Source organism: Nocardia sp. NPDC050408 (assembly GCF_044458905.1).
Taxonomy (GTDB): Bacteria; Actinomycetota; Actinomycetes; order Mycobacteriales; family Mycobacteriaceae; genus Nocardia.
In genome coordinates, this window is the sequence record NZ_JBITIL010000034.1 from 1 (window position 1) to 45,916 (window position 45,916).

At 65.3% G+C, this 45,916-nt stretch carries 32 protein-coding genes and 2 tRNA genes; 23 read left to right on the top strand and 11 right to left on the bottom strand.

The window, feature by feature from the left end; genetic code table 11:
• Nucleotides 1–140: 140 nt before the first annotated feature.
• Nucleotides 141–1,493 carry an MFS transporter gene (locus ACIBJI_RS40760; RefSeq protein WP_364350708.1) on the top strand — a complete coding sequence of 451 codons (1,353 nt, stop codon included), beginning with the start codon at nucleotides 141–143 and terminating at the stop codon, nucleotides 1,491–1,493.
• Here the strand turns inward: ACIBJI_RS40760 and ACIBJI_RS40765 are convergent.
• Nucleotides 1,483–1,986 (bottom strand): hypothetical protein, encoded by a 504-nt coding sequence (locus ACIBJI_RS40765; protein WP_364350711.1) that lies wholly within the window; start codon nucleotides 1,984–1,986, stop codon nucleotides 1,483–1,485. The genes ACIBJI_RS40760 and ACIBJI_RS40765 overlap by 11 nt on opposite strands.
• Nucleotides 1,987–2,090: 104 nt before the next feature.
• On the opposite strand from ACIBJI_RS40765, the gene ACIBJI_RS40770 reads away from it, so the two are divergent.
• The 4 genes from ACIBJI_RS40770 to ACIBJI_RS40785 all read left to right on the top strand — a co-directional run bounded on the left by ACIBJI_RS40770 (nucleotide 2,091) and on the right by ACIBJI_RS40785 (nucleotide 9,369).
• Nucleotides 2,091–3,749, top strand: coding sequence for a DUF4185 domain-containing protein (locus ACIBJI_RS40770; RefSeq protein WP_397088472.1), 1,659 nt, complete (start codon nucleotides 2,091–2,093; stop codon nucleotides 3,747–3,749).
• An 85-nt stretch (nucleotides 3,750–3,834) separates the two neighbouring features.
• Nucleotides 3,835–7,419, top strand: coding sequence for a hydantoinase B/oxoprolinase family protein (locus ACIBJI_RS40775; RefSeq protein WP_397088474.1), 3,585 nt, complete (start codon nucleotides 3,835–3,837; stop codon nucleotides 7,417–7,419).
• Nucleotides 7,420–7,508: 89 nt separating this feature from the next.
• Nucleotides 7,509–8,429: an NAD(P)-dependent oxidoreductase gene (locus ACIBJI_RS40780; RefSeq protein WP_364350720.1), complete on the top strand. Its 921-nt coding sequence runs from the start codon at nucleotides 7,509–7,511 to the stop codon at nucleotides 8,427–8,429.
• 124 nt (nucleotides 8,430–8,553) lie between these two features.
• Nucleotides 8,554–9,369 (top strand): hypothetical protein, encoded by an 816-nt coding sequence (locus tag ACIBJI_RS40785; protein WP_364350723.1) that lies wholly within the window; start codon nucleotides 8,554–8,556, stop codon nucleotides 9,367–9,369.
• A gap of 18 nt (nucleotides 9,370–9,387) precedes the next feature.
• Here the strand turns inward: ACIBJI_RS40785 and ACIBJI_RS40790 are convergent, their stop codons facing one another.
• A complete protein-coding gene (locus tag ACIBJI_RS40790; RefSeq protein WP_364350726.1) occupies nucleotides 9,388–10,848 on the bottom strand; it encodes a CCA tRNA nucleotidyltransferase in 1,461 nt (486 codons plus the stop codon).
• A 372-nt stretch (nucleotides 10,849–11,220) separates the two neighbouring features.
• On the opposite strand from ACIBJI_RS40790, the gene ACIBJI_RS40795 reads away from it, so the two are divergent.
• The 8 genes from ACIBJI_RS40795 (at nucleotide 11,221) to ACIBJI_RS40830 (ending at nucleotide 23,860) form a co-directional block, all read left to right on the top strand.
• Nucleotides 11,221–11,757: an NUDIX hydrolase gene (locus ACIBJI_RS40795; protein ID WP_062981726.1), complete on the top strand. Its 537-nt coding sequence runs from the start codon at nucleotides 11,221–11,223 to the stop codon at nucleotides 11,755–11,757.
• Nucleotides 11,754–14,429: a DUF6049 family protein gene (locus tag ACIBJI_RS40800; RefSeq protein ID WP_364350731.1), complete on the top strand. Its 2,676-nt coding sequence runs from the start codon at nucleotides 11,754–11,756 to the stop codon at nucleotides 14,427–14,429. The genes ACIBJI_RS40795 and ACIBJI_RS40800 overlap by 4 nt, the downstream gene beginning before the upstream one ends.
• 781 nt (nucleotides 14,430–15,210) lie before the next feature.
• Nucleotides 15,211–19,062 (top strand): lipid II flippase MurJ, encoded by a 3,852-nt coding sequence (locus tag ACIBJI_RS40805; RefSeq protein ID WP_364350734.1) that lies wholly within the window; start codon nucleotides 15,211–15,213, stop codon nucleotides 19,060–19,062.
• A 452-nt stretch (nucleotides 19,063–19,514) separates the two neighbouring features.
• The gene (sigM, locus tag ACIBJI_RS40810; RefSeq protein WP_397088482.1) at nucleotides 19,515–20,048 is read left to right on the top strand and encodes an RNA polymerase sigma factor SigM; all 534 of its coding nucleotides are present in this window, start codon (nucleotides 19,515–19,517) and stop codon (nucleotides 20,046–20,048) included.
• A 96-nt stretch (nucleotides 20,049–20,144) separates the two neighbouring features.
• Nucleotides 20,145–20,960 carry a hypothetical protein gene (locus tag ACIBJI_RS40815; RefSeq protein ID WP_364350737.1) on the top strand — a complete coding sequence of 272 codons (816 nt, stop codon included), beginning with the start codon at nucleotides 20,145–20,147 and terminating at the stop codon, nucleotides 20,958–20,960.
• Between the two features lie 108 nt (nucleotides 20,961–21,068).
• Nucleotides 21,069–22,055 carry a thioredoxin-disulfide reductase gene (gene trxB / locus ACIBJI_RS40820; RefSeq protein ID WP_364350740.1) on the top strand — a complete coding sequence of 329 codons (987 nt, stop codon included), beginning with the start codon at nucleotides 21,069–21,071 and terminating at the stop codon, nucleotides 22,053–22,055.
• A 108-nt stretch (nucleotides 22,056–22,163) separates the two neighbouring features.
• Entirely contained in the window at nucleotides 22,164–22,490 is a 327-nt protein-coding gene (gene trxA / locus ACIBJI_RS40825; RefSeq protein WP_062981517.1) for a thioredoxin, read from the top strand.
• Nucleotides 22,491–22,663: 173 nt separating this feature from the next.
• On the top strand, nucleotides 22,664–23,860 hold the full coding sequence (locus tag ACIBJI_RS40830) for an N-acetylmuramoyl-L-alanine amidase (protein ID WP_364350744.1): 1,197 nt from the start codon (nucleotides 22,664–22,666) through the stop codon (nucleotides 23,858–23,860).
• A 98-nt stretch (nucleotides 23,861–23,958) separates the two neighbouring features.
• On the opposite strand, the gene ACIBJI_RS40835 is transcribed toward ACIBJI_RS40830, so the two are convergent.
• The 9 genes from ACIBJI_RS40835 to rpmH form a co-directional block, all read right to left on the bottom strand.
• Nucleotides 23,959–24,690, bottom strand: a complete 732-nt coding sequence (locus tag ACIBJI_RS40835) for a GNAT family N-acetyltransferase (protein ID WP_364351112.1) — start codon at nucleotides 24,688–24,690, stop codon at nucleotides 23,959–23,961.
• Between the two features lie 292 nt (nucleotides 24,691–24,982).
• Nucleotides 24,983–26,011: a ParB/RepB/Spo0J family partition protein gene (locus tag ACIBJI_RS40840; protein WP_396958506.1), complete on the bottom strand. Its 1,029-nt coding sequence runs from the start codon at nucleotides 26,009–26,011 to the stop codon at nucleotides 24,983–24,985.
• Between the two features lie 25 nt (nucleotides 26,012–26,036).
• Complete coding sequence (locus ACIBJI_RS40845) at nucleotides 26,037–26,990, bottom strand: ParA family protein (protein ID WP_397088484.1); 954 nt, start codon at nucleotides 26,988–26,990, stop codon at nucleotides 26,037–26,039.
• 1,331 nt (nucleotides 26,991–28,321) lie between these two features.
• The gene (gene rsmG / locus ACIBJI_RS40850) at nucleotides 28,322–29,050 is read right to left on the bottom strand and encodes a 16S rRNA (guanine(527)-N(7))-methyltransferase RsmG (RefSeq protein WP_364350753.1); all 729 of its coding nucleotides are present in this window, start codon (nucleotides 29,048–29,050) and stop codon (nucleotides 28,322–28,324) included.
• Nucleotides 29,051–29,169: 119 nt separating this feature from the next.
• The gene (locus ACIBJI_RS40855) at nucleotides 29,170–29,688 is read right to left on the bottom strand and encodes a protein jag (RefSeq protein WP_364351115.1); all 519 of its coding nucleotides are present in this window, start codon (nucleotides 29,686–29,688) and stop codon (nucleotides 29,170–29,172) included.
• Nucleotides 29,689–29,834: 146 nt separating this feature from the next.
• The gene (gene yidC, locus ACIBJI_RS40860; protein ID WP_364350756.1) at nucleotides 29,835–30,929 is read right to left on the bottom strand and encodes a membrane protein insertase YidC; all 1,095 of its coding nucleotides are present in this window, start codon (nucleotides 30,927–30,929) and stop codon (nucleotides 29,835–29,837) included.
• A gap of 4 nt (nucleotides 30,930–30,933) precedes the next feature.
• Complete coding sequence (gene yidD / locus ACIBJI_RS40865; protein WP_364350759.1) at nucleotides 30,934–31,287, bottom strand: membrane protein insertion efficiency factor YidD; 354 nt, start codon at nucleotides 31,285–31,287, stop codon at nucleotides 30,934–30,936.
• Complete coding sequence (gene rnpA, locus ACIBJI_RS40870) at nucleotides 31,284–31,715, bottom strand: ribonuclease P protein component (RefSeq protein ID WP_364350762.1); 432 nt, start codon at nucleotides 31,713–31,715, stop codon at nucleotides 31,284–31,286. Before rnpA ends, yidD begins: the two co-directional genes overlap by 4 nt.
• A gap of 21 nt (nucleotides 31,716–31,736) precedes the next feature.
• Entirely contained in the window at nucleotides 31,737–31,880 is a 144-nt protein-coding gene (gene rpmH / locus ACIBJI_RS40875) for a 50S ribosomal protein L34 (protein ID WP_083898281.1), read from the bottom strand.
• 619 nt (nucleotides 31,881–32,499) lie between these two features.
• Here rpmH and dnaA point away from each other — a divergent pair.
• The 10 genes from dnaA to ACIBJI_RS40925 all read left to right on the top strand — a co-directional run bounded on the left by dnaA (nucleotide 32,500) and on the right by ACIBJI_RS40925 (nucleotide 45,284).
• Nucleotides 32,500–34,482 (top strand): chromosomal replication initiator protein DnaA, encoded by a 1,983-nt coding sequence (gene dnaA / locus ACIBJI_RS40880; protein WP_364350767.1) that lies wholly within the window; start codon nucleotides 32,500–32,502, stop codon nucleotides 34,480–34,482.
• An 841-nt stretch (nucleotides 34,483–35,323) separates the two neighbouring features.
• Nucleotides 35,324–36,499 carry a DNA polymerase III subunit beta gene (dnaN, locus tag ACIBJI_RS40885; protein ID WP_364350770.1) on the top strand — a complete coding sequence of 392 codons (1,176 nt, stop codon included), beginning with the start codon at nucleotides 35,324–35,326 and terminating at the stop codon, nucleotides 36,497–36,499.
• Between the two features lie 136 nt (nucleotides 36,500–36,635).
• Nucleotides 36,636–37,823 (top strand): DNA replication/repair protein RecF, encoded by a 1,188-nt coding sequence (recF, locus tag ACIBJI_RS40890; RefSeq protein WP_364350773.1) that lies wholly within the window; start codon nucleotides 36,636–36,638, stop codon nucleotides 37,821–37,823.
• A gap of 233 nt (nucleotides 37,824–38,056) precedes the next feature.
• Entirely contained in the window at nucleotides 38,057–38,617 is a 561-nt protein-coding gene (locus tag ACIBJI_RS40895; RefSeq protein WP_364350776.1) for a DUF721 family protein, read from the top strand.
• 430 nt (nucleotides 38,618–39,047) lie between these two features.
• A complete protein-coding gene (gene gyrB / locus ACIBJI_RS40900; protein ID WP_364350779.1) occupies nucleotides 39,048–41,096 on the top strand; it encodes a DNA topoisomerase (ATP-hydrolyzing) subunit B in 2,049 nt (682 codons plus the stop codon).
• Nucleotides 41,097–41,155: 59 nt separating this feature from the next.
• Nucleotides 41,156–43,678, top strand: coding sequence for a DNA gyrase subunit A (gene gyrA / locus ACIBJI_RS40905; protein ID WP_397088478.1), 2,523 nt, complete (start codon nucleotides 41,156–41,158; stop codon nucleotides 43,676–43,678).
• 39 nt (nucleotides 43,679–43,717) lie between these two features.
• Complete coding sequence (locus ACIBJI_RS40910; protein ID WP_397088480.1) at nucleotides 43,718–44,842, top strand: DUF3566 domain-containing protein; 1,125 nt, start codon at nucleotides 43,718–43,720, stop codon at nucleotides 44,840–44,842.
• Nucleotides 44,843–44,976: 134 nt separating this feature from the next.
• A tRNA-Ile gene (locus ACIBJI_RS40915) sits at nucleotides 44,977–45,050 on the top strand.
• 29 nt (nucleotides 45,051–45,079) lie between these two features.
• Entirely contained in the window at nucleotides 45,080–45,187 is a 108-nt protein-coding gene (locus ACIBJI_RS40920) for a DLW-39 family protein (RefSeq protein WP_364350785.1), read from the top strand.
• Between the two features lie 24 nt (nucleotides 45,188–45,211).
• Nucleotides 45,212–45,284, top strand: a tRNA-Ala gene (locus tag ACIBJI_RS40925).
• Nucleotides 45,285–45,916: the final 632 nt, after the last annotated feature.

Here is a 45,916-nt window from a genome sequence, read left to right on the forward strand (position 1 = left end):
GAAGCGCATGCGACGAAGTCGCGAGTCTCGACGGCTCGGACGCGAGACACCAGGGGGCCGCGAACACGCAGCGCCGAAGGCGCTGCCATTAAACAGAGCCGCGCCGGAGGTAGGGCACTCCAACCCAGTAGCCTCTGGGCGTGTCTACTGGTCGCCCCAACGGCTCCACTCCCGCGGATGAGCGGCCGGTTTCGCTGCATACGGCGCTGCGCGAGAGTCCCGGCGTATTGCGGTTGGCGCTGATCCGCTTTACCGGTCAGTTCGGTGATGGCATGTTCCAGGCGGCGCTGTCCGGTGCCATTCTTTTCAACCCGGAGCGGGAGACCGATCCGCTCGCCATCGCGGCCGCGTTCGCGGTGCTGCTGCTGCCGTATTCGCTGATCGGGCCGTATGCCGGTGCGCTGCTGGACCGGTGGGATCGGCGGGCGGTGCTGCTTGTCGCCAATGTGCTGCGGGCGGTGCTGATCGCTGCGGTGAGTGTCGGACTGCTTGCGGGCAGTAGTGCGACGCCGTTGTTGTTGCTCGCGCTCGCCGTGGTGGGAGTCAGTAGGTTCGTGCTCTCGGGCGTGTCCGCGGCGCTGCCGAGGGTGCTCGATCAGCACTGGCTGGTGCCCGCGAATTCGGTGCTGGCCACGGTGGCGTCCGGCTGTGCCGGTGTCGGCGCGGCCGCGGCGGTCGCGATCATCGGGTTGATCGGCGCGGGTGATTTCGCATCGGCGGTCGCGGTGGCGATCAGTGCGGTGTGGTCGGTCTGCGGTGCGGTATTCGCGGCCGGATTCGGGGCCGGGGCGCTGGGGCCGGAGCGTGGGACTGCGGCGCGCGGCAGTGCCGTGCGCGCGATCGCGACCGGTCTGCGCCACGGTGCGGGCGCGGTCTGGGGAGCTGTTCAGGTCACCACCGCGATGCTCGGCATCGGCACGCATCGGATCGTATTCGGCACCAATACGTTGATCATGGTGCTGGTGCTGCGGCAGGCGCCGGTCGACGGCGGCGGCGCGAATACCGGACTGACCCGGTTCGGACTCGCCATCGGCTGCACCGCGGCGGGCATGTTGGTGGCGGCGGTGGTCGCACCGGTATTGATTCCGCGGCTCGGCCGGTCGCGCACGGTGGTGCTCGGGCTGTTGACCGCGACCGTGGTGCAGTTGGCGCTGGTCACCCCGACCGCGATCGCCTCCACCGGAACCGCGGCGCATCGGGCGCATCAATTGCTGTTGGTGGCTGCCTTCCTACTCGGGCTCGCGGGGCAGACCATCAAACTGACCGGCGATGCGACCATGCAGATCGATATCGATGACACCAGGCGCGGTCAGGTTTTCGCCTTGCAGGACACCGTATTCAATATCGCGTTCGTACTGGCGATCGCGCTCACCGCATTGGTGATCCCGGAGGATGGGCGCTCGATCGCAGTTGTGCTTGTCGGCGCCGGTATCTATTGCGCGGGGATCGCGGCCATTGCCTTGAACAATCGGCGCTCGCCGGTCACTGGCTGAATGGCATTGTCGGGTAGCCGGATTCATCGACCGACCAGGGCCGGTGATCCCGCAGCGCTGCGACCTGTTCGATCGAGGCATGCGGATCCGGCCATTGCGAATCCTGCGGCGGCTCATCGTCATTCGCCAAGGCTGCACCGAATTCGTCGGCGGCGAGGTGATCCAGCTCCGGCTCGGTGCGCTCGATCCAGGCCAGATCTTCGCTGCCCGCATCGGTCGGACTCCCGGTGATCTGGTGATTCCAGGTGCCGTTGCCAATGGGGTCGGTGAAGAAATGGTCGGGTACACCGTCGTCGTCCAGATCCAGCCCGGCCACATCGGCGATGCCGGTGCCGTCCGAATCCCACAGCACGTCATCGACCAGGCCGTCGCCGTCGAAGTCGAGTGCCACCGCATCGCCCAGTCCCGACCCGGATAGATCCAGATCCGCCTGACTGGCCCAGACGTGGACCGTGCCGTCACCGGTCCCGAATACGTACTCGATCTCGCTCATATCTGATTGGACGCGACTGCGCCCCATCCGGTTCCCCCCTTCGCGCCATTCGGTCGGGTAAGTTGATCTCCCATCGACCCGAATCGACAGGGAGTCAACAAGGAATGGGATTTCGGCCGAGCGGTACGCGTGCGTCCGCGTCGGCGGCCAAGCATCCCTGTGCGCCCGTAATCCTCGGTGTAATGCTCGCCGGAGCGCTGACCGTACCGGCTCCAGTCGCGCAAGCCGCGCAGCATCCGTGGGCGCCACCGCCGGTGAACAGCTGTGGCGAGATCGGATTCGACCCGTTGAACCGGGCGCCGGACCCCAACGCACCGCCGCCTCCGCCGCTGCCCGAGCTGCCCCCGCAGATCGATATACCGGTGCCGATTCCCGAGATCACGCCGGTACCTGTCCCCGATCCGGCGCCGGACAACACCCGGATCGATCCGGAGCCACTGCCACCGGACCCATGTCGCAACCCGTGCCCGGATATTCGAGACACGCCGAAACCGCCAGATCCCGCCACTGAACCCAAACCGTCGGATCCCGCCACGGAGACAGAACCGGAAATCGCGCCCGACACCGGATCGAGTTCCGGATCCGGCTCGGGCTCGGGCTCCGGATCGAGTTCGGGTTCCGGCGCGCTCCGCCTGCCGCGCATAGCGTTCCGTCCGGAGATCGAACCCGTTCCGATCCCGGTGCCCGGCCCCGACGGAATCGAACCGCAACCCGCGCCGCCGCCGATCGTGCACCCGGCCGAACCCGGACCACTGACCGCCGCCATCGGCCCGCCGCTGCTGGAGTCGGTGGAGCTGGTCGGTCAGGTGACCGGGCACGGTTCGGCGAATCGCACCGATATGCGCTGGCAGGTCGACGGCACCGATCTCGGCATCATGTGGGAGACCAAACCGGGCGAGGTCGCCGTGGCCTTCGGCGATACCTTCGGCGACGGTTGGACCTTCGGTGGCGTCGGCGGGCCCGATTGGCGCAGCAATGTGCTCGGCTACAGCACCGACCACGACCTCGCCGACGGCCTCAGCATCGACACCATGGTGCAGGACAGCCGTTGTCACGCCACCGAACTGCTGTCCAGCCGCAAGATCAAGAACTGGGAGACGACCACCATCCCGACCTCCGGGTTCGCGATCGGACAGCGCCAGTTCATGAGCTACATGTCGGTGAACCACTGGAGCCGCATCCCCGGCCTGTGGTCGACCAACTACGGCGGGCTGGCGTACTCCGACGACAACGGCCGCACCTGGGTCAAGGATCAGCACGCCAGGTGGGACAACTTCTTCGGGCTCGGCCGGTTCCAGGTGACGGCCATGGTGCCGCAGGGCGACTACGTCTACATGTTCGGCACGCCCAACGGCCGCGTCGGGGTCATCGGCCTGGCCAGGGTGCGCAAGACCGAGGTGCTGAACAAATCGGCCTACCAGTACTGGGTGGGTGGGACCTGGGCGCCGGCGGTCGAAAACCAGGCCACGCCTCTGGTTGTCGGTATGGCAAGCGAGCTGTCGGTGCGCTTCGACAAGGGCAGCCGGCAGTGGCAGATGGTCTATCTGGATTCGGCGCGCGGTGCGATCGTGATGCGCACCGCGGCCAGCCCACAGGGCGCCTGGACCGATGGTGTCCAGCTGGTCTCTACCGACGACTATCCGAAGGCCTACGGCGGCTTCATCCATCCGTGGTCGACGAGCGAGGATCTGTACTTCACCATCTCGGCATGGGATAGCTACAACGTGTACCTCATGCACGCGAAACTCGATCCGCCGCACTGATCGCGCTCGGATCGACTCCGACGATGATTGGGTATGGTGCGGATGTGATCGACCAGCGCATACCCATTTCGCACGGGCGGCTCCGGTGACGAGCGAGACACCGGGCTGGCAGTTCTGGATCGATCGGGGCGGCACCTTCACCGATGTGGTGGCTCGCCGTCCCGACGGCAAGCTCGTTACACACAAGCTGCTCTCGGAGAATCCGGCGCGCTATGCCGATTCCGCGGTGGCGGGCATTCGCGAAATCCTCGCCGACGCGGGGGGCTCCGCCGAGATCGATGCCGTCCGGATGGGCACAACGGTCGCGACCAACGCGCTGCTCGAGCGCAAGGGTGAACGGACTGTGCTGGTCATCACGCGTGGCTTCCGCGATGCACTGCGCATCGCCTATCAGAATCGTCCGCAGATTTTCGCGCGCGAGATCGTGCTGCCGGAGTTGTTGCACGAGCGCGTGATCGAGGTGGACGAGCGCGTAACGGCGGACGGCACCGTGCTGAAACCACCGAACCTGGAGGCCCTCGCCGCCGAGCTGAAGCCGTTGTACGACAGTGGTATTCGTGCCGTCGCCGTCGTCTGCATGCATTCACATCTGTATCCCGAGCACGAACAGGCGATCGGCCGGCTGGCCCGGGATATCGGATTTCCGCAGGTCTCGCTGTCCAGCGAGGTGAGCGCGCTGATGAAGCTGGTGCCGCGCGGGGACACCACGGTGGTGGACGCCTATCTCTCACCGGTGCTGCGTCGCTATGTCCAGCAGGTCGCCGACCAGCTCACCGGTGTGCGGCTGATGTTCATGCAGTCCAACGGCGGACTCACCGAGGCCGGACAGTTCCGCGGTAAGGATGCGATCCTGTCCGGCCCGGCGGGCGGCATCGTCGGCATGGTTCGGATGTCCGAACTCGCCGGATTCGATCGGGTCATCGGTTTCGATATGGGTGGAACCTCCACGGACGTATCGCATTTCGCGGGTGAGTACGAGCGGGTGTTCATCACGCAGATCGCCGGTGTCCGGTTACGCGCGCCGATGCTCGATATCCATACCGTCGCGGCCGGTGGCGGTTCGATCCTGCACTTCGACGGCAGCCGCTACCGCGTGGGACCAGATTCCGCGGGCGCGGCACCCGGACCGGCCTGCTATCGCGGTGGCGGACCGCTCACCGTCACGGATGCCAATGTGATGCTCGGTCGAATCCAATCCGCGCATTTTCCACGGGTTTTCGGGCCGGAGGGCAACGAACCGCTCGATGATGCGCTGGTGCGCAACCGATTCGCGGAACTGGCCGCCGAAATCGCGGAGAGCACCGGTGACGATCGCACACCGGAGCAGGTCGCCGAGGGCTATCTCGAAATCGCGGTCGCGAATATCGCGGCCGCCATCAAGCGGATCTCGGTGCAGAAGGGCCACGATGTGACCCGGTACGCGCTGACCACCTTCGGCGGTGCGGGTGGCCAACTCGCCTGTAAAGTGGCCGATTCCCTCGGCATTCGCACGGTTGTGGTGCCGCCGATGGCCGGTGTGCTCTCGGCTCTCGGCATCGGTCTCGCCGATACCACCGCCATGCGCGAGCGTTCGGTGGAGTTGCCGCTGCGCGACGAGTCGATGGAGCGTGTCGTCGAGATCGCCGATGATCTGGAGGCCATCACGCGCGCCGAACTACTCGGTGAGGACGTACCCGCGCACCGGGTGCGCATCGTGCGGCGCGCCCAGCTGCGCTACGACGGCACCGACACCACGCTCACCGTCGAACTCACCGAACCGACGCAGATGGCAACGGATTTCGTCGAACGCCATCGGAGCACCTATTCCTTCGTGCTGGACCGCCCGATCGTGATCGAGGCGCTTTCGGTCGAGGCGACCGGACTCACCGAACCACCCGATCTCGCCGACCTCGCCGGACCGCGCTCGGCCACCGGCGAGTCGGAGTCGGTGTGGCTGCATACCGGAGGCGCTCGACGCGAAGTATTCCTTTATCGGCGTGCCGAATTGATGCCGGGGCGGGCGGTGCGCGGACCCGCGATCATCACCGAGGCCAACTCCACCACGGTCGTCGACGACGGTTGGCAGGCCGTGGTGAACGACCTCGGCCATCTGATCATGGAACGGGTCGCCGCGGTGGCCGGACCGGAGGCGGACACCGAAGCGGATCCGGTGCTGCTGGAGGTCTTCAACAATCTGTTCATGTCCATCGCCGAGCAGATGGGCGCGCGGCTGGAGTCGACCGCGCAGTCGGTCAATATCAAAGAGCGCCTGGACTTCTCGTGCGCGCTCTTCGATCCTGACGGCAATCTCGTCGCCAATGCGCCGCATATCCCGGTGCATCTCGGATCGATGGGGACCAGTGTCAAGGAGGTTATCCGGCGCAGGCAGGCCGGGGGCATGCGTCCCGGCGACACCTATGCGGTCAACGATCCCTACCACGGCGGCACCCATCTGCCCGATGTCACGGTGATCACGCCGGTATTCGATACCGCAGGCACCGAGATCCTCTTCTATGTCGCATCACGCGGTCATCACGCCGAGATCGGCGGTATCGCGCCCGGTTCGATGCCGGCCAACAGTCGTCGCATCGAGGAGGAGGGCGTTATCTTCGACAACTGGCTGCTCGTCGAGGACGGCCGGTTCCGGGAGGATGAGACGCTGCGGTTGCTGACCGAAGCGCCGTATCCCTCCCGCAATCCGGCCACCAATATCGCCGATCTGCGGGCCCAGATCGCCGCCAATGCCAAGGGTGTCGAAGAAGTCCGGAAGATGATCGAGCACTTCGGACTCGATGTCGTCGAGGCGTATATGCGGCATGTGCAGGACAATGCGGAGGAATCGGTGCGGCGCGTCATCGATGCGCTCGACGACGGCGAATACGCCTATGCGACCGACCTGGGTGCGACCATTCGCGTTCGGATCACCGTGGATCGGGAAAACCGCAGCGCCACTATCGATTTCAGTGGTACCTCCGGGCAGCTCGACGGTAACTTCAACGCCCCCTATGCCGTTGTGAACGCGGCGGTCCTGTATGTCTTCCGCACGCTGGTCGCCGACGATATTCCGCTCAACGACGGCTGCCTGCGACCACTGCGGATCATCGTGCCGCCCGGTTCGATGCTCGCGCCCGAACCGGGCGCCGCGGTCGTCGCGGGCAATGTCGAGACCTCCCAGGCGATTACCGGCGCGCTGTACGCGGCGCTCGGGGTGCAGGCCGAGGGGTCGGGCACGATGAACAACATCACCTTCGGCAATGATCGCAGCCAGTACTACGAGACGATCGGATCCGGATCCGGTGCGGGCGACGGCTTCGACGGCGCGCCGGTGGTCCAGACCCATATGACCAACTCGCGGCTCACCGATCCGGAAGTGCTGGAGTGGCGGCTGCCGGTGCTGCTCGAGGAGTTCTCGGTACGGGCGGGTAGCGGGGGCTCCGGGCGATGGCGTGGCGGTGACGGAGCGGTGCGTCGACTGCGGTTCACCGAAGCGGTGACGGTCTCGACGCTGTCGAGTCACCGTCGGGTGCCGCCGTACGGCATGGCGGGCGGCGCGCCCGGCGCACTCGGCCGAAACCGGATCGAGCGTGCCGATGGCACGGTGCAGGACCTGAGCGGGGCGGATTCGGCGCACCTCGACCCCGGGGATGTGCTGGTCATCGAGACGCCCGGCGGCGGCGGGTACGGGAACTGATCACGGTCGGCGCGCCGCCCTGGCATGCTTTTCGAGAGTGAGGTAGCTCACATTCGACAGTGTCACGTCGGAAGGAGGTCAGCTGTCTGATGACCATGAACGACAACAAGAACGTATTGCTGGCCGGGGCGAGCGGAGTGCTGGGCGCCCACATCACCACCGCTCTCCGGCAGTCCGGCTACACGGTGATTTCGCTGTCCCGCGGCGCCGGGGCCGATGTCCAGGCCGATCTGATGAATCGCGACCAACTGCTGCGCGCGGTCGAGGGCCGCACCGTCGACACCGTGGTGCACGCGGCGACGGCACTGCGCAAGGCGCCCATGCGGCACAAGGATATGTACGCGACCAATGAGCTGCGGATCACCGGCACCGCCAACCTGCTGGAGGCCGCGCGCGCCGTCGGTGCCCGGCGGGTCATCGCCGAATCCGTGGTCCTCGGTTACGGCTACGGCGATTTCGGCGATCACGTGCTCACCGAGGACGACCCCTTCGCATCGACCGGCGACAAAGCAGTGGAACCCCACCTCGAAGGCATGCGGGTCAAGGAAGAGCTGATGCTGAATGCCGATGGGATCGAAGGGATCTCATTGCGCTACGGCATGTTCTACGGCGCGGGCGGCACAGAGGCCATTATCGAGATGCTGCGCAAGCGACAGCTGCCGACGGTGAACGATCACGGACGGGTGCTGCCGTGGGTCGATCTGGCCGATGCGGGTGCGGCGGTGGCGCTGGCCGTCGAAGGCGGAAAGCCCGGTGCCGCATACAACATCGTGGACGACACCCCGCTCGGCTTTGGTGCATACGTCAAGCTGGTGGCCGAAACCTTCGGCACACCAAAGCCATTGACCGTACCGGCCTGGATGATGCGGCCCATGTCGTACGCCTACCGCATGACGCAGGCCAGTATGCGAGTGTCCAACGCCAAGGCGAAGACGGAGCTCGGTTGGACACCGCGCTATCCGTCCTGCGCCGATGGCATGCGCGCTTTGGCCGCCGCGCAGCACGGCTAGCCGATCAGCGCGTAGAGCCGCGAGCCGCCGAGGCGCGTCATTCTGTGGATACGCACAATTGCCCGCATCGTCACAGCCGCGAACGTGGTCGGGTGCGCCGACGCCAAGTACGCTCGGAGCAATCATGGCCACGTACTTCGATCCGACGTCATGGTCACCGATGCGGGCCGTCGACATGGGTAAACGCCTCTTCGATCAATCACTGCTCGAACAATGGCTCGCCTACACCACTGCCTGGGTGGATCCATTGGCCGATTTCGGCGCGGGCACTGTGACCGCACTCATGCCGGACGTACTGATGACGGTGCTCAGCGAGGGCATTCTGAGCCGTTTCGGCGGCCAGGAGGTCAGCGCCACCCTGCTCGGCCACGATCTGCACGCGACCCTGCAGGTGCTCAAGGTGCGCCGACGCGGCGCGCATTTCCAGACCAAGACAGTGCTGTCGCGGCTGCGCTGGGACGATCACCCGATCGAACAGGTCACCGTGATCGCGCACGGCGTTCGGCTGGTGCCCGGCGTGCCGACGAAGGCGCGGGTGCAGCAGCTGGATCTGAACGGGACCGTCACCACCGCGGCGCTGGTGGGCTGGCTCGATACCCAGCAGCTCGATTGGAAACTCGACATCGACGCGAGCGGATTGATCCGGGCGAAGCATCGAAGGCGCCCGATCAGTGCGCTGGTGGAGGCGCAAGTGCGCGACAACTTGCTGACCGTCGATATCCACCGGGCGAACTGGTTGGGCATCCGAGTCCCGCGAAAGCTGGTAACCGCGCCGGCGATCCCGCTGGATCGGCTACCGAATGACGCGCGCATCGTGCACGCCACCCGCGAGGGCGATCTGGTCCGGTTCCGCGTCGAGCTGCCGGGGATCATCGGATCATTCGATCTGGCACAGATCCGCTCGGCCATCGTGGCGGGCACCACGCTGATCATCTTCTGACCGAGGTGGCGATTGCGTTCAGACCTGGGCTTTCCACCATTCCAGCAGCGCGGCCTCGGCCTCATCCCTGGTGAGCGGTCCGCGATCCAGGCGCAATTCCTTCAGGTATCGCCACGCGTTGCCGACCTCGGGACCGGCGGGAATGCCGAGCAGTTCCATGATCGCGTTGCCGTCCAGGTCCGGACGCACCCGATCCAGATCCTCCTGCTCCTGCAGTCTGGCGATCCGCGTCTCCAGCTCGTCATAGGTGGCGCGCAGTGCGGCGGCGCGACGCTTATTGCGGGTGGTGCAGTCGGCGCGGACCAGTTTGTGCAGCCGAGGTAACAGGTCAGCGGCATCGGTGACGTAGCGGCGCACCGCCGAATCGGTCCACTGTCCCTTGCCGTAGCCGTGGAAACGCAAGTGCAGGAAGACCAGTCGCGCCACGTCCTCGGTGAACTGCTTGGAGTACTTGAGCGCGCGCAATCGCTTGCGCACCATTTTCGCGCCGACCACCTCGTGGTGATGGAAGCTGACCCCGCCGCCCGGTTCATTGCGCTTGGTATCGGGCTTGCCGATATCGTGCAGCAGCGCGGCCCAGCGCAGCACCAGATCCGGATCGCCCTCCTCCAAGTCGATGGCCTGCTGCAACACGGTCAGCGAATGCCAGTAGACATCCTTGTGCTGGTGGTGCTCGTCGATCTCCAGCTTCATGGCGGGCACCTCGGGCAGCACCAACTGGGCCAGGCCGGTCTCGCACATGATGTTGATGCCGTCGATCGGATGCGCGGAGGCGATGAGCTTATCCAGTTCGGTGCGCACCCGCTCGGCGGTGATCCGCTCGAGCTCACCCGCCATGGCGGCGATCGCGGCCCGCACCCGCGGCTCTAGTTCGAAACCGAGCTGCGCGACGAACCGCGCGGCCCGCAGCATCCGCAGCGGATCGTCGTGGAACGAATCCTCCGGCGCCGCAGGCGTATCCAGCATTCCGGCGAGCAGCGCGTCCATCCCGCCGAGTGGATCGACGAATTCCAGCGACCCATCGGCGCCGATCTTCACCGCCATCGCATTGACCGTGAAATCGCGCCGCACCAGATCACCCTCGAGCGAATCACCGAAAGTGACCTCGGGATTGCGCGACACCCGGTCATAGGTGTCGCTGCGGAAGGTGGTGATCTCCAACTGCTGATCGGCCTTCGACGCACTCACCGTGCCGAATGCCAACCCGCCGGTATCCCACAGATGATCGGCCCACCCGCGCAACAACTCCTGCACCTGCTCGGGCCTGGCATCGGTGGTGAAATCCAGATCCGTCCCCAAACGCCCGAGCACCGCATCGCGCACACTGCCCCCGACCAGGTACAGCTCATACCCGCGCGCGGCGAACAACTCGCCCAGCGGCGTCAACACCTCGGACAACCGTCCCAGCGTGACCGCGGCCGCGGCCAGCAATCGGGTACGTCGATCCAACGCTGCATCCTCGGACTTGGGCGAAACCACGAAGCAGCAGCTTACCGAGCCCGCACAACCGATATTCCAGCGCAACCCACGCAGCGCGCAGATATATAAGGCCAGACGCATCCGGCGCGGGTGGAGGTACCGAGTCGTCGAACATCCAGCACCTCCTCGGACACGAACACTCAGGTCGCGACCTCGGCACCCACACAACTCCAACGGAGCGAGTCCGACGAGCGAGGAGTTGGCGGCCCGTCTCGCGATCGAGTGGCCGAAGCGCGGGTGCTGCAGGCGCGAGTCTCGGCCGCTGAGGCTGTGTACATCCGGCGCCGAACGATCCGCACTTCGGTGACCACCACGGGACCGAGGAGTTGGCGGCGCCGGAGGCGCGGCAATTCAGCACAGTAGGATTGCGTGGTGTCTCCGGCCGATCGCGCGAACAGTCGACGCCGCCAGCCCCGGCGCCGCGGTTCGGCCGCCAATGCGGCGAAACCTCGCATGCGCACGGTACGGGAAACCTCGGCGGGTGGACTCGTGGTCGACGGGTTGGACGGGCCGAGCGATAAACGCAGTGCGGCGTTGATCGGGCGGACCGATCGGCGTGGCAGACTGCTGTGGTCGCTGCCCAAGGGACATATCGAAGAGGGGGAGACGCCCGAGCAGACCGCGATCCGGGAAGTCGCCGAGGAGACCGGAATAAATGGGATAGTGGTCGCCGAACTCGGCAGCATCGATTACTGGTTCGTTACCGAGGGTCGCCGGGTACACAAGACCGTGCATCATTATCTGCTGCGCTCCATCGGTGGTGAGCTCTCCGATGCTGACGTCGAGGTCACCCAGGTGGCGTGGGTTCCGTTGAGCGAATTGGATTCTCGGCTCGCCTATGCCGATGAGCGGCGCCTCGCCGAAGTGGCGAATCGGATGATCGACCGGATGGAGACCGGCAAGAGATGACCCAGACTTTCCGGCATCGCGCAGCGATTCCGTGGGGGGTGGTGGTCGGGCGACGGGTGGGCCTGTTCCGGATCATCGCTGCGGTCCTGACCATTCTCGGCTCGGCACCGGCGGTTCCGGTATTGCTCGCCCAGCCCGCCGCCGCCCAGCCGACGACGCCGAATAGTTCGTCGTCGCCGAAATTCCTGAAGCTGACCCTGGATTCGGTGAATCCGGCCGCGGTGACCACCACCAGCGATCCGACGTTGACGGTCGCGGGGACCGTCACCAATATCGGTGATCGGGTGGTGCAGGACATCAGCGTCCGCATCCAGCGGGCCGCCGCGGTGTCGACACCCAGTGCGCTGCGCTCGACGCTGCGCCTGGATCAGGTCAACTACGACGTGACCGGTCCGTTCGAAGATATCGCCGATCGCTTGAGTCCCGGCCAGCGCAAACAGTTCACGATCAGCATCGCGTTGCGCTCCAACGGCGGTGCGCCCGCGCTGGATATCAGCAAGCCCGGCGTTTATCCGCTGCTGCTGAATGTCAATGGTGAACCGGCCTACGGCACCCAGGCCCGCCTCGACGACGCGCGTTTCCTGCTGCCGGTGCTCGGCGTGCCGCCCGCGGTCGATATCAACTCGCCGGTGCCCGCCACGCCCGATACCCCGGTGGCGACGACACTGCTGTGGCCGCTGGCCGACCGCCCGCGGCTGGTCGCCGGTGTCACCGGCCCACTCAACGGAAAGGCCGAGCTCACCGATGACGAACTGGCCGCATCGCTGGGCAAGGGCGGACGGCTGGATCAATTGCTCGGTGCCTTGGAATCGGTGCTCGGCACCAATCCGGCCAGTCGCGATCGCACGCTGAACTCGGCGGTCTGCGTCGCGATCGATCCCGATCTGCTGATCACCGCGCAGGTGATGACCAAGGGGTATCGCGTACTGGCCAGCCCGTCCGATCCGGACGGTGCGACCAGGGCGGGCACCGGCGCCGACCAGGCCCAGACCTGGCTGGACCGATTGCGCGCGGTCGCCGCATCGACCTGTACGGTCGCGCTGCCCTTCGCGCAGGTCGATCTCACCGCACTGGCCGCGGTCGACGATCCCGAACTGTCCACCCGGGCGCTGAACGATCCCGCCGATATCGTCGATTCGATCCTGGCCACCAAATCGGTGCGCGGGGTGAGCGTGCCGGATTCCGGCAGTATCGATGAGAGCGCGGGAATGTTGTTGCGCGGCCACGGTTTCGGAACCGCCGTAGTGGCCGATAACGCCGCCGTCCCGCTCGGCACCGCCGGTGCCTCGACGGATTCGGAGCCGATCACCACCGGACGCGGCGGCAACGGTAATCAGAGCACCGCCAACCAGACCACCGCGACTCAGCCGCTGCCGGAGACGAGCACGCCGGATGTGGTCCGGCTCGCCGAGATCGCCCCGGTTTCCGTCACGCCGGAGCCCACGCCGGAACCGCAGACCAGCGCGACACCGACCACATCCGCGCCCACGACCAGCGCCGCCCCTTCCAGCACCCAGACCCCGCCCGCCAATCCACCCGCCGATCCGGCATTGCATGCGGCGAGCTTCGATATCTGGTCCGCGACGGCCCTCGCCGCCGTCGGCTCCAACCCACCGACGCCGTCGTTCACTCCGGCACGCGTCCGCTACGACGTCACCAACGACTCCCGAATGGCCCGCCTGCAGGACGCACTCGGCGCCATCACCTGGTCCGCGCTGAACCCGGAACCGAACCGCCCGCGCTCCTTGCTGCTGGTGCCGCCGCAGCAGTGGAGCGCGAACCGGGAAGAGGCCACCGCGATCCTGAAGCAGGTCGACCTGCTGCTGCGCAATAACCTGGCGACCCCGCGCACGCTCGCCGAGCTGGTCGCCGAATCGCCCGACGCACAGCCGCACGAACCCGACTATCTGCCGCAGGCCGCCCATGACGCAGTACCGGAGCGCTTCGTGTTCCCGGTCCGCGACCAGGGCCGTCGGATCACCGATCTCATGCGCTCGCTCGTCGAGGTGCCCGAGAACGAGCCGACGCCCAACCAATATCTGACCCCGCTGCGCGACGATCTGCTGCGCGTAATGACCCTCTCGGACCGGCGCTCCGGCGATTCCGCACAGCCGGACACCTATGCCCAGCGCCGACTCGACCAGACGACACGCACGCTGGGCCGGCTCTACGGTTCGGTCACTGTGCTGCCGCCCGGCGGGGTGTACACCTTGGCCTCCGAACAGAGCCCATTGCTATTGGTCGCACGCAACGATCTGCCGGTCGCCATTCGGGTCCGGTTCCGGATCGAGGCGCCGACGGAGACGAAAATCACCGATCCGGGTGAGGAGACGCTGCCCCCCACCGGAAGCCGATCGTTCCAGATCCCCACCGAGGTCACCGATAGCCGTAACCTGGTCATTCCGATCTCCCTTACCACGTCCGACGGCGTCGCACTCGGCAATCCCACCTCGGTCTCGGTGCGTTCGAACGCTTACGGTCAGACCTTGGCAATAATTACGGCGTGTGCCGGAATACTGCTGTTCTTGTTGGCCGGGCGCCGGTTGTGGCGTCGGTTCCGCGGACAGCCGGATCCGGCCGACGAGGGTTTCGATCCGGGCACTCGACGCCGGGTGAATAGGTACCGACGGGCGCGCATGCGTGTACAGCGGGAGCAGCAGGAGGCGGGATGAGGACGAGGACACCTCGCTCATGCTCGGCTGTCGTCGCTGTGCTCATTCGACCGACCGGTAGGCAGTCGGTTGCCGCCGATCGGTGCCGACCCCGCACCGCGCATGGCATCGTGGAGGACAATCGCGTAACACCCTGGGCGTCATTCGGCCCGGCGGCGGGGGATGGCATGGCGCAGGAGGCACGATGAGCGACGATGATCTATCCGCTCATCGGCAACCACCTGTTGATCGCCCCGACGGACCCCCGGCCCGCCGGGCGCCCTCGGCACCCTGGGAACGGCCCCTGGCGCAGCCACCGGCGGAACCGGAGGACGCGCAGATGACTCCCGATGAACATTTCGGCGATTCGCCGCGCGTACCCCAGGTGAGTCGTCCCGGTCAGCCGCAGCGACCGGTGCCGCCACCCCGCCCGGCACCGCGCGTCCCGCAGCCACCCACCGGACCGATGGCACCGCCGTCCGGCGCATTGCCCAGGCAACCTCGGCCGCAGCAGCGGCCGGTACCCCGTACACCGCAATATCCGGAACCGCAGCAGTATCCCGAACCCCGCCCGCATCCGAGTCAGCAGCCGCATCCGGGTCAGCGGCAATACCCGGCGCCGCCGCAACAGCCCGGCCCGGCCCGGCCACGTCCGATGCCGCAAGGTCAACCGATGCCGCCCGGACAGCCAGTACCTGGACCACCGGGCGCACCGCGGATGCCGCCTCAGCGTTTCGCGCCGCCGCCGAACTATCAGGCGCCGCGACCGAGCTATCAGACACCGCCGCCACAGCCCCCGGTCATGCGGCAGACCCCGGTCGAACGACAGCCCCTGGTCGAACGACAGCGACCGGTAGAGCATCAGCCGCCGGTCGAACGGCGGCAACCGGTTGAACAACAGCATCGTCCCGCACCTCGGGAAGCTGCGAGGCCGCGCACCCAGGAATGGCCCGCCGCACCCGCATCGGGGCCGGTCGCCACCGAAGCCAAACAGAACGCGAGTTCGCGCCTGCTGCGCGACTCCGGATCCATCGCGCTCGCCACCCTGATCAGTCGCGTCACCGGCTTCGGCAAACAGCTGCTGCTGCTGACCGCGCTCGGGCCGGCCGTCGCGAGTGCCTACACCTCGGCCAATCTCATCCCCAATATGATCACCGAGCTCGTCCTCGGCGCGGTCTTGACCGCGATGGTGGTGCCGACGCTGGTGCGCGCCGAACAAGAGGACGACGACGGCGGCGTCGCGTTCGTCCGCAGGCTGGTGACCGCCGCCTTCGCGGTGCTCGCCGCGGCCACCCTCTTCGCCGCGGCGGCCACGCCGCTGCTTGCGACCAGAGTCTTCGTCTCCTCGGACGGCAAGGTCAACACCGAACTGACCACGGCGCTGACCTATCTGTTGGTGCCCGCCATCCTGTTCTACGGCATGTCGGCGCTGTTCACGGCGATCCTCAATACCCGCCAGAACTTCAAACCCGGGGCCTGGGCGCCGGTGCTGAACAACCTCGTCGTGCTGGTCGTGCTCGGTCTCTATGCCCTCACTCCGGGCGAGATCACGCTGGATCCGGTCCGGATGAGCGATCCGAAACTGCTGGTCCTCGGCGGTGGCATCACCCTCGGTGTGGCCACCCAGGCGCTGAGCCTGCTGCCCGCGATCAAGCGCAATCAGATCGATCTGCGTCCGCTGTGGGGTGTCGACGCGCGGCTCAAGCAGTTCGGCAAGATGGGTTCGGCCATCATCCTGTACGTGGTGATCAGCCAGATCGGTCTGATCGTCTCGAACCACATCGCCTCGGCGGCCGATGAGGCGGGCCCGGCGATCTATACCAATGCTTGGCTGCTGCTCCAACTGCCTTACGGCGTGCTCGGTGTCACGCTGCTCACCGCGATCATGCCGCGGCTGAGCCGCAATGCCGCCGCCGATGACACCCCCGCCGTCGTCGACGATCTGTCCGTCGCGACCCGCTTGACGATGATCGCCCTCGTTCCGGTGGTCACCTTCTTGACGCTGGCCGGACCGCAGGTCGGTGAGGCCCTGTTCGGTTACGCACGGTTCTCCGGCGACGCCGCACGCCTCGGTGAGGCCGTGAGCTGGTCGGCCTTCGCACTGATTCCGTATTCCTTGGTGCTGATCCATCTGCGCGTCTTCTACGCCAGGGAGCAGGCTTGGACGCCGACATGGATCATCCTCGGCATCACCACGATCAAGATCCTGTTCTCGGCGCTGGCACCGGTGTTGGCGAGCAGCAGCGATCAGGTCGTGATCATCCTCGGTGTCGCGACCGGACTCGGCTTCCTGGCCGGTGCCGTGATCGGCGGCTATCTGCTGCACCAGAGCCTCGGCGATCTACGCATGGTCAATGTCGGACGCACGGTGAGCCGCGTCCTGCTGTCCTCGATCGCGGGCGGCGCGGTCATGCTCATCGTGGACAAGGTGCTCGGACTCGACCGCCTCTCCGGCGGACCCGGCTCGCTGATCCGGGTCATCGTCTCGGCCATCGTGATGTTCGCGGTCGCCTTCGGGCTGATGCGCCTGGCCGGTATTCCGGAGATCGTCGCGATCACCGTCGCGATCTCCCGGCGTCTCGGCTTCACCCCGCCCGCCCCGGATCTCGATCTCGAGGGCCCGGTCGAGGACGAGTACGCGACACAGGTATTCCGGCGGCCCGAGCCGTATGTGGCATACCCTGGTTTCGACCCGTACATGGATGCCCAGACCATGGTGCTACCCGTGATCCGAGCTCATACCGTTGACAGCACCGGTATGGGTGAGTTCCCGTACCCTGTTCGGCAGAGAAGCACAAGTGGCGAGTTCGCCGGAACTTCGACATATCAGGGCGAAGGAGGAACGAGGGTGAGCGACGACGCGGCGCTGGGCGGCGTCCCAGCCGCCGAATCTGCTGCGACCAAGGCAGGCGGGCTCTCCACAGATGTTCCGCCCGCCGGGGAGGCCTCCGATCCCGCATACGCGAATCAGAGTGCCGATAACGGTCCGCCGGAGCACGATTCGGCGTCCGGACCCGGCGAGCAACCGCGGGAGGCCCCGCAGCGCGATCCGATGTACGACACCGGGATGATCCCGATCCCGCCGCAACTACCGCCGATGGACGACACCGGCCGAAGAACGCAGCGCGGACCCAAGCTGATTCCGGGCGCTTCCGTAGCGGGCGGCCGCTACCGGCTGCTCGCGAGTCACGGCGGCTCCCGCGGACTCAAGTTCTGGCAGGCGCTCGACATCAAGCTCGACCGCGAGGTCGCGCTCACCTTCGTCGACGCCGATCAAAAGGCCACCGACAACTCCGGTCACGACGGTCCGCAGGCCATACTGTCGCGCACGCTGCGGTTGGGCCGGATCAACTCGCCGGGCCTGGCTCGCGTACTGGACGTGGTGCGTGGCAGTTCCGGCGGCATCGTGGTGGCCGAATGGACGCCGGGCCGATCGCTGCGCGAAATGGCCGAGACGGTGCCGTCTCCCATCGGTGCCGCCCGTGCCATCCGGGCACTGGCCTCGGCCGCCGAGTTGGCGCATCGCGGCGGTGGTTCGCTGTCCATCGACCATCCGGACCGGGTCCGGATCAGCGCCACCGGTGACGCGGTACTCGCTTTCCCCGGCACGTTGTCCGATTCCGACGCGCAATCGGATGTGCGCGGCCTCGGCGCCATGCTCTACGCGCTGATCACCGCGCGATGGCCGATCCGCGCCGGTGGTATGACCGGTACCGCCGCGACGGTCGGCGGGTTGCGGCTGGCCGATTTCGGTTCCGACGGCACCCCCGTCGAGCCACGGCAGATCCGGCCCGAGGTGCCGTTCGAGATTTCGGCGGTCGCGGTCCGTTCGCTGGAATCGAATAAGGGTGTGCGCACCGCGGCGACCGTGCAGCATGTGCTCGAACAGGCCTCGGTGGTCGACCAGAAGACCGATTTCATTCCGGTGCTGCGCCTCGGGCAGCGTCCGCCGAGCGGCGCCGAGGAATCGCTCGCCGATCCGGAATTGCTTGCGGCCGAACGGGAACGCTCGCAGCGGATGATGTGGATCATGGTCGGGCTCGGCATCCTGGCCGCGCTGGTGGTCGGCATCATCATCTGGTGGATGGTCAGTGTCTTCGCACCGACTGCCTCGGACGCGCCGCTCAACGAGCAGCGCAATATCGGCCTCACCACGAACAGTTCACCCGCGCCCGCGCCGACCTCCGGTGGTACGACGGGGACGGCCGCGGGCGGGGTACCGGTTCCGGTGACGAGTGTGTCGGTCTTCTCCCCGGAGGGCACGCCCGACAATGTCGGCGGTACCGGTGCGGTGCTCGATCACGATCCGGGCACCGTCTGGCGCACCGATCAGTACTTTCAGCAGTTCCCGGCGCTCAAGAAGGGCGTCGGGCTGCTGGCCACCCTGCCGAGTCCGGCAAAGCTGACCAGCGTCTCGATCGAGTCGCCCAGTGCGGGCACCTCGGTCGAGATCCGCACCTCGCCGACGGCCTCGCCGACGCTGGACCAGACCCAGCTGATCGGTTCGGCACGACTAGAGAACGGCATCACCGAAATCCCGGTCCGCGGCGATCAGGCCGCCCGCTATGTGCTCGTATGGATCACCGGACTCGGCAACTCCGGTGGCCAGTTCCAGACCTCGATCGCCGATCTCCGCTTCGACGCCGCTGCTTGACCGCCTCCCCGAATACTCAGGCCATACCAGTAAGTTCCGCTAGGGCCGCCTTCAGGTCCTGCGTCGAGTGCCCATCGACTTTTGGGCGTACCCGACGAGTTACCCATGTCTCGCGAAACCAGTTGTCGCGTCTCGCATCCCGCCCGCAGGTGTCGATTTCCCCGGGCATACCGCACAATTCAGCCCGCACTGGTCTGGTTGCTGCCAATTCTTTACTAACGATATGATCTAGCCGCGCTCTCACAGCAGGGGGAGCTCCCCGGGTTCTGGTTGTTCGATCCTGGATGCTGCGAAATTTCGATGGCGGTCGCCCGTGTCCGTCATCGCCGTGAGAGCTGTCCAAGGGGTTGGTTTTGCCGTCCGAACTGAACGAGGATTCCCCCGGAGGGAAGTCGCGGCCTGTTGCGTTCCGCGAGCGTTCGTTCGTTCCCGACGAGCTCACCGACGTCGAATTGCTGCAAGCCCATGTGCGCGGTCAGCGGCATGCCTTCGCCGAACTGCTGCGCCGCCATAACGACCACCTCTGGCAGACCGCCCTGCGCGCCTCCTACACCCGCGAGGACGCCGCCGATTCGCTGCAGGACGCCCTGCTCTCGGCACACCGCACCGCCGCCAAATTCCGCGCGGAGGCCGAGGTGCGCAGCTGGTTGCACGCCATCGTGGTGAATGCCTGCCTGGACCGGATCCGGCGCAATAAGACTCGCCGCGCGGTATCGCTGTCGCCGGAGACCATGCCGGAACCGAAGGACACCCGCGACGATATCGCCGAACTGGAAATGTCACTCGTCGTCGACCGCGCCCTGTTCACGCTGCCGGAGGAGCAGCGGGCGGCGCTTGTCGCGGTGGAACTCGAGGGGCGTAGTGTCGCCGAGACGGCGGCGCTGCTCGGCGTTCCGGAGGGCACCATCAAGAGCCGATGCGCGCGGGGCCGGCAGCGGCTCCAAGAACGTTTGGAATTTCTGCGTGATCCGCGGAACCGGAAGTAGCTGAGATGCGTCATTAATAGTGACGGACTACCAGACGATGTACAGGCAGTGCCCGCGCCGTGCGGGCGGGCATCTATTCGAGAACCCGGAGGTGCGATGGCGAGCCGACCCGTTCCGCAGCCTCCGTTCTCACCCGAACTGCTCGCCGATCTACACGCCGACAATGTGGCGCCGGAGCTCAGTGAGCAACTGTGGCCGGTGGTCCGCAATGATCCGGACGCGCTTCGGTTCCTGAACTCGCTCGACGATGTCAGTGCCGAATTGCGCGCGCTCGGCCGGGACGAGCGCGTCATCCACGCCATGCCCGCCGATATCGCAGCCCGGCTGGAGGATTTCGTCGAAGGCCTCGATGCGGCGCAGGGGCCCATCGAGCAGGTCGCAACCGTCCATCGGCTGCCATCGGCCGCCACACGGCCGGAACCATCAGCTGCGGTGTGGCCCGAATCCGCCGATTACGCAAAGGATTCCGAGTACAAGGCGCCCATCCCGCTGACGCAACGCCGCACCCGCAACCTCCGCTGGCTCGCCGCCGCGGCCGCCGTAATCGCTGTCGTGGCCTGCGTCGCGGTCGTAATGGACGCGCTACGCGGGCACGAGGTGACGCCTAGCGCCCAACCGACCATCAGCAATGTCCAACTCGGTGATGAACTCGACGCCACCGTCGCACTCAGTGTCCTCGGTCGCAATGACGTCACCGGCGCACTCGGCACCCCGGCGGCCCTGAATCGATGCGTCCACGCCAACGGCCTGGATCGCACCGTGCTCGGTTCGACCAACACCACCTTCCAGGACAAGGATGCCGTGCTGATCCTGCTCACCGGCCCCCGTCCACACAAGATCACCGCGTTGGTCGTCGGAATCGGTTGCGGCGCCGACGATCCGCAGCAGTTGGCCCGCACCGATATCGGTTAGCGAGTGGGCGAGGTCACGTCGTGCGGTTGTCCCACATCACGTCGGGAACAACACCGTTTACCCTGTTGTTGACCGACACGTCTAATGAATCTCCCTCGGAAGGGTCACATGAGCAACGCAGTTCGCGACTTGATCATCGTCGGCTCCGGACCCGCCGGCTACACCGCCGCCGTCTACGCAGCCCGCGCCGAACTCCAGCCCCTGCTGTTCGAGGGCACCCAGTTCGGTGGCGCACTGATGACCACCACCGAGGTCGAAAACTTCCCCGGCTTCCGCGCGGGCATCATGGGCCCGGATCTGATGGAGGAGATGCGCGAACAGGCCAAGCGGTTCGGTGCCGATATCCGGACCGAGGATGTGGACGCCATTGACCTGAGCGGTCCGATCAAGACGGTCACCGTCGGCGATGAGACCCACCAGGCCTACGCCGTAATCCTCGCCATGGGCTCGGCCGCGCGCTACCTGAACGTCCCGGGTGAGCAGAAGCTGCTCGGCCGCGGTGTCAGCGCCTGCGCCACCTGCGACGGCTTCTTCTTCAAGGGCCAGGACATCGTCGTGGTCGGCGGGGGCGACTCCGCGATGGAGGAGGCGACCTTCCTCACCAAGTTCGCCAGCAGCGTCACCATCGTGCACCGCCGCGAGGAATTCCGCGCCTCGCGCATCATGCTGGAGCGCGCCAAGGCCAACGAGAAGATCAAGTTCGTACTCAATGCCGAGGTCGCCGCTGTCAACGGCGATACCAGCGTGGCCAGTCTGACCTTGCGCGATACCCGCACCGGCGAGACCTCCGAGCTGGCCGCGACCGGCCTGTTCGTGGCGATCGGCCACGACCCGCGCAGCGAGCTGGTCAAGGATCAGGTGGAGTTGGACGACGAGGGCTACGTGCAGGTGCTGCACCCCTCGACCGCGACCAAGGTGCCCGGTGTCTTCGCCGCGGGCGATCTGGTCGACCACACCTACCGCCAGGCCATCACCGCCGCCGGCACCGGCTGCCGCGCCGCGATCGACGCCGAGCGCTGGCTGGCCGAACAGGGTGACATCACCTCGAACACCCTGGATCACGCAGGCAACTCGGTTGCCGTGCCCGCCAACTGATCTCATCATTTTTGCACTACCCGCGGCGTGAGCGACGGGCCCGGAGGCGGAAGCTTGCGTGACCACGGAGGGCCCCCGGAGCGCCGCAATTCAACAAAGGAGATACCCATGTCCGAAAATACGGTCACCGTGACCGACGCGTCCTTCGCCGACGATGTGCTGCTCAGTGAGAAGCCGGTACTCGTCGACTTCTGGGCCGACTGGTGCGGTCCGTGCAAGATGGTCGCCCCGGTGCTGGAGGAGATCGCGGGCACGCACGCGGATAAGCTGACCGTGGCCAAGGTGGATGTGGATGCCAATCCGGGCGTCGCCCGCGATTATCAGATCCTCTCGCTGCCGACTATGATGCTGTTCTCCGGTGGTAAGCCGGTTAAGCAGATTGTCGGAGCAAAGGGCAAAGCCGCCCTGCTGCGTGAACTCGACGGCATCATCTGACGTATTCGTCAAACAACGCCGTCAATCGACGACGCGCCGTAGGATGCCTGGACGCCGGGAATTGCTGTAATCCGGTCCGGGTCTGAGACAATCGACCGACCTCCGGTCGTGCGAGGGTGTGAGCCATCGCATGAGTGGGTACCCGGGTTGACGGAAGGAAAGGGCTCTCACGCATGCACCGACTTCGTCACGGCGATACCGGTCCAGCCGTCGCCGAGGTTCGGAGCACCCTGGCAAGTCTCGGGTTTCTGCATACGCACTCCGCCGCGACAGATCACACTGATGCGCGAGAGTACTGGATGGACACCGACGCTTCGTTCGATCGCCAGCTCGACTCGGCGGTTCGCGCCTTCCAACAGCACCGCGGCCTGCTGGTAGACGGCGTTGTCGGGCCGGCCACCTACCGCGCGCTGAAGGAAGCCTCATATCGCCTGGGTGCCCGCACGTTGATCTACCAGCTCTCGGCGCCGCTCTACGGCGACGATGTGGCAACCCTGCAGCGTCGGCTACAGGACCTCGGTTTCTATGTGCACCGCGTCGACGGTTACTTCGGCCCGCACACCCATGAGGCGCTCACCGCATTCCAGCGGGAGATCGGCTTGGCGGCGGACGGCATCTGCGGTCCGGATACGCTGCGTTCGCTGGAGTTGCTCGGGGCGCGCGTCACCGGCGGTAATCCGCATCGGATCGCCGAGGAAGAGGTCGTGCACCGGGCTGGGCCGCAGTTGACCGGCAAGCGCATCGTCATCGATCCCGGCCTCGGCGGCCCCGATAAGGGCTTCGCAGTGCCTACGGAATACGGCGATGTCTACGAGTCGGAGATCCTCTGGGATCTGGCCAGCAGGCTGGAGGGCCGGATGGCCGCCACCGGCATGGAAACCTTCCTGTCGCGGCCGTGGGGGGCCAATCCGACCGATGCCGAGCGCGCCGATACCTCCAATGCCTTCGACGCCGATCTGATGATCTCGCTGCGCTGTGCGACGAATCCGAGCCCGTCCGCCAACGGTGTCGCGAGCTTCCACTTCGGCAATTCGCACGGTTCGGTATCGATGATCGGCCAGGTGCTCGCTGGCTTCATCCAGCGGGAGGTGGTCGCGCGAACCTCTTTGCAGGACTGCCGAACTCACGCGCGCACCTGGGATCTATTGCGGCTCACCAAGATGCCGACCGTCCAGGTCGATATCGGTTATCTCACAAATGAATACGACGCGACGATACTCGCCAACCCGCGGGTGCGCGATGTGATCGCCGAGGCCATCCTCATCTCGGTGAAGCGGCTGTATCTGCTCGGCCAGGACGATCAGCCAACAGGCACATACACTTTCGCCGAATTGCTCGCGGAGGAACTGGCCGCCGCCGACCGGATGTAGTGAATTACCCTCTGACTCAATAGATTACAAATACTTCCGATACGAGTGCGCCCCAGCCGAAACCGTCGGCAGGGGCGCACTGTTATTGGTCCGGAGCCTCAGGGTGCTCCAACGCGGAACGGGACCGTCAGGGAGGCGGCGGCGAGCAGCTGATCGAGCGCGCGCTCGACATCTTCCTTCCAGCCATGATCGGAGTCGAGCTCCAAACGCAGCCGGGGGAAACGATGATGCGGCGCCACCACTTCGAAGCCCACGTCCTCCAGGAAGTCGGCCTCGATCATGCAGGTCGCCGGCGAACATTCGGTCGCCTTACCGGCCGAGGCCGCGTCCCGGACCGGTGACCCGATCCGCTCCATCAGCCGCATCGAGCCGAGCGAACGATCCGACATCGCGGTCGCCGGGGGATCGGTGCGAATCCCGAAGGCCTCCAACGCACGTACACCACGACGCACCAGATCGGCCACCACAGCCGTCATGAGGCGTTGGGCTATGTCGGCATCCTGATACGGGAATTCGGCCCGCAGCGTGGTCAGCAGGACCGCATCCGGGCTGACCGGCGATGTGGGGAAGAGGCCGGCACGGGGGACCGCGCTCGGTGGCGAATACAGCGCACACCCCGCGATATTGCCGTCCACGTTCGCGACCTGACCGCACGAACCCCACTCCAGCATGACCGTGGACAGCCAAGCCTCCTTCTCGAAGACCGGATCGCTGAACTCACGGGAGGTCGCGGCCACGGCCGGATCGATCTCCCAGAACACGCAACGCCGCGCATGCGCGGGTAACTTGTCGAGCCCGCCGAGGGTTAGTGCTGTGACGCTGGTCGACACCGCTTTGCTCAGCCTCCAGCTATCCGATTCATCCACACTCACGCTGCATTCACTCGCCAGCAAGAATATGCGATCAAAGCGAACCCGCCTCATTCCACGTCGCAGTGTTTGATTGCGGCGTTTCCGGGGCCCTGCGTGGTTACGCAAGCTACCGCCTCCGGGCCCGTCGTTCACGCCGCTGTGATGTTGGTAAGGAGCCGCTCCGTAGGCCGATTTTCTGCGCCGTCACAGTGACGTTTCGACGCCGAACACCCTGCCTACCGGAAACACGCGGCCATTTTTGCCACTTCTGTCACTTACCGAGCTGCTGCTGCTCCATCATGCCCACGATGCGTTCGAGGTCTTCGACCGAACCGAATTCGACGACGATCTTGCCCTTCCGCTTGCCGAGGCTCACGGTGACGCGAGTGTCGAAGGATTCCGACAGCCGCTCGGCCACATCCTGCAAACCCGGCATATGAATCGGCTTGCGTCGGGATGCAGGGGGAGCGGCCTTATCCGGATCCCGGTTCGCCAGGGTGACGGCTTCCTCGGTGGCCCGGACCGACAATCCCTCGGCAACGATGCGGGCGGCGAGTACCTCTTGGGCATCGGCGCCTGCCTCGAGACCGAGCAGCGCACGAGCGTGTCCGGCGGAAAGTACGCCGGCCGCAACCCGGCGCTGCACCGGGATCGGCAGTTTCAACAGGCGAATCATATTCGTCACTACCGGTCGGGATCGACCGATTCGGGCGGCCAATTCCTCATGGGTGACATCGAACTCCTCGAGCAGCTGCTGATAGGCTGCCGCCTCTTCGAGCGGGTTCAGCTGCACCCGGTGGATGTTCTCCAAGAGGGCGTCCCGCAGCATCGCGTCGTCCGCGGTCTCCCGGACAATAGCCGGAATCGCCGCCAGCCCGGCCTCCTGGCAAGCGCGCCAACGACGCTCGCCCATGACGATCTGATACTTGTCCACCCCCGGCTCGAGCCGACGCACCACGATGGGCTGCATCAGGCCGAATTCCTTGATGGAGTGCACCAGTTCGGCGAGCGCCTCTTCCTCGAAGACGTGGCGCGGCTGCTTGGGATTCGGTTCGATCTGCTCGGGCGGGATTTCGCGGTAGGTCGCACCGCCATCCGACAGCTGCTCATCGCTGGGGTCGGGGACCCGATGCAGGAAGGCGGAGGCCGGTTGCGGTCCGATCGGGTCGACACCGATGACGACATTGGCGGCGGCACTGCCGAGTCCGGGTGTGGCACCGAGTCCCGGTGTGGCCGCCGGCCCCGTCGGAATCAACGCGGCAAGTCCGCGGCCTAGCCCGCCCTTCTTCGCCTGAGTCATCGGCTACCGACCCTTTCCTCGTTCGTCACTGCGCGCGTTCCGCCGCACCCGGCCGAATCGCCGTGCGCGCGGCCATTTCGCGACCGGCGTCCAGATAACTCATCGCACCCCGGGAGCCTGGATCATAATCGAGTACCGTCATGCCATAGCCCGGCGCCTCGGAGACCTTCACACTGCGGGGGATGACCGACTTCAGCACCACATCGCCGAAGTGCCCGCGCACCTCCTCGGCGACCTGATCGGCCAACTTGGTCCGGCCGTCGTACATCGTGAGAATCACCGTCGAGACATGTAGTTCGGGATTCAGATGCGCCTGCACCAGACCGATATTGCGGAGCAGCTGTCCGACACCCTCCAGCGCGTAGTACTCGCACTGGATCGGGATCAGCACCTCCTTGGCGGCGACGAGCGCGTTGACGGTGAGCAGGCCGAGTGACGGCGGGCAGTCGATCATCACGTAATCGATGTCGTAGCCGGCGATATTGGCCTCCTGGATGGCGGCCTTGAGTCGCCCCTCCCTGGCCACCATGGAAACCAATTCGATCTCGGCACCGGCCAGATCAATGGTCGCCGGAATGCACAACAGGCGCTCGCTGTGCGGACTCTGCTGAATCGCCTCCCGCACCGACACCTCGCCGATGAGGAGTTCATAACTCGACGGGACACCCGAGTGATGTTCGATGCCCAGGGCGGTGCTGGCATTGCCCTGGGGATCGAGGTCGATCACGAGAACCGTCATCCCGGTATGCGCCAGGGCGGCCGCAAGATTCACGGCAGTTGTCGTCTTCCCGACGCCACCCTTCTGATTGGCGATGGTGATGATCCGTTGCTCGTGCGGTTTCGGCACTGTCACCTTTCCTGGATGCAATATCTGGCTTGCACGTTGGGCTTCGGCCGCTATCGGGGTCTCACTGGGGGAGATGTGCCCGAACGGTGTGCTTCCGAATGCCTCCGCATCCAAGGTGCTGGAGTCCAGCATCCCCGGCACGCGCGACGTTGTTTCCCGTGAAACATTCGCCGGACCGCTCGACATAGACAGCTCCTAACGCGAGAACCTCAGATCACGTGCGCCCGACCGAATTCGGCGCCGTGTCATCACTAGCTGTGTCGGATCGAACTTGATGCTCAATCGGGACCGCGGCGCCCGATCGACCGAGCGGAGCTCCCGCCGCTGCGACACCCACATCCTCCGTGGCACCAACGCTCACGCCCGACGTTCACTAGCTTGCCAGCAGTCAGCGCGATAAGAAAGCTGAATCGCGGCAATGCGCAAAGGACACGCGAATCTGGACCGAATCATGTCGTTGCGAACAAGATTGACGCACCCGACTCGCTGTTTCACATGAAACACGAAGCTCCGGATCAACCCCGGAGTTCGGTTTCACATGAAACATGAAGCTCCGACACCGCGGCTCGGCTTCATATCAAACACGAAGCACCGGACCGACTGACTCGAACTTCGGCTTCACATGAAACACGAACCTCCAGTCCGACACTGCGGTTCCGCTTCGGATGAAACATGAAGCTCCGGACAGGCCCAGCGGTTTGGCTTCACATGAAACACGAAGCACCGGACCGACTGACTCGAACTTCGACTTCACATGAAACACGAACCTCCAGTCCGACACTGCGGTTCCGCTTCGGATGAAACATGAAGCACGCGACCGACACCGCGGCTTGGTTTCACATGAACACGAACCTCCGGACAGGCCCAGCGGTTTGGCTTCACATGAAACACGAAGCTTCGGATCAACGCCCGAGTTCAGTTTCATGTGAAACACGAAGCACCGGACTGACTGACTCGAACGTCGGTTTCATATGAAACGCGAACCTCCAGTCCGACACTGCGGCTCGGCTTCGGATGAAACACGAAGCTTCGGACCAACGCCCGAGTTCGGTTTCACATGAAACATGAAGCTCCGACACCGCGGCTCGGCTTCACATGAAACACGAAGCACCGGACCGACTCGAACTTCGGTTTCACATGAAACGTTGGGGATCGAGACGCGTCCGGCGCCGCATTACAGAATGATCCGGGCGCGCAATTCCAATGGGTTTCCGGAGATTCCGGCGTTACAGCCGATGCGCCTCAGCGTCGGCAGCGCTATCCGAGGGGAACTCGGGGCGGAAGCAGGTTTGCCATGCCCGTCGCTCTCGTGGCGAATGAGCCTCGCGCAATGGGGATCATCGGTTTCCCCATCCAATGGCACCAGGCTCGAATCGTCACGTGAAGTTTGGTGTCGCGGCTACGACAGCATCGGCGCCCAGGCACGCCGTTTCACATGAAACATTGCCGCGAATCGGATAGTGCTACTTCGACTTCCGCGTCGACCTGCCGCCCCGACGGGAGGGACGCTCGGCGCGCGGCAGCCGCTCGGCACTGATCACCAGAGTGGGGGTGGAGACGAGTCCGGCGCCGCACTCCAGCACGGTCGCATTTCCGGCACCCGCCTTAGCCAATGCCTCACCGTCGCGCTCGAGTTCTTCGGCCGCGCTGACTCCCTTCAGCGCGAGCATCCGTCCATGATCACGCAACAGGGGGAGCGACCACTGCGCTAGCTTCGCCAGCGGAGCGACGGCGCGGGAGGTCACCACATCGGCGCCGCCCGCTTCCTTCGTCACACCCGACTGCTCCGCCCGACCGCGCACCACGGTCACATCGAGTCCGGCCGACTCGATGAATTCGCTCAGAAAGATGGTGCGCCGCAAGAGCGGCTCCACCAAGGTGATCCGGAGATCCGGGCGTGCGATCGCCAAGGGGATTCCGGGTAATCCGGCGCCGCTGCCGATATCGACAACCGTGGCGCCCTCCGCCATCAACTCCCCGACCACCGCACAGTTGAGAATGTGCCGATCCCATAGCCTCGGCACCTCGCGGGGACCGATCAGTCCGCGCTCGACACCGGCGGCGGCGAGGGCGGCACAGTACCGACGCGCGAGATCCAGCCGGTCTCCGAAAACCACCGCGGCCGCCGCCGGGGGCTCCAGCTCATTCGGCAACGCGGTGATGCCACCGAGATCTCGTTCCACGTGAAACATCCTTCCGAACTCGAGTCGATCAGTGCGGCGATGGGGCCGGGGGAGGGGAGAGCATCCGAGACATGAAGAGGGCCTCCGGTCCGAAGACCGGAGGCCCTAATCCAATCACAGAGCGCGATTCAGGCAGGCACCACGACGACGTGCCGATTCGGCTCAACACCCTCGCTCTCGCTGCCGACACCGTCGACGGCGGCGACCGCGTCATGCACGATCTTCCGCTCGAACGGAGTCATCGGCGCCAACGGCTCCGGCTTACCGGATTCCAGCACCCGCTGCGCGGCGGCGGTGCCAAGCGCACTCAACTCCGAGCGACGCTTGGCGCGCCAGCCCGCCACATCGAGCATGAGCCGACTGCGCACCCCGGTCGTCTGCTGCACGGCCAGTCGGGTCAGCTCCTGCAGTGCGTCGAGGACCTCGCCGTTACGGCCGACCAGCTTCGAGAGATCGCGGCCGCCATCGATACTCACCACGGCACGGTCGCCCTCGACATCGAGATCGATATCGCCATCGAAGTCGAGCACATCGAGCAACTGCTCGAGATAGTCGCCCGCGATTTCCCCCTCTTCGATGAGAGCTTCCTCAGCATCGTTCGCGGCCTCGGTGGATTCGGCCCCCGCATCGGCTTCGCCGTTCACCATCGTCGTCGTCGCCACAGTGGCGTCCCCTCCGTCGGTTTCAACAGTCATTTGATTTCCTTCATCTGCTCATCGCGCGCGACCGGCGACCGGCGCCGATCGGAGAACGCGAACAGGGTTGCTCAGAGATCCCACAGGCTCGCGATGTGTCAGCGCCGTCGCTTCTGATTGGGTCGCCCGCGATTGCCCGGTCGCTTCTGTCCGCCCGAGCGCCGCTGTCCCGCCTTGGTCGGGGACTTCGCGGTGCCGTTCGTCGACGGTGCCGCGTCGACCGTATCCACGGCATCGGCATTCGCATCGACGGGTGTCTCATCGGCGGGTGACTGCTTCTTCTTGACATTGACCGGCTTCGCACCGGGCTTCGGCGCGTTCTGCGCGCGCTGCTCCAGCTTCTGCTGCTTCTTGACTTCCTCTTCCTTCGCCATGCGGCCGAAGACGAGGTGCTGCTGTCCGTAGGTCCAGATGTTATTGGAGACCCAGTAGAGCAGGATGGCGATCGGCAGGAAGGGACCACCGACCAGCACGCCGAGCGGGAACACCCACAGCGCGAGCTTGTTCATCATGGCCGACTGCGGATTGGCCGCAGCCTCCGGACTCTGCCGGGCAACCGAGGCGCGCGCGTTGAAGTGCGTCGCCAGGCCGGCGATCACCATCAGCGGGATGGAGACCAGCGCGATGCTCAGCTTGGTCGGCACACCGCCGTAATCGGCGAAGGCCTGCAGCTGGCTCGGTGGGCTGGTGATGTAGGCCGAGATCGGGGCGCCGAAGATACGCGCGCTCAGGAAGGACTGGACATCGGTGGCGCTGAAGACGTAGTTCGGCGTGTGCGCATTGTCGTAGGCCGACATGCTGAGCTGGCCGATGCCGGTGCCGGTGCGGTTGAACGAGCGCAACACATGGAACAGACCGAGGAAGACCGGCACCTGCGCCAGAATCGGCAGGCAGCCCATCAACGGGTTGAAGCCGTGATCCTTCTGCAGCTTCTGCATCTCGGTCGCCATCTTCTGGCGATCGTTCTTGTACTTCTTCTGCAGCTCCTTGATCTGGGGCTGGAGCTCCTGCATCTGCTTGGTGGTGCGCACCTGCTTGACGAACGGCTTGTATAGCACCAGGCGCAGCGTGAACACCAGGAACACCACGGCCAGTGCCCAGGTGAGACCGTTGTCCGCGCCGAACGCGAACCCGAAGACCCGATGCCAGAACCAGAGGATCCAGGACACCGGATAATAAATGAAGTCGAGCACGGCTCTATGCACTCCCGTCGTTCGTATCGCCGATCACCGCGCGCGGTGATCCTTTACAAGCGTGTGGCGCCGAGGCCTGCTGGTCGGCGGCTGACTCGTTCCGTTCGCGTTTTTTTCGCTCCGGAACGGGATCCCACCCACCAGGGTGCCAGGGTGCGCATTTCGCCAATCGCACGACCGTCAATCCGAGGCCGACGAACAGGCCGCGAGTGCGTAACGCGGTCACCGCGTACTCGCTACAGGTCGGGGTGAAACGGCACACCGGCAGGCGCATGGGGGAGACATACGTCCGGTAGAGCTCGATCAGGAAGATCACCGTGTTCGCGGGTAGCCGAGCAACGGTGGAGCGCGCACTCATCCCGCACCGGCCACGGTAGCCGATGGACCGACGATATCGAGCTTGCGCAGCGCGCCGCGCAGCTGACGGAGCAACTCTGTCGAGTCGGTGGTCGCGGCGCCGGGCAATGCGCGGATCACGATATCGGCATCGGCGGGTAGCTCGGCGATCACCTGACCGCACATATGACGCAGGCGGCGGGCGACGCGGTGTCGTATCACCGCGTTGCCCACCGCCTTGCTGACAATCAATCCGAACCGCGGACCGCCCACGCGGACCAACGATCCGGCCCCTGCCGCATCGCTTCGTCGTCCACTCGCGCCCATGCTTCCGTCATACCCGTGCACGAGCACGTGTACGACCAGATCTCGCCTCCCGATTCGCTGGCCGCGGCGCACCGTCCGGGAGAAGTCGGCACGATGATGCAACCGATACGGCTCAGGCAACACCCGAGCGTCCGAGAGCGAGGATCAGGCAGTAAGGGACTTGCGGCCCTTGCCGCGACGCGCGGAAACGATGGCGCGACCAGCGCGGGTGCGCATCCGGAGACGGAAGCCGTGGACCCGCGCCCGACGACGGTTGTTCGGCTGGAACGTCCGCTTGCCCTTGGCCACGGTCAACACTCCTCGAGTAGGTGGGCACCGTTCGGCGCCCAAAGTTTGTCGGTGATACGTCTTTGCGCGATGAATCGCGAGGTGGTCATCATCGATGCGCGTCGGTCCTGGCGCACGAGGTCGATACGACCTGCCACGGTCAGCACAGGACCGCCACCGCACCAAGGGGTGACTGTACGAGGGTACTGATCGGCAAAGTGCGGGTCAAACTCGGCCCACCCGTCGCATGGTCTGCTCGGAACGGCTCCACTGAGTCACGCATCCTGGGTATAACCGTGAGTTCGTCCACACCCCTAGCCGTCGGCCGTCGCACCAGCTAAGGCGCGTAGCCAGAAGATTGCTGCAGAACCGCAGGTCCAGGTCGTATAGCGGCGGAGCGCAACCTCGTTTCACATTTCCCCAGGGTTCTCCACATCTGTGGATAATTGTGTGGAAAGACCCCTGGAGTGGCATATTCGTAGGGCCGACGGTGCCACGCCGCCGCCCGGATGGGGGACCCGGGCAGCGTCCGAACCGGTTACGGACGTACGCGGGATCACAAACATCGGCTCATCCATGGCCGATACTCCGCAGGCTCCGACCGTCTGCTCCTATCGCCTACTTCCGGGGAGGAAACTGCATGGACGACGAGCAGAACGTGTTGGCCACCGTATGGCCGGAGGTGGTCGCCGAGCTCACCACCGGCTCGGCCGATGGTGCCATCCCGCCGGTGTCCCGGGCACAGCAGGCCTGGCTCAAACTGGTCAAGCCGCTGACCGTGGCGCAGGGCTTCGCCTTGCTCTCGGTGCCATCGTCGTTGGCCCAGGAGGCCATCGAACGCGATCTGCGCGAACCCATTCTGCGCTCCCTGGGCCGTCGTCTCGGTCCACAGGTCGAGGGCCTCGGCGTCCGGATCGCGGCACCGGCGACGCAGCCGATCGAACGTCCCGGCAACAATCCCCGCCACGCGCGCATGACGAGTCGGCCCGAACGTGGCCGCGACAGCGGGCGCGGGCCGGCCGGTTTTCCCGCACCCGACTATCCCGGACGCAACGACTACGCCCCGCCGCGTTATGCACAGCCCAACGATTATCCGGCGACTCCCGACTATTCGGGCGGACCGGGCTACTCGGCGGCACCCGACTACGAGACCGCGCCCGATTACCCGGGCGCACCGGACTACTTGCCGGTGCCCGGATATGAAGTGGCTGGGGAGTATCCAACCGACGAATACCCGAGCCGTGGCGACTATCCGAGCCAGACCAACGGCGAACGGCCGGAGCACCCGCCCACGCCCCGGCGCGAATCCGGACTCCCGCCGCGACGCGATTCTGTGCCGCCCGGACAGGAGTCACTGTTCAACCCGGAGCCGACACCGGAACCGGTGCGGGCACAGGGCCGCGCGCCGACGCGGGAGGCTGCGCCCCCACGGGATTCCCGGCCGAGCGCTGATCCGGCCATCGCGGCCGCGCACGAATCGGTCCGCGAGCCGCTCTCGGACAACTCACACGACGACGAACCGATCGTCAATGTGCGCAATTCGTGGCCCACCTACTTCACCAAGTCGCAGGAGAATCCGGCACCGTCGAATTCCTCGGCGAGCCTGAATGCGAAGTACACCTTCGAGACCTTCGTCATCGGCGCGTCCAATCGCTTCGCGCACGCAGCCGCGGTCGCGATCGCGGAGGCGCCCGCACGCGCCTACAACCCGCTGTTCGTCTGGGGCGCCTCGGGTCTGGGCAAGACCCATCTGCTGCACGCGGCTGGACACTATGCCCAGCGGCTGTTCCCCGGCATGCGGGTGAAGTACGTATCAACCGAGGAATTCACCAACGACTTCATCAACAGTCTGCGTGACGACCGGAAGGTGGCGTTCAAGCGCCGCTACCGCGAGACCGACATTCTGCTGGTCGACGACATCCAGTTCATCGAGGGCAAGGAAGGTATCCAGGAGGAGTTCTTCCACACCTTCAACACCCTGCACAACGCCAATAAGCAGATCGTCGTGTCCTCGGATCGGCCACCCAAACAGCTCGCCACGCTGGAAGAGCGGCTGCGGACCCGGTTCGAATGGGGACTGATCACCGATGTGCAGCCGCCGGAGTTGGAGACGCGCATCGCGATTCTGCGCAAGAAGGCGCGGATGGACCGGCTCGACGTACCGCACGACGTGCTGGAGCTGATCGCGAGTCGGGTCGAGCGCAATATCCGTGAGCTCGAGGGTGCGCTGATCCGGGTGACGGCCTTTGCCTCGCTGAACGGCCAGCCACTGGATCTGCCATTGGCCGAGGTCGTACTGCGCGATCTCATGCCGGATACCGCGACGTTGGAGATCAATGCGGCGACGATCATGGCCGTCACCGCCGAATACTTCAACACCACGCTCGAAGAGCTGACCGGGCCCGGTAAGGCCCGGCCGCTGGCCCAAGCCCGACAGATCGCCATGTATCTGTGCCGGGAACTAACCGATCTATCGCTGCCCAAGATCGGCCAGGCCTTCGGTCGCGACCACACCACGGTCATGTACGCAGAGAAGAAAGTGCGCAAGGAGATGACCGAGCGGCGGCGCGTATACGACCAAGTACAAGAACTAACAGCCCGGATTAAACAGCGTTCGCGCTGACCCGGTACTAACACCCCGGCACCGCCCCTGACCTGGGGCGGTGCTTTTTTATGCCCTGTGGAGTCCTCGAGGAATTCTTGTGGAATCCTCGAGGAAACTGCGAGTTGTGCACCGGTTCGTCCACAGGTTGTGCGCCTGATCGAGGATCGGTTGCTAACAGGTGTGGAATCAACAGAGTCCACAGCCAACTCCACACACAGGCCTTGACCAGCGATGTCTCGGTCAGCAGCTTGTGGAATCCTCGAGGATTCCATGTGGAGTCCTCGAGGATTCCACGAGCTATCCACGATTCGGTGCACACGTGTGAACAACCTGGTGAATCAGGTGGAACAACTCGAGGAGCACTCGAGGATGAATGAGGAACAACCTCGCAGCTTCCACAACCCCCATCCGTTCATCCTCGAGTCACCCAGTGGTCATCCCCAGCGCACCACGCCCGCAGACCTGCGGATTCGCCCGCAGTCCACAGATTCCACAGTGCCTACTACTACTTCAGTTCTTCTTCTAGAAGATCTCTCTTCAAAACAGGGTGTGTGGAAAGTCGGTCGGGGAGCATCGGCATCCGAGCCACTCGCTCAGACAAGCAAGGAGAAGACGCGGCGACACATCCGCGCGATTCCCCCGTAGCTGTTCTCCTTGCTCGATATTTCGGAGCGCGGATCGTCTTCGCTACACAGAACAACCGGAGGGTCGGGCTAGGTTCAGCTGCTCCGGACGAGTACGGTTCAATGTCGGTCGCCTATGCCAGACTGCAAGGCGGCAGGTACAGCACCCCTTTTTCGAGAATCAACGCTGACGAAGCCGACAGAGATCACGGAACCGGGAGAGGACAGATCGGGCGATGGAGCTGGCGAGTATGAAATTTCGGGTCGCCCGAGAGGATTTCGCCGAGTCCGTTGCATGGGTGGCGCGCAGCCTCCCGTCACGGCCTCCGGTGCCCGTACTCGGCGGTGTTCTACTCGTGGCAGGTGAGGACGGACTCACCGTCTCCGGATTCGACTACGAGGTCTCCGCGCAGATGCGCGTCGCGGCCGAGGTCGCCGGCCCGGGTGAGGTGCTCGTCTCCGGCCGACTGCTCGCGGATATCACCAAGGCGCTGTCCAATAAGCCCGTCGATGTCGCCGTCGAGGGCACCCGCGTGCTGATCACGTGTGGCAGTGCGAAATTCTCGCTGCCGACCATGCCGGTCGAGGACTATCCCCAGCTGCCCGAGGTGCCCCAGCAGACCGGTGAGCTGAGCGTGGATGTCTTCGCCGAGGCGGTCGGCCAGGTCGCGGTCGCCGCTGGGCGCGACGACACACTGCCGATGCTCACCGGTATCCGCGTCGAGATCGAGGGGCCGCAGGTCGTACTCGCGGCCACCGACCGATTCCGCCTGGCGGTCCGGCACATCGAATGGCAGCCGGCCCGCACCGATATCGAGACCTCGGTGCTCATTCCGGCGCGGACCCTGTCGGAGGCCGCGAAAACGCTGGGCCCATCCGACGCTCCCGTGCAGCTTTCGCTCGGCACCGGCGGTGGCGCGGATGGTCTGCTCGGCATCGTGAATGCGGGCCGCAGGACCACCACCCGTCTGCTCGACGCGGAATTCCCCAAGTTCCGGCAATTGCTCCCCAAGGAACACACCTCGATCGCCACCCTCCCGGTCGCCACGCTGACCGACGCCATCAAGCGCGTCGCGCTGGTCGCCGAGCGCGGTGCCCAGGTCCGGCTGGAATTCACCGACGAGGGGCTGCTGCTTTCGGCGGGCGGTGATGACGCGGGCCGTGCCGAGGAGTGGTTGGAGGCCGAATTCCGCGGTGAGGCACTGACAATCGCGTTCAATCCTGGCTATCTCATTGACGGACTCTCCGCGCTGCACGCCGATCGGGTCACCTTCGGCTTCACCACGCCGAGCCGCCCCGCGGTACTGCTGCCCGCGAGCGACGAGGAACCCAAGGTGACGGAGTCGGGTGCGTTCGTGGCACTGGAGAGCGCGTACATCTACCTGTTGATGCCGGTTCGGTTGCCGGGCTGAGCATCGGCGGCGATGCGATTTATCCACAGTTCGTCCACAGGCAGTGGATGGACCACAAGATGTTGTGGTCTGGGTCCGATTAGTCGCCATCAGCGGCGGAAAACGGCGATGACGACGGCCGGAGCGGAGTAGACAGGTGTTCATCCGGACGCTGTCACTGCGCGACTTCCGTTCCTGGGAGCACGCCGAACTCGAATTATCCCCAGGCCGAACGGTTTTTCTCGGGTCCAATGGCAACGGCAAAACGAATCTGCTCGAGGCGGTCGGCTACCTCGCGACCTTGGGCTCACATCGGGTCGCCGCCGACGCACCGATGATCCGGATCGGCACCGATCGCGCGAGGATCGGCGCGACCGTCGTCAACGCGGGTCGCGAACTGCGCATCGATCTCGAGCTGAACCAGGGCGCCGCGAATCGCGCCCAGATCAACCGATCTCCGGTGCGCAGGCCGCGAGAAATCCTCGGCATTCTGCAAACGGTGCTCTTCGCACCGGAGGACCTGGCCCTGGTCCGCGGCGATCCGGGCGAACGGCGGCGCTTCCTCGACGAGTTGTGCACAGCCAGGTTGCCGCGGCTGGCCGCCGTGCGGGCCGACTACGACCGGGTACTGCGACAGCGCTCGGCCCTGTTGAAATCCGCTGGGCGTCAGGCCCGCTCGAAGGCGGAACTGAGCACCCTGGATGTATGGGACGGACATTTGGCGACCCACGCCTCGGTACTGCTCGCCCAGCGGCTGCGCTTGGTCCACGATCTGTATCCCTATCTCGCACAGGCATACTCGTCGATCGCGCCCGAATCACGTCCCGCCGCGATCGGCTACCGCAGCGCGAGCCTGCCGCCGGAATTCCTGGATCCGGCGCGCGCACCGCAGCCCGATGACGTAGAGGCGCTGGAGGCGAATATGCTGCGCGAATTGACGGCGGCTCGGCCGAAGGAATTGGAACGCGGGGTCTGTCTGGTCGGCCCGCACCGCGACGAGCTGGATCTGATGCTCGGCACCGCCCCCGCGAAAGGATTTGCCAGCCATGGTGAGTCGTGGTCGTTCGCGCTGGCGCTGCGGCTGGCGGCTTTCGAACTGCTGCGGGCCACCGGTGTCGAGCCGGTACTGCTGCTCGATGACGTCTTCGCCGAGCTCGATCGCCGTCGGCGTACGGCACTCGCCGAGGTCGCGGCCGGGGCCGAACAGGTGCTGATCACCGCCGCGGTCCCCGAGGACGTGCCCGCGGAACTTTCCGCGGTGCCGCTGCGGGTGGAGACGAACGGCGGTGCGGACGCCCGCATCTCCCAGATCGCCGACACCGAAACTCCCACCACGACCGCCTGATCCGCGCGGCCTATTCGGGCCTGACGTCAGTGGCTCTTTTCGTGCGGCTGCTCTGTAAGATCACCCGCGGATGCAGTGCAACGCCGTGGCTACCAGCGCACGAACTGATTTCGTATGAACATGGGTAACTTGCCGGGTACGGCCAGAACTTGTCGCGCATCCCACCGTCGGTCCGGTGATGAAGATTCGACGCACCTGCGACCGGCAAAAGATTCGGGGAGAGAGGCGGACCGGTGAGCGATCGAACAGCGTCGAATGCTTCCGCATCCGAGCCGGAACCGGAGCTGCGCGGTATCGATCTCGCGCGGCGCGCGCTCGAGGAGGCGCGGGCGGCTGCCAAGGCGAGCGGTAAATCGGTTGGGCAGGGCCGGGCATCGCCGCGTCGGCTGCGCACCGGAGCCCGCCGCCGCACCGGCTGGTCGGGTGCACGGCCCGATGAACGTGACCCGCAACTGCTTTCGAGCCTGACCGGCGCCATCGCGAAGAACCGGGGCTGGTCGGCCAAGGTCGCCGAGGGCATGGTCTTCGGCCGCTGGGCCGGTGTGGTGGGTGAGGACATCGCCTCGCATGCGACCCCGATGACATTGAAGGACGGCGTGCTGAGCATTGCCGCCGAATCCACGGCATGGGCCACCCAGCTGCGCATGCTGCAGGGCCAGATCCTGGCGAAGATCAATGCGGCGGTGGGACAGGGCGTTGTGACGTCCTTGAAGATCACCGGTCCGGCGGCGCCGAGCTGGCGCAAGGGCGAGCGGCACATCAAAGGCCGGGGTCCACGGGACACCTACGGATAAGCGTGTTGCCCGAGGTCGTTCCACGTGAAACGGCCCGGACCGGACAACTGATTTCGGGAGAACATGTAACTCGTCGGGTACGCCCGAGACGCGGCCACATACTCGACCGTCGGCCCTCAGCGAACCCTCGATTCACCTAACGGTCGGCAAAAGGCTCGGGGAGGCGGAATGGCGGACTCAAACCATCCGAAGGCGGAACCGACCCGTGCTCGACCGATTTCTCGCATCCACGGAGCCGTCAGGGGTGTCGTAGGTGCATTGTGGCTTGGGTCTACCAGTAGGATGGTGGGGTAACTAGCGGCGAACCTTCGGCGCGTTCGATACAGCCCGCGCGTGGACCCGTATTTCACGACCAGAATCAGACCGGGGCCCCACGCGTGCTGTCCGACCGCTGCGCCAGGGATCAGCAAGTAAGGAGAGCTACCCACCAGTGGCTGCCAAGGACTCCAACGCAACGGGCTCGACCAACGCGACATCGGGCAAGCAGGACTACGGTGCCTCCTCCATCACGGTTCTGGAAGGCCTGGAGGCGGTTCGCAAGCGCCCGGGCATGTACATCGGCTCCACCGGCGAGCGCGGCCTGCACCACCTGATCTGGGAGGTCGTCGACAACTCTGTCGACGAGGCGATGGCGGGCTACGCCACGAAGGTCGAGGTCACGCTGCTCGCCGACGGTGGTGTCGAGGTCGTCGACGACGGCCGTGGCATCCCGACCGGCATGCACGCCCAGGGCATTCCCACCGTCGAGGTGGTCATGACCCAGCTGCACGCGGGTGGCAAGTTCGACTCCGACTCCTATGCGGTGTCCGGTGGTCTGCACGGTGTCGGCATTTCCGTGGTCAACGCGCTGTCGCACCGGCTCGAAGCCGAGATCGACCACGACGGTTACCACTGGAGCCAGACCTACAAGGACGCCAAGCCCGGCAAGCTCGTGCAGGGTGAGCCGACCAAGCGGACCGGCACGACCATCCGCTTCTGGGCGGATCCGGAAATCTTCGAGACCACTACCTACAACTTCGAGACGGTGGCCCGCCGGCTGCAGGAGATGGCATTCCTGAACAAGGGCCTCACCATCATCCTCACCGATGAGCGGGTGAGCGATACCGACGTCACCGACGAAGTGGTCAGCGAGACCGCCGAGGCGCCGAAGCACGCCGACGAGCAAACGCCTGCGCCCGCGCACAAGGTGAAGACCCGCACCTACCACTACCCCGGTGGGCTCGAGGACTTCGTCAAGCACATCAACCGGACCAAGCAGCCCATCCACAACTCGGTGGTGAGCTTCACCGGCAAGGGCACCGGCCACGAGCTCGAGGTCGCCATGCAGTGGAACTCGGGTTACTCCGAGTCGGTGCACACCTTCGCGAATACCATCAACACCCATGAGGGCGGCACCCACGAGGAGGGCTTCCGCGCGGCGCTCACCACGGTGGTCAACAAGTACGCCAAAGACAAGAAACTGCTCAAGGACAAGGACGGCAACCTCACCGGTGACGACATTCGCGAGGGCTTGGCCGCGATCGTCAGCGTGAAGGTCGGCGAGCCGCAGTTCGAGGGCCAGACCAAGACCAAGCTCGGCAACACCGAGGTGAAGTCGTTCGTGCAGCGCACCTGCAACGAGCACCTCTCGCACTGGTTCGAGGCCAACCCTGCCGACGCGAAGACCATCGTGAACAAGGCGGTCTCCTCGGCACAGGCCCGGGTCGCGGCCCGCAAGGCGCGTGAGCTGGTGCGGCGCAAGAGTGCGACCGATCTCGGTGGCCTGCCCGGCAAGCTGGCCGACTGCCGGTCCAAGGATCCGAGCAAGTCCGAGATCTACATCGTGGAGGGCGACTCCGCCGGTGGTTCGGCGAAGTCCGGCCGCGACTCGATGTACCAGGCGATCCTGCCGCTGCGCGGAAAGATCATCAACGTCGAGAAGGCGCGCATCGACCGCGTGCTCAAGAACAACGAAGTTCAGTCGATCATCACCGCCTTCGGTACCGGCATCCACGACGAGTTCGACATCAGCAAGCTGCGCTACCACAAGATCGTGCTGATGGCCGACGCCGACGTGGACGGCCAGCACATCTCGACCCTGCTGCTGACGCTGCTGTTCCGGTTCATGCGGCCGCTGGTCGAGCACGGGCACGTCTATCTGGCGCAGCCGCCGCTGTACAAGCTCAAGTGGCAGCGCTCCGATCCCGAGTTCGCCTATTCCGACAAGGAGCGCGACGGTCTGCTGGAGGCCGGTCTCGCGGCGGGCAAGAAGATCAACAAGGACGACGGCGTACAGCGCTACAAGGGTCTCGGCGAGATGAACGCCAAGGAGCTGTGGGAAACCACGATGGATCCATCGGTGCGGGTACTGCGCCTGGTCACCCTGGATGACGCCGCGGCTGCCGACGAACTGTTCTCCATCCTGATGGGCGAGGACGTCGAGGCACGCCGCAGCTTCATCACCCGAAATGCCAAGGACGTTCGCTTCCTCGACGTGTAGCCGACGTGAATTGCGCTGCGCGAAGGCCGATTCCACGTCCGCTATAAGGAGATCTCCAGATGACTGAAACAACGCTGCCACCGAACGGCGGAGCGGGCGACCGGATCGAACCGGTCGATATCCAGAACGAGATGCAGAACAGCTACATCGATTACGCGATGAGCGTGATCGTCGGCCGCGCGCTGCCCGAGGTGCGCGACGGCCTCAAGCCGGTGCACCGCCGGGTGTTGTACGCGATGTACGACAACGGCTATCGGCCCGACCGCGGTTATGTGAAGTCCGCCCGTCCGGTCGCCGAGACCATGGGTAACTATCACCCGCACGGCGACTCGTCGATCTACGACACCCTCGTGCGCATGGCGCAGCCGTGGTCGCTGCGCTATCCGCTGGTCGACGGCCAGGGCAACTTCGGTTCGCGGGGCAATGACGGCGCGGCCGCGATGCGCTACACCGAGTGCAGGCTGACCCCGCTCGCGATGGAGATGCTGCGCGAAATCGACCATGAGACGGTCAATTTCATCCCCAACTACGACGGTCGCTCGCAGGAGCCGACCGTGCTGCCGAGCCGGGTGCCCGCCCTGCTGATGAACGGCAGCAACGGCATCGCGGTCGGTATGGCCACCAATGTGCCGCCGCACAATCTCAACGAGCTGGCCGAGGCCATCTACTGGGCGCTGGAGAACTACGAGGCCGACGAGGAATCCACCCTCGCCGCCTGCATGGAGCGGGTGAAGGGGCCGGACTTCCCGACCTACGGCCTGATCGTCGGCGGCCAGGGCATCCACGACGCTTACACCACCGGTCGCGGTTCGATCCGGATGCGCGGTGTCGTCGAGATCGAAGAGGACAATCGCGGTCGCACCACGATCGTCATCACCGAGCTGCCCTACCAGGTCAACACCGACAACTTCATAAACTCGATCGCCGAGCAGGTGAAGGACGGCAAGATCGCGGGTATCTCGGATATCCACGACGAGTCCTCCGACAGGGCCGGCATGCGCATCGTGGTGACCGTCAAGCGGGACGCGGTCGCCAAGGTCGTGCTGAACAACCTCTACAAGCACACCCAGCTGCAGACCAGCTTCGGCGCCAACATGCTCTCCATCGTGGACGGTGTGCCGCGCACGCTGCGCCTGGATCAGATGATCCGGCTCTACGTCGAGCATCAGTTGGAAGTCATCGTCCGGCGCACCCGTTACCTGCTGCGCAAGGCCGAGGAGCGGGCCCACATCCTGCGCGGCCTGGTCAAGGCACTGGACGCGTTGGACGAGGTCATCGCGCTGATCCGGCGCTCGGCCAACACCGACACCGCGCGCACCGGCCTGATGCAGCTGCTCGATATCGACGAAATCCAGGCCACCGCCATCCTCGACATGCAGCTGCGGCGCCTCTCGGCCCTGGAGCGGCAGAAGATCGTCGACGAATTGGCCAAGATCGAGGCCGAGATCGCCGACCTCAAGGACATTCTCGAGAAGCCGGAACGCCAGCGCGCGATCGTGCGCGACGAGCTGAAGGAGATCGTCGAGAAGTACGGCGACGAGCGGCGCACCAAGATCGTGGCCAACGACGGCGATATGGCCGACGAGGACCTGATCGCCCGTGAGGACGTGGTCGTCACCGTGACGGAGACCGGCTACGCCAAGCGCACCAAGACCGACCTGTATCGCAGCCAGAAGCGCGGCGGCAAGGGCGTGCAGGGTGCGGGCCTCAAGCAGGACGATATCGTCAAGCACTTCTTCATCAGCTCCACGCACGACTGGCTGCTGTTCTTCACCAATAAGGGCCGGGTGTACCGGGCCAAGGCCTACGAATTGCCCGAGGCCAGCCGGACCGCGCGCGGTCAGCACGTCGCGAACCTGCTTGCGTTCCAGCCAGATGAGAAGATCGCCCAGATCATTCAGATCAAGGGTTACGAAGATGCGCCCTATCTGGTGCTCGCCACCAAGAACGGCCTGGTCAAGAAGTCGAAGCTGTCCGACTTCGATTCCAACCGCAGCGGCGGCATCGTCGCGGTGAATCTGCGCGATGACGACGAATTGGTCGGCGCCGTACTGTGCTCGGCCGATGACGATCTGCTGCTGGTGTCGGCGCGCGGTCAGTCGATCCGCTTCTCCGCCACCGATGAGGCACTGCGTCCGATGGGTCGGGCCACCTCCGGTGTGCAGGGCATGCGATTCAATGCCGACGATGAACTGTTGTCGCTCAATGTGGTTCGCGCCGACACCTATCTGCTCGTCGCGACCTCCGGTGGTTACGCCAAGCGGACCGCGATCGAGGAATACACCCCGCAGGGTCGTGGCGGTAAAGGCGTATTGACTATCCAATACGACACCAAGCGTGGCACCCTGGTCGGTGCGCTCATCGTCGACGACGAGGATGAGTTGTATGCGATCACGTCCGGCGGTGGCGTAATCCGGACGGCGGCGAAGCAGGTTCGTAAGGCTGGACGACAGACCAAGGGCGTGCGATTGATGAACCTCGCCGATGGCGATACGTTGCTTGCTATCGCGCGCAATGCCGACGAACCCGATCCTGATTCGATCGTCGGCGGAGACGGCGACACCGGTTCCTCTGAGCAGTAACCCCATAGCGGCGGCAACGAACGGATCTAAGGATTCCCATTGACCACGAATCAGCCGAACGACGAGCGGCACCAGACGAACGGTGTAACCGAACGGATCGCACCGTCACCGATTCCGCCGCGGCCGATCCCACGGCCGGTCGCATCGGCCGAGAACGGCCAGCCGAGTGGCCCGCAGGGAGGGGCCCAGCCGCACGAAATGCACAGCCAGCAAGGCGAAGTCGCGTTCAAGGCGCCGGAGCCGAGCTCGGGTGCGGACGGGCCGGAGGCATTCGATCAGCGGGCGGCTCGGCCGGGTAACTCCGGCGAGTCGGCCGCGCCGGCGCCAGGCGAGCGCTCGGCATCGAACGGCGGTGGCCAGTCGCCCTTCCAGGAGGGCTGGTCGCAGCTGCCGCAGCGGGAGCCGCAGTCGAACCTGTACCGTCCCGGACAGTCGCCGGTAACCGGTCGCCCGAATTCCACCAGTGGTGGACTCGGCGGTGGTGGGCTCAACAGTGGTGGTGGGCTCAACAGCGGCGGTGGCGGCGGCGGGGGTGGTGGCCTCGGCGGTGGCGGTCTCGGTGGCGGCAATGCCCGCACAACAGCGGATCTCGCGGCCAAGGCGGCGCGCAAGGAAGCGGCGATGGTGAAGTCCGTCGGCATCGACGGGCCGACCCGCAGCATCGCTCGACCGGAACTGATCAAGGACATGCCGGACCTGTCCGAGATCCGGCACCCGCTGCCGGTCGAGACCCCGGCGGGTCCGCAGGCCACACCGGTCTCGCCCGCGGTTCCGGTCGCAGTCGCGGCGGCCGTCGCCTCCGGTGAACCATTGCGAGCCACGGTGCAGATCCGCCGGATCGACCCATGGTCGACGCTGAAGATCTCGCTGGTGATCAGCGTGGCCATGTTCTTCGTGTGGATGCTCGCGGTCGGTCTGCTCTACATCGTGCTCGAGGGCATGGGTGTGTGGGAGCGGCTCAACAGCACCTTCACCGATATGGTCTCCTCCGACAGCGGCTCAGTAGGGTTGGTCGATGCCGGTTCGGTATTCGGCTATGCGGGTGTCATCGGTCTGATCAATGTGGTGCTTTTCACCGCATTGGCGACCGTCGGCGTCTTCATCTACAACCAGTGCTGCGACCTCGTCGGCGGCATCCAGGTCACCCTGGCCGACCCCGATTAGAACAATGTCCACACGGCCGGTCGTTGTCCTCACACAGGGCGGTGACCGGCCGTTTTGGTCATCGGCGGGCGGGTAAGGTAATCTCGTGCCTCGGTTCGGTTAGCAGCTTCGGCGGGTATCCGAACAGGAAATAAGGGCCTATAGCTCAGGCGGTTAGAGCGCTTCGCTGATAACGAAGAGGTCGGAGGTTCAAGTCCTCCTAGGCCCACTCCCGAACATCACAGTAGGGTGGGAATCATGAAAATCCTTCTCACGGTCAGTGTCGTTGTCGCGGTTCTCATCGGAATCACCAAGCTGCGCAAGCGCGACGATGCGGACCTGTGGCACGAAGTCACCACCCGCTGAACTGTCTTCGGACAGTAGGGATTCGGGGCCTTAGCTCAATTGGCAGAGCACTGCCTTTGCAAGGCAGGGGTTAGGGGTTCGATTCCCCTAGGCTCCACAAACTGGGAGGCGAGTGCTCGCGGAGAGCGCTCGCTTTTGTTTGTTCCGCGTATTTTTTGGGGGCGAAGCCCCCAAGCCCCACCCCGGAGGGGGCTTCGCCCCCCGGGACCCCCCACGTGCCTGGATCGCTTGCATAGGTGATGCGCTGTGTCTCGGACCCGGCCTGGATCGCTTGCATAGGTGATGCGCTGTGTCTCGGACCCGGCCTGGATCGCTTGCATAGATGACGGGCTGTGGCCCCGGACCCGGCCTGGATCGCTTGTACAGATGACGGGCTGTGGCCCCGGACCCGGCCTGGATCGCTTGTACAGATGACGGGCTGTGGCCCCGGACCCGGCCTGAATCGCTTGTACAGATGACGCGCTGTGTCTCGGACCCGGCCTGGCTTGCATTCCAGTTGCCGTACCGAGGGCGGGGGCCTCATACCTGATTCGCGTGACCGGATGCCGCGCGCTGCCCCTTGGTTGTGGTTGCGTGAGAGGGAGTGCCTCGGCGCTTGATGCGCGCATTGGGTGACCGGGCCCGGGCAGGAGGGCTAGGGCGTGTTTCATAAGTGCTGAGGGGTGATCGCCGCCGTCGTGATTGCGGCTGAAAGTCGTTGCCGGGGTGGGTGTGTCGATGCCGTGAGAT

Coding starts and splice junctions, on each gene's coding strand:
- trxA (WP_062981517.1), top strand. CDS start 22,164: ATGTCCGAAAATACGGTCACCGTGACCGACGCGTCCTTCGCCGACGAT.
- ACIBJI_RS40785 (WP_364350723.1), top strand. CDS start 8,554: ATGGCCACGTACTTCGATCCGACGTCATGGTCACCGATGCGGGCCGTC.
- ACIBJI_RS40765 (WP_364350711.1), bottom strand. CDS start 1,986: ATGAGCGAGATCGAGTACGTATTCGGGACCGGTGACGGCACGGTCCAC.
- ACIBJI_RS40780 (WP_364350720.1), top strand. CDS start 7,509: ATGACCATGAACGACAACAAGAACGTATTGCTGGCCGGGGCGAGCGGA.
- ACIBJI_RS40840 (WP_396958506.1), bottom strand. CDS start 26,011: ATGACTCAGGCGAAGAAGGGCGGGCTAGGCCGCGGACTTGCCGCGTTG.
- ACIBJI_RS40815 (WP_364350737.1), top strand. CDS start 20,145: ATGGCGAGCCGACCCGTTCCGCAGCCTCCGTTCTCACCCGAACTGCTC.
- rsmG (WP_364350753.1), bottom strand. CDS start 29,050: ATGTTTCACGTGGAACGAGATCTCGGTGGCATCACCGCGTTGCCGAAT.
- ACIBJI_RS40830 (WP_364350744.1), top strand. CDS start 22,664: ATGCACCGACTTCGTCACGGCGATACCGGTCCAGCCGTCGCCGAGGTT.
- gyrA (WP_397088478.1), top strand. CDS start 41,156: ATGACTGAAACAACGCTGCCACCGAACGGCGGAGCGGGCGACCGGATC.
- ACIBJI_RS40805 (WP_364350734.1), top strand. CDS start 15,211: ATGCGGCAGACCCCGGTCGAACGACAGCCCCTGGTCGAACGACAGCGA.
- yidD (WP_364350759.1), bottom strand. CDS start 31,287: ATGAGTGCGCGCTCCACCGTTGCTCGGCTACCCGCGAACACGGTGATC.
- ACIBJI_RS40855 (WP_364351115.1), bottom strand. CDS start 29,688: ATGGTGAACGGCGAAGCCGATGCGGGGGCCGAATCCACCGAGGCCGCG.
- ACIBJI_RS40920 (WP_364350785.1), top strand. CDS start 45,080: ATGAAAATCCTTCTCACGGTCAGTGTCGTTGTCGCGGTTCTCATCGGA.
- dnaA (WP_364350767.1), top strand. CDS start 32,500: ATGGACGACGAGCAGAACGTGTTGGCCACCGTATGGCCGGAGGTGGTC.
- ACIBJI_RS40845 (WP_397088484.1), bottom strand. CDS start 26,990: ATGCTGGACTCCAGCACCTTGGATGCGGAGGCATTCGGAAGCACACCG.
- dnaN (WP_364350770.1), top strand. CDS start 35,324: ATGGAGCTGGCGAGTATGAAATTTCGGGTCGCCCGAGAGGATTTCGCC.
- ACIBJI_RS40770 (WP_397088472.1), top strand. CDS start 2,091: ATGGGATTTCGGCCGAGCGGTACGCGTGCGTCCGCGTCGGCGGCCAAG.
- ACIBJI_RS40800 (WP_364350731.1), top strand. CDS start 11,754: ATGACCCAGACTTTCCGGCATCGCGCAGCGATTCCGTGGGGGGTGGTG.
- trxB (WP_364350740.1), top strand. CDS start 21,069: ATGAGCAACGCAGTTCGCGACTTGATCATCGTCGGCTCCGGACCCGCC.